The sequence below is a fragment of the Spiroplasma citri genome, from assembly GCF_001886855.1.
Taxonomy (GTDB): Bacteria; Bacillota_I; Bacilli_A; order Mycoplasmatales; family Mycoplasmataceae; genus Spiroplasma; species Spiroplasma citri.
The window spans coordinates 749,730-807,400 of sequence record NZ_CP013197.1; the positions used below are offsets into that span (position 1 = coordinate 749,730).

The window sequence follows — 57,671 nt, forward strand, 5'->3', positions numbered from 1 at the left end:
GTACTTTCCATATTATCAAATATGCGGGTATAACTACCATAATCACTTGGTTTAGCATTATTAGGTTTTCATCCCGTTTCTGTATCAGGAATATATGAACTATAAACATTAAAAGGAAATACCATTCAATGGCGATTATTTCTGATGTCTTCTCTTATATCCATTAAAGTATCGTGGGCTTGTGCTCTTAATTCATTCATAGCACCTGGGCTAATTCTACTCATTTATTAATCCTCCTTTATTTCTGTTCTACCTTGGATAGCATTTTGATTATTACCAGTTTCATCATATTCCATTAATTTATTATTATGTTCTATTTCTTTAGATTGCATTTTATCTTGTCATGCTTCTACTTTTTCAAAATACTTTGCTGCCTCTAATCCATCAACATCATCATATTCAGTTATTGCTCTTTCTGGTTCCATTGTTTTATTTTCTAATCTAGCAGTAATTAATTCATTTTGTCGCATTTGATCTACTAAACTAGCACTAATAAATTTAAAACTATATGGTCTTTCACCACTACCATCTCATAAACCATAATATTTTAAAACAGTATCAAACATTTTAGTATAATATTGCATACGATATGATTGTAAATATGCTTGTTTTTCTAAATCTTTTGTTTTAGTTAATAATGATTGTGTTTTATTTTGTTCACTATCTGATTTATCACCAAAAGGACTAGAAAAATGACATGCTACATATACTTGTTCAATAATTGATTTTTGATCTTGTGTATATGTTTCTAAGATTGGTGTACCTTGTACTACTTGTAAAGATTGAGATAATTGACCATCAACTGCTGATTGACCTGATTGAATAAAAATATCATCAAAAGCATCTTGTAATACTTTTTTATTACCTTTGTTATAAGCAGTCATTAAATCATCATCTAATATTCCATATCAATGCGTACGATTTGCTCATCTTTCTTTTGATTTAATATTAAAACTATCTTCTAAATCAAATTGTAATTTATAACAATTTGCCATTGTAGGTCATGGATTTAAAGTTGTTGATGTTGATAAGAATAATGGATTAGGTTCATTTATCATTTCTCAAAAAGGTACTATACCTAATTTATTTTTAAATTCTTGTACTAAAACAGGTTTAACATCATCTTTAATTTGTGTTTTACTTTGTCCAACAACTACTTCATTATTTTTAGGTCAACCTTTAATAACTATTTTATCTTTGGTACAAATTAAATTTAAAATAAAACCACTATCACTTTGATGATAATTTAATCAAATATCAGCACCTTGTTCAATTTCATTTATTTTACTTACTCGTGATGTAAAGTTAAATGGGTTAATTCATAAATCAATATTGCCATCTGATGTTTCTAACAAACCAAAAATAGTTTTACCCATTAAACTTGCTGTTAATTCATTTTTATCTAATTTTTCTTTAATTTTATAAGTTTCATATCATCAATTTAATTTATTTAAGATATCTTCTCTATGAGAATTAAATAATATATTTTTACCATTTACTAATCGCATTTGATGGCGAGCAATAATATTTGCTAAATTAATTGTTCAATCATAATTATAATATTTTAAAACACTATTAATATCATTTAAGTTTGGTAAAGTTGGATAGGTATTATTATTCATTGTTATTTTGCTCCTTTAATTTTAAAATAAGTGCATAATTAATTATATTTACAGTTAATAAACTAGGTTCATTTGACAAAACTTTTACACATACTTTAACTTTTTGATATTTTTTAATATATTCGTTATATAAACTTAATTTACATATTGCGATGTTATCTTTTTTTAATTCTTTACAAAGTCTTTTTTTAACTTGCCCACAAACTGCCATATAAGGTCTTTTTGCATTTATTACACGCTCATCATGTATTACATAAACATCTTTTTTCATTAAGTCATTCACTCCCTTTGTTGTCATAATTTATAATCTGCTGAACTATTACCTTTGGTTGAAATAAAAATGTAGCATTACCCGTATTAATAATTTTATTTGTCATTTCAAACTTACCATATTTAATTCAACTAGATTGAATATTAACTCATTCTTTTGAATCTTGATATTGCTCATTAAATAAATTTTTCCCTTGTTCTAAACTTCTTTTTTCTATTTTATCTAATAAAGAATTAATTTCTTGTTTTGTTGCCTTTTTTAAATATTGTAAAATGTTCCTTGGATCTGTTCAATTATATAATTTTTTAAATTGAGAAGTTTCTTTTTTAATAATGCCATATTTTTTTAAACCATCTTTTAATAATTCACCAATTTTAGTATCTTGTAAAGCAGCAGTTAATAATCTAATTAATTTTAACATTAAACAATTTATTAAATTTTAATTAATAAATTTACTTAATATTTTGTAAAAACATTTCTTTTGCACTTATTCAATTTAAACATGGTCGGAGTTTATCATTTATAACATTAACTACTCAATCTATTCTTTTCTGATTAACATTATTAAAATCAGTGTCCTTAGGAAAGCGTTTTCTAAATTCACGGTTAATTCTTTCAATTAAGGGTTTTTGTTTTGGTGAACCAGGGTCACAATAATAAACATTAGAACCAGTAATCTTTTCCATCTCTTCAAATTTACTAAATTCTTTTCCGCGATCTGTTATTATTCCTTTAATTTTTCCAACTAAACCATTAATTCTAACTAATTCTTCAAGTTTTTCTAAAACTTCATTAGCAGTATGATTTTCTAATTTCATAGCAAAGTATTTTTTACTTGATTGTTCTACTAAAACTAAAACAGCAGATTTATGGTCTTTTCCAATAACTGTATCCGCTTCAAGTCATCCAACATTAGATTCTTTATTTTCAATATCTCATATTGATTTAAATCTTTCATCTAATTTGCCACGATTATCAGGTCTTTTCTTTGTTCTATTTTTTCTACCACCATTTAATAAATTTTTCTTTAACAAACCCAAAAGACCTAAAAAAATTCATTTATAAAATGTTTTAACACAAGCGGGAAATTTGATACCAAACTTTATTAAAAATCGTTGAATAATTTCTGCTGGTGAATCATGATAAACATTAAATCTCAGATGAATAAAATTTAATTGTTCTTTTGTAAATGTAGGTAGTTTTTTAATACATTTTTTACGCTTTTTATAATAATCTTTTTGTGCTTCTATTGCTGTATAATCTTCTATATTTTTAAATCTTTTAATTTCTCTTTTAACAGTATTCACACTGCGATTTGTTTGTCTTGCAATTTCAGATAAATTAAGTGTACCATTTTTCTTTTTACAACTATCAGATAAAAATAAATCCTTAAATAAATTTCGTTCATCATATTTTAGATGTGTATAATCTTTCATATATTCTGTCTCCAATCTTTTTAAAATTATTTATACACTATTTTTAAAAAACTATTGACAATTATTTTTAAAGTTATACAATTAATTTATAACAAGTTGCGAATATCTGTCTCTATACTTGTTTTACAAAAAAAAGACTTGAAAAAGTCTTTTTTTAATTGTAAAATAAAAATAATAAAAATAATATTAAGTTCTTTAATACATTGTGATACGTTTTTAGTTCTTGATAGGTTTGTTATTACTCTATTATTTAACCATATTGTTTAAATAATTGCAATTTTAATATGCAAAAAGGAGTAAAATATGAAGGAATTTAATCCAAAAACAGCAAGTTTGCGAACATTTTATCGTAAAATAGATGAATTTTGGCAAAATAAATCACCGCATAAACCATATACTTTGAATGATTTAACCAATGAATTCAATCTTTCTCGCAAATGAAGATATGATACTTATGCGAGCGAAAAGATAGTTCCTTTGCTTGAAAAACAAGTTGATAGAATTGAAAGTGAAATAATTAATTTTATGATGAAATCACCTGATGGTGCTAAATTATATTGACAGCGTGCATTTAATTATAAATATTCATTACAAGAAAAAGAACTTGAAAAAGAATTAAACTTAAATAATCAACAACCAATGATTGTTAATTTACAAACAGATATTAGAGATATTAAAAATGATAATAATAAGGATGATAAGAATGCTTAATCATTTTACTTATTTGTTAGAAATTCCTTATTGGTTATTACAAAATAGTAATGTTGGTAATAAATATCCTTTTGCTAAAAAGTTTGAGTTAGTTAATGAAATTAATCAAATTGGTTCACGACATAGTGGTAAAACATTATCTAATTTAGAAATGTTTGCTGAATTAATTAAAATATCAATGTTAATAAAAGAACCTATTTTTATTTTTGCTAGTATGAAAATGAATAAAGATATTAGAGATAGTATCTTTCAAAACATATGAAATACATTAGAAAAGCATAATATTCCATTTAGTGTTAATTTAAGCACACATTCGTTTACTATTCCCAATGGGACAAAAATAGTATGTCGTGGGTTACATTCTGCTACAAAAAGAGAAAAATTAAAAGCCTTTGCTGATTTAAATAAATATAAATTAGTTATTGATTGAAGAGAAGAATGCGACCAATATAACCAAAATGATATTAATGAAATTGATTTTGCTTTAAGAGGTAGTCAAAATAAAATAACAATTAATACATGTAATCCTGAGAGTTTAAAAAGATATATTGTTGGTTATTGTAATCAATTATTACCTTTTAATGAAGAAATAATGCGTAGTAAATGAGAACAAACTGCTTATATTGAAAAATGAGATATGAAAATTATTATTCATTATACAAATTGAAGATTAAATAGTTTCTTACCAAAAGAAGAAGAAAATAAAATATTAAGATTAGAACAATTAGACCCTGAAAGAGCAAGAGTATGAAGTTGAGGATTACCAGGTAATACTAGTGGGTCAATCTTTGCAAGATATCTTGATATTATGCAAGCAACAGATATTATTCAACCAACGAAATTATTAGGTGGTGTTGACTTAGCAAACTCAACTAGCCCTAAAGGACATACAACAGCAGCAAGTTTTTGATTATATAATTCATTTGATAAAAAAGCATATAAAGTTGCTGAATATACACACTCAAATGCTACTCAACAATTTAAAGGACCATTAGAACAAGTAAAAGATATTTTAGAGTTTTACAACAATCAATTAAATCAATACTTTAATTTAATACAACAAGGTATATCAATTAATGTTGATGATAGTGCTTATGCAACATTAGAAAGTTTAAATAGAGAAAAATATAATTATACTTTTGGTCAATACATGCATTTTAAACCAGCACAAAAGCAGAAGTTTAAAATAAAACATCGTATTGAGGCATTTACAATGTTAATAAATACTAATCAATTAAAATGATTATGAGAAAAATGTCCTGTAAGTAAAAATCAATATGAATTAATTCAATGAGAAGATAAACCCGAGGCAAGAGAAGATAAAGTATTAGACTTATATGATGATACATTTGATAGTGATTTTTATGCTTTACATTTTGAATTAATTCCAATGGTTAAACATAATAGTATATGGACCTTATACTTATCCTTCAATGCCGGCTGATGTTTGATTAGCAATAAAAAATGCTAATGCAGGAACTTTATTTTGAAGAATTTGATTAAGAGTATGTTACCAAGTATGATTCGTAAATATGTTGAAGAAGGTTTAAAAAATAAAGGTATTTATTATGACAAAATATTAAAAAACTTTATAAATGCAAAAGATATTAATGATTTAAGAAAATATATTAGAAGACTTGAACAAGGTTTTTATCGTAATATTGGTCGTGATAAACGAAGAACTGTTAATCAAATTGGTACTTATAAGTGAAAACAAAATCAAGCACAACAATTTAGAAAAAAAGAAGAGAATATTTATCACAATTTTCTAAAATAAATAAACCAATACAATAAAAATAAATATTATAAAAGAATAAAAAAAATATTTTCATATATTAATTTGTGTAATGATTATTATGTTAATAGTGGTAATTTTTTGTTGAAAGATTTAATTAAAAAATATTTTAAAAATAAATTTTCAACTTTTTATTATTATTGAGCGAATAAAATTTTAATTGCATTTTGTGATTTATATTTTGAATATTGTAATAAACATGCTGGTGGTTTTTTATCTTTGTTTTATAATTTAAAAAAAGGAATTCATGGAGAAAAATTAAAAAATAAAGCACCAAAAAATTTAAAAACATTTTTTCGTTGACTTAAAAAAGATGAAAGATGATTAAAAATAAAAAATAAAATTAAAGAAATTAAAAAACAACATCCAAGATATGAAGTTAAAGAAATAGGTTTATTACAGATGGACGCTAAATATTTTGTACCAAGTAAATTTCCAGTTGATAAAAAGTATTATGTTTATGATTTTATTGATGAAAAAACAAGATTAGCATTAGGATATGTTTATGATAAATTAAATATTGATAATGCTATTGCTGCTGTTAAAAAAGCAATTAGTGATTTTAAAAATATATTTGGTGTTAAAATAACACGAATTAGAACTGATAACGGTTCTGAATTTATTAATAATTATCGGAATAATCAAAAAAATACTGTTAAAGAAACTAATTTTACTCAATTTTTAACAGATAAAAATATTTTTCATCAGACAAAACCGGTTCGTTCTCCACAGTCAAACGGTAAGATTGAAAGATTTCATCAAAATTATACTAAATTATTTGTATTTGAAGAAAAAATATTAAATGCAGTTAGTTTACAGAATAAATTAAATGATTATTATTATTTTTATAATTTTGAAAGAGTACATAAGTCTTTAAATTTTCAGACACCATTTAATTTTTTGAATAGTTTAAGTTTAATTAAATAATTTTAAATTATTAAGTTTTTGTGTTTAAACTAAATAAGTTTATTATATTTTAATTAATTAATAATATGTAAATTAACTCATAAAATATGTCATTAAAATAATAAAATATGTATTTATTAATTAAAATTTAATAAATTATTTTTTAGTGTGTTTAATTTTATATTTTTTATTTATTTTATGATATTTTTTATAATTATAAATAAATATTTTTATTATTTTTATTATTTTCTTGTAATCTTTAAAATGACTAAGTTTTTATTTTTTTTACTGGTAGTTTGATAAAACTAAAACTTAATAATAACATTCCAATGATAATACTATAAATAATTATATAAGTTAATATATTTGTATAAAAATTAATTATTATTGGAATAATAATTACACTTAGTAATAAACTAAAGATAGCATGGCCGAAGACATGTTCAATCATTAGACCTAAGGTTAAATGGTCAGTACCAACTAAACTAATTATATTATTTTTTTGAATCCGGCTTAAATGCCCAAGAAAACATCCAATTAAGATTTGACTGCCACCCAAGCCAATGGTTAAATATAAAATATGCGATAATTGAGTTTGGAAGGGAAAAAAGACAATTGTTAATCCTAATAATAATCCGATAGCAATTATAGTAATAATTGTATTCCAAATAATTTGGTGTTTAATATTATTACTGTTTATTTTCAGTAAATATCCAAATAAATAACTTATTTTTCGAATAACATATAAACTACTTATGACTATAATCATAATTGCTGTATTAGTAAAAATTAAAATAGGAAGAATGTATCCAAATACTTCATTAATACTATATAAAAAACTTGATGAATATAAATAACTTCAAAATTGTTTGTTTTTTTGAAGTATTTTTCAACTACTAGGATTAATTTTAAAAGTAATTTCTTCAGTTTGAATATCATGGTTAAAAAAAATTAAACTAAAGTTAATTAATGCTAATAAACTAAAGTATCCTTGTAAGGAAATTTTAGTTGTTAATTCTGTTAAAAAGTATTGTAGTAAAAAAGGAATTATAATTGTAACAACACTTCCTACAATAAAATAAATACTAGGGTTTGTTTTTAATTGATGTTCACGAGCATAACTACGGATAATTTCCATTGAGAAAGGAACCATACCCGCAACAAACATTCCAGTACAAAAAAGTAATAGGGGATAAAAATAAATAATTAAATTATTATCAAAAAAATTAACAGTCATTAATAACGAAAGAAAAATAAAAAGAAAAAAACTATTAATTTGAAGAATAAAGGTATTACTCTTTTTCTTTTTAACTTTAACCCATAGTGGGGTAAAAAAGAACATTGCAATTGGAATTAATAAGAAGAATCAAATTTTTGTTAAACCAAATTTAACAAAAATTGCAAATGGAATAAATGAAAATAGTGCTCCCATCAAAATTCCTTGAATAATCATTATCACTTTTCAATTTCGTAATTTATTTGTCATTTTTGTTATCACATCCTTTACTTTATGTTATTTATCATATTATTACTTTTTAGTGCGGGGTTTAATAAAAATCTTTTATTTTTTAATTTCCTTGTTTTAAAAAGTTAGAGGACGTTATCACGACTTTTAAATAAATATTTAACCATTAAAGGGACCACTCTTTTTCTATTTATTTTCATTCAGACTTTTTCTAATTATAAATGAATAATCCAAAAAAAGTAAGAATTAATGGAATATTTTTCAAATTATTTAAGTTCTTTCTTTTAATTCGTTGTACAATGATATTATGAGTATTAATTAGTGTATAAAAAGGAGGCAAATAGAATGAAAAAATCAATTGATACAATCAAAATGTTGGGAATTGAAGCAATTAATAAAGCAAATTCAGGCCATCCGGGAATTGTTCTTGGTGCTGCGCCAATGGCATATACTTTATTTACAAGACACTTAGTTGTTAACCCCCAAGTGGACAAATGAATAAATCGTGATCGATTTGTTTTAGCAGCAGGACATGGTAGTGCTTTATTATATTCGTTATTGCATTTATCAGGATTTGATCTGAATATTGATGATTTACGAAATTTTCGTCAAGTTGATTCAATTACGCCTGGTCACCCCGAATCACATTTAACTCCAGGAGTTGATGTTGCGACAGGCCCTCTTGGACAAGGACTTGCAGCAGCAGTTGGTTTAGCGTTGGCAGAAACTCATTTAGCAGCAAGATACAATACCAAAAAATATCCGCTTTATGATCATTATACTTATGTTTTATGTGGTGATGGTGATTTACAAGAAGGAGTTACACAAGAAGCAATTTCTTTAGCAGGACATTGAAAACTAAATAAATTAATTGTATTGTTTGATTCAAATGATGTGCAATTGGATAATATGGTTAATGTTGCACAAAGTGAAAACATTGCTGATCGCTTTAAAGCAGCAAATTGAAATTATCTTTTTGTCAAAGATGGGAATGATATTGAGGCAATTGATCAAGCTATTATAAAAGCAAAAAAAAGTAATAAACCAACCTTAATTGAAGTAAAAACAATAATTGGTGATGGGACAACTAAACAAGGAACACCAGCAGTACATGGTGCTCCGTTGGGAAGTGATATTGAGACAGTTCGTAAAATGTTAGAATGAAATTATAAACCATTTGAAGTTCCTAGTGAAGTTTATAAGGATTTTGAAGTCAATGTTAAACAACGGGGAATTAAAAAATATCAACAATGGTTAAAAATGTATCAAGGTCTTTGCAAAGAAAATCCTGCTTTAGCAAAAGAACTTGATGATGCAGTTTATGGGAATTTTAATTTTAATCCACAAGATTTTCGTGATTTAAAACCAATTAAACCACAAGCAACACGGATTAGTAGTGGTGCAATACTTGATCGTCTTTCTAATATTATTCCAGGTTTAATTGGTGGTAGTGCTGATTTAAGTGGTAGTACAAAAGCAAAAGGAGCTGATGGTGTTTATAGTGCTGAAAATCGGTTAGGTCGTAATTTAGCATATGGGGTACGAGAATTTGCAATGGCTGCCATTAATAATGGAATTTGTTTACACCGAGGATTAATTCCTTTTGCAAGTGGTTTCTTTGTTTTTGCTGATTATATGAAGCCAGCTATTCGGTTGAGTTCATTAATGGAAATTCCAGCTATTTATATTTTATCGCATGATTCAATTGCTGTTGGTGAAGATGGTCCAACACATCAGCCAATTGAACAATTAGCCATGTTACGTAGTCAACCAAACTTAAATGTTTTTCGCCCAGCTGATTTTAATGAAACATTAGGAGCTTATCATATGGCTTTACAATCAAAACATACTCCAAGTGTTATTTTAATTACACGTCAAGATTTACCAAAATTAGAACATTCAAATGTTGAGCTGGTTAAAAAAGGAGCTTATCAAGTTTATGGACAAGAAGATAATAATCATGTTGTGTTGTTAGCAACAGGTAGTGAAGTAAGTATGGCAATTGCTGTTGCAAAAAAATTAGAGCATGATAAAAAAATTAAAGTAAAAGTAGTATCAATGCCTTGTTGAGAATTATTTGAGCAACAAGATGCTAAATATAAACAAAGATTGTTAGAACCGTTGGCTTTAATTGCTTCAATTGAATTAGGGACAACCTTTGGCTGAGAACGTTATACTTCAAATAGTGGGTTAAACTTTGGAATTAATACCTTCGGTCAATCAGGGCCATTTCAAGATGTTTTAGAATATTTTAGTTTTAATGTTGAAAAAATTGTTAATGTTATTAATAAAAAAATGCAAGTGTTGTAAAAATAATAATTGCATTTTTTTCTTATAAAATTATGCAAAACATGTGTTATATCAAATTGCCCATTAATTTTGGCATCGTGTAATCGAAGTGCAACAAATCAACTTTGAAAGGAGTTGATTTTTTATTGAAAAGAAACATTATTTTATTTTGCGGTCCTTAGTAACTAAGTATGGAAAAGATATTGTTATTAATACTGTAAATAAGATAGTAATTAATAATGTAAAAGAAAATGAATAAATTATCCGCGTAATTTATTAGCGGTAATTTATTCAATATAGTTTATTTTGAGCGTAGCGAACACGCGAAGCGTGTCGCAATATTTTTAGAGAGGAGATGTATTATGCCAACTTGATTAACGACAATATTTAGTGTTGTTATTGTATTAGCAATTTTTCTTTATTTTGGTTTATCAATTTACCAAAAAATTAAACAAATTCGAGGAAAGAAAAAAGAAAAAAAAGAAATTGAAAGAAAGGAGAGTAGTAAATAATGTTAGGTATGTATTTAACAACAGCGTTTAATTTTTTAACAGCACCTACACCTAAAACTATGACTGAGGGTATGACTGGTATTTGAACTGGTTTATCTAGTGCATTATGAAAAGTTAAAGAATGTATAACAAATATTTTACTTGAGATAATGGTTTTTTTAGGTGAAGCGTGAATTATATTAATTCCATTTGCTATATTTTGTATTATTAAAATTTTAAACTTTTTCCGTGTTATGGTTAAAGGATTTTAATATTTATTATAATCGATTATATATCTTAGCTATGGCACACTAGTTTTTATGCGAATTGAATAAATAATTTTGTTGTTTATTTTTGCACTATACACTGTCTACAAATTTATTTTTAAATAAATTTAACTACTCATTTGGTTATTTTTAGTAGGATTTAATAGAAATAAGAATATTAATAACAGTTTTGAACCAAAAATTTTTATAATATTTTTTATAAATATATTTACTTTCTTTTAAAAACTTGTGGGCAGTATATAGTGTAAAAATATCAACTTAATTATATTTAAGGTATTATTATGGTTTTCTCTCTGTATAAAAATATTTATAAATTTGTTAATTTATTAAAAATTCAAATAATAAATTTAAAAGTTATTATTAAAATTATTATTAGTGAAATAATTGTTTTAATTGGGGATACCATTCATGATAATCAAAAAATAGATGGTATCACATTTGTAAAAAATGAATTTATTAAATAGAAAAATGAATTTATTATTTCTTCGATATTTTATTTCTTCTTTCTATTTAAAATAATTTATACAGACAGAAAACCATAATAATATCAACTTAATTATAAACTTATGATTTTACATTTTAAAAACTATTGTTAAAAATTAAATAGTATTTTTCAGTGTTCCAATTTTTATTATTTTTATATTTAACAATGTTTATTAACATTATTTATTAAACATTAAATAAACAATATATTAGCATTATGTATAACATTTTTAATAATCAGTGTTTATTACAATTAAAAAACATTATATAAACATTATTTATAACATTGTTTATTAAATAAATATTTAGTTAGGAGATTATCTTATGGATATGAAATTTAAAACAACTAAGGAATATAAAAAAATAAAGAAAAATTTTATTAAAGATATTTTTTTATTAAGTTTTTTAATTTTTTTAAATTTAATTGCTGATTTCTTTTTTTTTAAGTTCTTTTATTTATTTTTCAATATTGAGTTGAAATGATAAAGATTTTCCACACTTTGTATTTGCAATTATTATGTCTGTATGTGCTTTTATAGTTATTATTTTTGTGATTATTATGTATATAAAATATATTTTTGAAATTAAGGTAGAATTTGATGTTGAAAAAGAAAAATTAAATCAATATTGACAAATTGAAGGAGTTGATAAAATTGAGTAATTTTGTTAAGAAAAATCAGAATGTAGAAAATTATTTTATTAGTAAGGAATTTATATCTTTTACAACAGAAAAAGCAAGTTTTATTAATTTACCCAATCATAATCGTCATATTGGTTTTTGATTGAGTAATAAGTTTATTTATCCGAGTGAAAAACATTCGGAACAAGTAGCAATCGGTTTGATTTATGATAATTCTTACCCTATTGTAAAATATGATGAAAATTTGAAACGCTATATTTGAAAGTATTTAACTGGAACAGAATTAATCAATTTATATAATCAATATAAACAAAATTATTTTACTAAAATGAAAAAAGCGTTATTTTTAAGTTAACCTCAAAAAGTAAAAACAAATAATAATAATTTAACAAATTGAAGTTTTGAAAAAGAACAAGAATTAATTAATGATTTGAAAGACTTAAATTAAATGAGTTTATATGATTATTGAGTTCAATTTGTTAGTTATATTATTGGTGCAAATGCCCCTGAGTTTTTATATGTTATATTGTTTGTGTTATTTATTGTTTTGTTTTTTGGAATGTTTTTTAAATTTATTTAAAAAATGTGGAGTTTTTAAAAATGCAAAATGATTGAATTAAATTAAAAGAGTTTTTATTCATATATTTTTGTTTATAGATAAAACGAATGTTGAAAGTATTACAATGTGGAATTTAACGCAAAATGAATATTTAACTTTGATGGTTGGTGTTTGAGTTGTGATTTTGTTTTTAACTTGGTTTTTCTTGTGAATGGTTTTTAAAATAGTTAGTTATTTTAAATAATTAAATTTTGTTATTATTATGGTTTTCTCTCCACACAAAATTTTAAAATTTTTTTTGAATATAATATATATTTTCATTACGAATGCAGTAATTACTTAATATAAATAATGTTGTAAAAAATATTTCTTTTTGATTTGTGGGGGGAGAAAACCATAATAATACTAGTTTAATTATAAATAACTATTGGAGGTAAAATGAAAAAATTTATATTTTTTTTAAAAAACTATTGTTATATTAGTGGTTCAATGCTTTTGTTTAGTTTAATTGATTTATTACTTTGAATAATTTCTTTGTATTGTGTTGGTTTAGTATTTTGATTGTTGTTTGCTTTGCAATGTGTATATTTTGTGCGATGATTGTGAAAAAATATTTTTTATCAGTTAAACGCTTTTCGGTTAGTAAATTTTGTTTGAGATGCATCCTGTAATCGAAGTGCAACAAATCAATTCTGAAAGGAGTTGATTTTTTATTGAAAAGAAACATTATTTTATTTTGCGGTCCTTAGTAATTAAGTATGGAAAAGATATTGTTATTAATACTGTAAATAAGATAGTAATTAATAATGTAAAAGAAAATGAATAAATTATCCGCGTAATTTATTAGCGGTAATTTATTCAATATAGTTTATTTTGAGCGTAGCGAACACGCGGAGCGTGACGCGATATTTAAAAATTTTGAAAGGAGATATATTATGCCAACTTGATTAACGACAATATTTAGTGTTGTTATTGTATTAGCAATTTTTCTTTATTTTGGTTTATTAATTTACCAAAAAATTCGTCAAATTCGAGGAAAGAAAAAAGATAAAAAAGAAATTGAAAGAAAGGAGAGTAATAAATAATGTTAGGTATGTATTTAACAACAGCGTTTAATTTTTTAACAGCATCTACACCTAAAACTATGTCTGAGGGTATGACTGGTATTTGAACTGGTTTATCTAGTGCATTATGAAAAGTTAAAGAAGGTATAACAAATATTTTACCTGAGATAATGGTTTTCTTAGGTGAAGCGTGAATTATATTAATTCCATTTGCTATATTTTGTATTATTAAAATCTTAAACTTTTTCCGTGTTATGGTTAAAGGATTTTAATATTTATTATAATCGATCATATATCTTAGTTAAGGCACACTAGCTTTTATGTGAATTAAATAAATAATTTTATTGTTTATTTTTACACTATACACTGTTTACAAATTTATTTTTTAATAAACTTTATTACTATCGTTAATATTGGGATAATAAAAATCTCTATTATACATATAAATTTAACTATATTTTCTATAGTTGATAAATCTATATTGTTTATTATTCATAATATTGAGTCTGTTATGAAAAATATTTTTTTAGTAGGATTTAATAAAAATAAGAATATTTCTATTAAGGGTCATACTAGTAATAGATTTGGGAAATAAATTTTTATAATATTTTTTATAAATATACCTACTTTTTTTTAAAATTTGTGAACAGTGTATAGTGTAAAAATATCAATTTAATTATATTTAAGGTATTATTATGGTTTTCTCTCTGTATAAAAATATTTATAAATTTGTTAATTTATTAAAAATTTGAATAATAAATTTAAAAGTTATTATTAAAATTATTATTAGTGAAATAATTGTTTTAATTGGTAATACCATTCATGATAATCAAAAAATAGATGGTATTATATTTGTAAAAAATGAATTTATTATTTCTTCGATATTTTATTTCTTCTTTTTATTTAAAATAATTTATACAGAGAGAAAACCATAATAATATCAACTTAATTATAAACTTATGATTTTATATTTTAATAACTATTGTTAAAAATTAAATAGTATTTTTCAGTGTGCCAATTTTTATTATTTTTATATTTAACATTGTTTATTAACATTGTTTATTAAACATTAAATAAACAATATATTAGCATTATGTATAACATTGTTAATAATCAGTGTTTATTACAATTAAAAAACATTATATAAACATTATTTATAACATTGTTTATTAAACAAATATTTAGTTAGGAGATTATCTTATGGATATAAAATTTAAAACAACTAAGGAATGTAAAAAATTAAAGAGAGATTTTATTATTAGGAATTTTGTTTTTGGTTTTGTTTATTTTCAATTTTTCATTGTTCTTATTGAAATTATTGTAGGTCTTGTTTTGTTTTCAAATAGAGAAATAATTGTTGGTATTTTACTTTTTTCTTTATTTTTATTTTTAATATTTATTCTTTTATTTTTTATAATTCAATGTCATATATGCGAAATTAAAGAATATAAAGTTATGTTGTTAAAGAAAAGAATGTTACCGTTAGAAAATATAATTGGAGGATTAGGAAAAGGCACAATGTTAAGACCAGTAAGACGAGGAGATGATAAAATTGAGTAATTTTGTTAAGAAAAATCATAATGTAGAAAATTATTTTATTAGTAAGGAATTTATCCCTTTTACAACAGAAAAAGCAAGTTTTATTAATTTACCTAATCATAATCGTCATATTGGTTTTTGATTGAGTAATAAGTTTATTTATCCGAGTGAAAAACATTTGGAACAAATAGCAATCGGTTTGATTTATGATAATTCTTACCCTATTGTAAAATATGATGAAAATTTAAAGCGAAATATTTGAAAATATTTAACTGGAACAGAATTAATCAATTTATATAATCAATATAAACAAAATTATTTTACTAAAATGAAAAAAGCGTTATTTTCAAGTGAACCTAAAAAAGTAAAAGCAAATAATAACAATAATAATTTAACAAATTGAAGTGTTGAAAAAGAACAAGAATTAATTAATGATTTGAAAGACTTAAATTAAATGAGTTTATATGATTATTGAGTTCAATTTGTTAGTTATATTATTGGTGCAAATGCCCCTGAGTTTTTATATGTTATATCTTTTGTGTTATTTGTTGTTTTATTTTTTGGAATGTTTTTTAAACTTATTCAAAAAATATGGAGTTTTTAAAAATGCAAAATGATTGAATTAAATTAAAAGAGTTTTTTATTCATATATTTTTGTTTATCGATAAAACGAATGTTGAAAGTATTACAATGTGGAATTTAACGCAAAATGAATATTTAACCTTGATGGTTGGTGTTTGAGTTGTGATTTTGTTTTTAACTTGGTTTTTCTTGTGAATGGTTTTTAAGATAGTTGGGTATTTTAAATAATGAAAAAATTTATATTTTTCTTTAAAAACTATTGTTATATTAGTGGTTCAATGCTTTTGTTTAGTTTAATTGATTTATTACTTTGGTTAATTTCTTTGTATTGTGTTGGTTTAGTATTTTGAATATTATTTGCTTTGCAATGTGTATATTTTGTGTGATGATTGTGAAAAAATATTTTTTATCAGTTAAATTCTTTTGGGTTAGTAAATTTTGTTTGAGATAATCCGTTATCGGTAATTATTGGTAAGTTAGGAACTGGTAAAACATTACTTTTAACTTATTTATCGCAAACTATGAAATTATTGACAGATGAAATTTATAGTAATTATCCCTTAGAAGATGATAAAGTTAAAGTTTTAACATTTAAAAATTTAGATTTTACTGATAGAACAAAACCCGTTCCCCTAGATGATAGTGTTATTTTATTTGATGAAAGTTATTTATATATTGACGGAACTAGTCCTCACGATGAGAAAAAAGTTCATAGTGGTAAAATACCGTGAATTGTTTTAGCGAGACATTTTGGACATCGTGCGTTGTTTACTGCTCAGCGTGAGGGTATGATTTGAAATAATATTCGCCAGTTAGCAAGTGGAATTATTATTCCAATTTCATTGAAAAAACCCGTTGCTAAAAAAGGATTTAATTTTTTTAATCGTTTCTTTATTATGCGAATTGGGATTTTCCAAGATATAACGGATTATGAAATTTGAAAAACAAAATCAGTAGAACGAACAGTAGAAGGTAAAAGAGCAAAACATAAGTCGGATGTTGGGTTAGGAATTCGGTTTTTTAAAATAATAATTCCCCTTGAATTTGCTAATAAGTATGATAGTGAATGGTTAAAGTTTGTACGTGATTTAAAGAATGACGAAATTGTTAATGAAAAATTTTATTATTGATCGGAAATCACAAAATTAAGCGTTAAAGAACGATTGGAGTTATTTGATATTGATATTTTGAAAAAGAATTTAAAACCTAAAAAAGAGAAAGGAAATAGTAAAGATGATTAATTTATTAGTTGAAAATAATAATAGTAATTGAGACAAGATTTTTAGTTTTGTTTTTGATATATTTTTGTTTATTTTTGATGTAATTTGAAATACAAAATTACCGATGACAAATACGTCAATTGCTTATTTTTTAATCTTTTTTATGGTTATTAAGTTATCGATTTATGCAATTCACGGGACATCAACACAATATAATAATTTAGGTTCGACAGTTAATAATGGTGTTTCGCAAGTATATTCGTCAACTGTACGAAAAGGTATTAATGTTGGTAAAAATGTTTATCAAAATAGTAATAAGCAGCAAGTTAAACGAGAAATTAAGCGTCAAAATGTTAGACAACAAGCAAAATTTAAAAGAGGTGTTAAGTAATGATTAAATTAGTTTTATTGGTGGCGGCGATTGCGATATTTGGAACTGGTTTTATTACTGTTATTATTAATCAATTTACATCAGCAAAAAATATTATTATGGATTTATATAATTCTGATACTTGGTTGATTTGATTATTTGGTAGAATGGCAGTTTTGTTTAGTCATCCGTTAATGTTAACAATATCGAGTTTATATATTGTTGGGTTTATTGTTTCAAAAACATTGTATAGTTAGGAGTTGAGTTTATGAAAAAATCGTTATCTTTATTTGCCATATTTATTTTAACTTTTTTGGGTTTGGTTATTCCATTTATTACTTTAACGGCGTTTAGACCCTTAAATGAGGAGCAATATACGCTTAAACAAGAAAGTAGTACTGGTAAAGGTATTAATGAAACTGATTTTATTAATACAATGTTTTTACGCAGTAGTTTTTTTGAAAATTGGTCGGAAACAAATTATTTTATTAATCCAACTTTAAAAACATCAAAAAATTTATTGTTTAATGATAAATGGTATTTAGATTTTTTACAAGATAGTTATTCAACCGGAGTTGTTTATGATAAACCTGGTGAAATATTTTTGAATTATTATCGACAATGACATAGTTTAAAAAATAAGTATATGGTTGAAAAATTTTATGATGTTAAAAAAGAGAATTTTTTGAATGATTTAACTGATTTTATTTATGCTTTTGCTGTAAAATATAAGATGTTTGATGTATCGAAAGAAATTGTGGAAAATGTTGACCGTTATAAAGAAAATCATTATCCAAGAGTTAAGTTAAACCAAGATAATTGAAAATTAATTGATAGTTCTTTAAATAATATACAAAAAGAATTTGAAAAATATAATGATAAATGATATTTTATTATTTGAAAAAGAGGAAATAGTTCACATTGAATATGACAATCAATGTTTTTTAAATATGATGAGTCTGCTCCTAGAATGACAGGCGCTTGACTTTCTTCTATAAAATCAATTTATCGTTGAGATAATACAAATAAACCTAAAAAAATAGAATTTAATGAAAGTACTGGTGAAATTACTGACTGAAATAGTTATCAACAAACTCGCGTAAAAGAATTTATTGGTTTGTCTTTATATTCTGTTTTGCAAGAAAATATTAGGGTTCAGCAAGGCGGAAGTGCTGATTATGAAAATCCGAATAAGGTTGGTACAAAGCGGATAATTTTTGATTTTGAGACGGTTGATGAGTTGGATGTTAAAAATATTAAAAAAGCAATTTATCGGATGATTTTGACTGTTGATGAAGCAAATTTAATTATTTCTGGTAGTTTAGAGTTAAATAATATTAATAATGATGATTTAAGTTTTAATTTTAGTTTTATGCGAACGGGAATGGGTGAGGTTTTTAATTTTAATGGTTCAATTTATTCATCATTAAATAGTAAAGATTTAAAGTATTATCAACAGTTTAGCGGTCAGTTTGATTTATCTAAGTTTTTACAGTCGTTTTTTGCAAGTGCATTGGTGCCAGTGTTTCAAAATCGTAGTTCTTTTATTGAAAATGGATATATTGATAATTTACAATATGATACTGTTTTAGTTAACTTTTTTGCGTTGAAATTACAAAATTTTAATAATATTTTGTTGAGTGAAAATATTAACGATAAATTACAATTTGATAAATTATTAAATAGTATGTTTAAGATTTCACAGAAATTTTATACTAATTATTTACGTACGATTTTTGATTTAGAAAATAATACTTATGTTCAAGGTTATAATAAAAAATATGGTTTGTTAGTAAATAATGGTTTTAAAATTTACCCACGATATTTTTATTTTTCTGATAAATATAAGCAATTAGATATTAAATTATATTCAGCATTTAAAAATCGGTTTTATACCATTAATAATTATGGTAGTGTTTTTAATTATGATTTTTCGGTTGCTAATAATTATAATATTAAGTTAAATTCCGGTTATGTTTTTGGAGGTAATTTACAAAATAAATATGGTTTGCAATATAAAAAAATTGAAGAACAAAAAATCGGTTATAATGTTTTTGAATTACAAGCACAAAAAGAAAATGATATGTACCGATATTATGATTTTAATTTTGGGATTTATAATTGACAAGAAATTAATAATGGTGGGTTGTTCCCCGATAAGCAATGATTTCAAGTGCAATATATAACTCCTAAAGGTTGATGAGATTTAGAAACTCATATTAAAAATGCGGTGATTTGAATTGTTAATACTATTCCGGGAGTTAAACAAGTTAACGAATTAGCGAGTGGTGTTGGTAAGGTTTTTGAAGCAGTATATAGTTTTTTTAGTCAAATATTTGAGGTATGAAAATTTAATCCAGCATTGTATAGTACAATAACAAATATCTTTTTATTAATTATTTTTATGAAATTTGTGCGATTAATATAAAAAAGGAACTGTTATTCAGTTCCTTTTTGTTCTTTTCAATTAGTAATTTCACCAGTACTTTCATTAAATTCTATTTTTTTAGGTTTATTTGTATTATCTCAACGATAAATTGATTTTATAGAAGAAAGTCAAGCGCCTGTCATTCTAGGAGCAGACTCATCATATTTAAAAAACATTGATTGTCATATTCAATGTGAACTATTTCCTCTTTTTCAAATAATAAAATATCATTTATCATTATATTTTTCAAATTCTTTTTGTATATTATTTAAAGAACTATCAATTAATTTTCAATTACTATCTTTTTGTGCTTGTTGTGGATTATATTGTGGTTCTGGTGTCGGTTTATTTTCTTCATTATTATTTGGTTTTTTAGATTTTTCACAACTGATTAGTGTTGTTGTGCTTGTTGCGGTTAATCCAATTGCTCCTATTATGCTAAGTCATTTTTTCATATATATTGCTCCTTTTTATTGTTTTATATATAATTGTTTTTATCACATATCAATTATATATCAATTATTCGTATTAAATATTAATTTTATAAGTTAATGAAAGGTATATAAATGTTATGTATAGTCATTTAAGTTTTATGGATAAAGTTAAATTAGAACAATTATTATTATCAAAAATGTTTTTAAAAAATAATGGTGAACAGAATATTTCTGCAATCGCTAAATGTTTGAATAGACATCGTAGTACTATTTTACGAGAAATTAAGCGTTTTAAAACTACTGATGAATATAGTGCTTATAAGTCAGATAAAATGTATTATAAGAAAAGAAAAAAGAATAATAAAAGATGTAAATTTACGGAAGAACAGATTAATTTTATTCAAATTAGATTTAATAAATATCACGATTCACCGTCAGAACTTATTTATCGTTATTTTTTAAAATTTGGTGTTAAATTTCCGGTTTGTGTTAAAACATTGTATAAATGAATTCGTTTAGGTTTTTATGGTTTTTTAAAACAGAATTTGCGACATCGTGGAAAAAATATAAAACAAAAGGAAAATCTGATAATCGTGGTAAATTAACTGATTTTAAGTCAATTTGAGATATTGAAAATAAAGTTTCTAATGTTGGGTGATTTGAAATGGATACTGTTGTTGGAAAAGAACATTTATCTAGTTGTTTAGTTTTAGTAGAACAATCAAGTAGAAAATATTTTGCAATAAAATTTGAAAATCATACTGCTATGGAAGTTCTAGTAAAATTTAAAGAGATGGTTATAAATAATAATTTAATGGGTAAAATGAAAGGAATAATAACAGATAGAGGTAAAGAATTTAGTAAATGACGAGAAATGGAAATATTTGCTGAAACACAAGTTTATTTTTGTGATGCTGGTAAACCTCGTCAAAAACCTTTAATTGAAAAAATAAATGGTGAATTAAGACATTGATTTCCTCCTGGAACTGATTTTAATAAGGTTAGTCAGAAACGATTAGATTGAGTAGTTAATGATGTAATAAATGAAAAATTAAGGCCTGTTCTGAATTGAAGAACAGCAAAAGATGTATTTATAGATAATTTTAGATAAGTTTATTATATTTTAATTAATTAATAATATGTAAATTAATTCATAAAATATGTCAAAAATGTATATTAAATTATAAAATATGTCATTAAAATAACAAAATATGTCATTAAAATAATAAAATATGTATTTATTAATTAAAATTTAATAAATTCTTTTTTAGTGTGTTTAAATGTGAATAAATTAAAAGAAAAATTAAAATTATTTTTATTTTTTTTAATTTATGGTTGATTTTTTTAATTTTTATTATATTATTTAATTAATAAAGATTTGTTGCACTTCATTTTACACGTTTCAAGATAATCCGCTATCAGTTATTATTGGGAAGTTAGGGACCGGTAAAACATTACTTTTAACTTATTTGTCGCAAACTATGAAATTATTGACAGATGAAATTTATAGTAATTATCCGTTAGAAGATGATAAAGCTAAAGTTTTAACATTTAAAAATTTAGATTTTACCGATAGAACAAAACCAGCCCCACCCGATGATAGTGTTATTTTATTTGATGAAAGTTATTTGTATATTGACGGAACTAGTCCTCACGATGAGAAAAAAGTTCATAGTGGTAAAATACCGTGAATTGTTTTAGCGAGACATTTTGGACATCGTGCGTTGTTTACTGCTCAGCGTGAGGATATGATTTGAAATAATATTCGCCAGTTAGCAAGTGGGGTTATTATTCCAATTTCATTGAAAAAACCCGTTGCTAAAAAAGGATTTAATTTTTTTAATCGTTTCTTTATTATGCGAATTGGGATTTTCCAAGATATAACGGATTATGAAATTTGAAAAACAAAATCAGTAGAACGAACAGCAGAAGGTAAAAGAGCAAAACATAAGTCGGATATTGGGTTAGGAATTCGGTTTTTTAAAATAATTATTCCCCTTGAATTCGCTAATAAGTATGATAGTCAATGGTTAAAGTTTGTGCGTGATTTAAAGAATGATGAAATTGTTAATAAAAAAGAATATTATTGGTTAGAAATCACAAAATTAAGTGTTAAAGAACGATTGGAGTTATTTGATATTGATATTTTGAAAAAGAATTTAAAACCTAAAAAAGAGAAAAGAAATAGTAAAGATGATTAATTTATTAGTTGAAAATAATAATAGTAATTGAGACAAGATTTTTAGTTTTGTTTTTGATATATTTTTGTTTATTTTTGATGTAATTTGAAATACAAAATTACCGATGCATCCTGTAATCGAAGTGCAACAAATCAATTCTGAAAGGAGTTGATTTTTTATTGAAAAGAAACATTATTTTATTTTGCGGTCCTTAGTAATTAAGTATGGAAAAGATATTGTTATTAATACTGTAAATAAGATAGTAATTAATAATGTAAAAGAAAATGAATAAATTATCCGCGTAATTTATTAGCGGTAATTTATTCAATATAGTTTATTTTGAGCGTAGCGAACACGCGGAGCGTGACGCGATATTTAAAAATTTTGAAAGGAGATATATTATGCCAACTTGATTAACGACAATATTTAGTGTTGTTATTGTATTAGCAATTTTTCTTTATTTTGGTTTATTAATTTACCAAAAAATTCGTCAAATTCGAGGAAAGAAAAAAGATAAAAAAGAAATTGAAAGAAAGGAGAGTAATAAATAATGTTAGGTATGTATTTAACAACAGCGTTTAATTTTTTAACAGCATCTACACCTAAAACTATGTCTGAGGGTATGACTGGTATTTGAACTGGTTTATCTAGTGCATTATGAAAAGTTAAAGAAGGTATAACAAATATTTTACCTGAGATAATGGTTTTCTTAGGTGAAGCGTGAATTATATTAATTCCATTTGCTATATTTTGTATTATTAAAATCTTAAACTTTTTCCGTGTTATGGTTAAAGGATTTTAATATTTATTATAATCGATCATATATCTTAGTTAAGGCACACTAGCTTTTATGTGAATTAAATAAATAATTTTATTGTTTATTTTTACACTATACACTGTTTACAAATTTATTTTTTAATAAACTTTATTACTATCGTTAATATTGGGATAATAAAAATCTCTATTATACATATAAATTTAACTATATTTTCTATAGTTGATAAATCTATATTGTTTATTATTCATAATATTGAGTCTGTTATGAAAAATATTTTTTTAGTAGGATTTAATAAAAATAAGAATATTTCTATTAAGGGTCATACTAGTAATAGATTTGGGAAATAAATTTTTATAATATTTTTTATAAATATACCTACTTTTTTTTAAAATTTGTGAACAGTGTATAGTGTAAAAATATCAATTTAATTATATTTAAGGTATTATTATGGTTTTCTCTCTGTATAAAAATATTTATAAATTTGTTAATTTATTAAAAATTTGAATAATAAATTTAAAAGTTATTATTAAAATTATTATTAGTGAAATAATTGTTTTAATTGGTAATACCATTCATGATAATCAAAAAATAGATGGTATTACATTTGTAAAAAATGAATTTATTATTTCTTCGATATTTTATTTCTTCTTTTTATTTAAAATAATTTATACAGAGAGAAAACCATAATAATATCAACTTAATTATAAACTTATTATTTTATATTTTAATAACTATTGTTAAAAATTAAATAGTATTTTTCAGTGTGCCAATTTTTATTATTTTTATATTTAATAATGTTTATTAACATTGTTTATTAAACATTAAATAAACAATATATTAGCATTATATATAACATTGTTAATAATCAGTGTTTATTACAATTAAAAAACATTATATAAACATTATTTATAACATTGTTTATTAAACAAATATTTATATTATTAAATATTTAGTTAGGAGATTATATATTATGGATATGAAATTTTGAACAACTAAGGAATATAAAAAAATAAAGAGAGATTTTATTATTAGGAATTTTGCTTTTGGTTTTTGTTATTTTTTATTTTTAATTTCTTTTATTATGTGTATTGTTTGTTTTATTATTTCCATAAATTTTGAAGTAGAAATAATTTTGGTTATTTTATTTCCTTTTTTACTTTTAATTTTATCAGTTTGGAATTTATTTGATTTAATTATGGAGCATATATCAGAAATTAAGCGATTTAAAGTTACAGTATTAAAGAAACAAATAGAAGAGTTAGAAGGTAAAATGCTAAGAGGATTAAGAGTAGGAGTTGATAAAATTGAGTAATTTTGTTAAGAAAAATCATAATGTAGAAAATTATTTTATTAGTAAGGAATTTATCCCTTTTACAACAGAAAAAGCAAGTTTTATTAATTTACCTAATCATAATCGCCATATTGGTTTTTGACTGAGTAATAAGTTTATTTATCCGAGTGAAAAACATTCAAAACAAGTAGCTATTGGTTTGATTTATGATAATTCTTATCCTATTGTAAAGTATGATGAAAATTTAAAACGTCATATTTGAAAGTATTTAACTGGAACAGAATTAATCAATTTATATAATCAATATAAACAAAATTATTTTACTAAAATGAAAAAAGCTTTATTTTCAAGTGAACCTAAAAAAGTAAAAGCAAATAATAACAATAATAATTTAACAAATTGAAGTGTTGAAAAAGAACAAGAATTAATTAATGATTTGAAAGACTTAAATTAAATGAGTTTATATGATTATTGAGTTCAATTTGTTAGTTATATTATTGGTGCAAATGCCCCTGAGTTTTTATATGTTATATCGTTTGTGTTATTTATTGTTTTGTTTTTTGGAATGTTTTTTAAACTTATTCAAAAAATGTGGAGTTTTTAAAAATGCAAAATGATTGAATTAAATTAAAAGAGTTTTTTATTTATATATTTTTGTTTATAGATAAAACGAATGTTGAAAGTATTACAATGTGGAATTTAACGCAAAATGAATATTTAACTTTGATGGTTGGTGTTTGAATTGTGATTTTGTTTTTAACTTGGTTTTTATTATGAATGGTTTTTAAAATAGTTGGGTATTTTAAATAATGAAAAAATTTATATTTTTCTTTAAAAACTATTGTTATATTAGTGGTTCAATGCTTTTGTTTAGTTTAATTGATTTATTACTTTGGATAATTTCTTTGTATTGTGTTGGTTTAGTATTTTGAATATTATTTGTTTTGCAGTGTATTTATTTTGTGTGATGATTGTGAAAAAATATTTTTTATCAGTTAAATTCTTTTGGGTTAGTAAATTTTGTTTGAGATAATCCGTTATCGGTAATTATTGGTAAGTTAGGGACCGGTAAAACATTACTTTTAACTTATTTGTCGCAAACTATGAAATTATTAACAGATGAAATTTATAGTAATTATCCGTTAGAAGATGATAAAGTTAAAGTTTTAACATTTAAAAATTTAGATTTTACAGATAGAACAAAACCAGTTCCGCCAGATGATAGTGTTATTTTATTTGATGAAAGTTATTTATATATTGATGGAACTAGTCCTCACGATGAGAAAAAAGTTCATAGTGGTAAAATTCCGTGAATTGTATTAGCAAGACATTTTGGTAATCGTGCGTTGTTTACTGCTCAGCGTGAGGGTATGATTTGAAATAATATTCGCCAGTTAGCAAGTGGAATTATTATTCCAATTTCATTGAAAAAACCAGTTATTAAGAAAGGGTTTAATTTTTTTAATCGTTTCTTTATTATGCAAATTGGTATTTTTCAAGATATAACGGATTATGAAATTTGAAAAACAAAATCAGTAGAACGAACAGCAGAAGGTAAAAGAGTAAAACATAAGTCGGATGTTGGGTTAGGAATTCGGTTTTTTAAAATAATTATTCCCCTTGAATTTGCTAATAAGTATGATAGTCAATGGTTAAAGTTTGTGCGTGATTTAAAGAATGATGAAATTGTTAATAAAAAAGAATATTATTGGTCGGAAATCACAAAATTAAGTGTTAAAGAACGATTGGAGTTATTTGATATTGATATTTTGAAAAAGAATTTAAAACCTAAAAAAGAGAAAGGAAATGGTAAAGATGATTAATTTATTAGTTGAAAATAATAATAGTAATTGAGACAAGATTTTTAGTTTTGTTTTTGATATATTTTTGTTTATTTTTGATGTAATTTGAAATACAAAATTACCGATGACAAATACGTCAATTGCTTATTTTTTAATCTTTTTTATGGTTATTAAGTTATCGATTTATGCAATTCACGGGACATCAACACAATATAATAATTTAGGTTCAACAGTTAATAATGGTGTTTCACAAGTATATTCTTCAACAGTTCGCGGTGTTTCTGATACTAAACAAGGTATGCAAAAACATATTAAAGAGCGTAAACAATTTAAAATTAATCGTAATAAAAAACAATTATCAAGTTTAGCAAAACAAGCAAAAACAAGAGAACAAGGATATAGGAGAGTGCATAAGTAATGATTAAATTAGTTTTATTGGTGGCGGCGATTGCGATATTTGGAACTGGTTTTATTACTGTTATTATTAATCAATTTACATCAGCAAAAAATATTATTATGTATTTATATAATTCTGATACTTGGTTGATTTGATTATTTGGTAGAATGGCAGTTTTGTTTAGTCATCCGTTAATGTTAACAATATCGAGTTTATATATTGTTGGGTTTATTGTTTCAAAAACATTGTATAGTTAGGAGTTGAGTTTATGAAAAAATCGTTATCTTTATTTGCCATATTTATTTTAACTTTTTTGGGTTTGGTTATTCCATTTATTACTTTAACGGCGTTTAGACCCTTAAATGAGGAGCAATATACGCTTAAACAAGAAAGTAGTACTGGTAAAGGTATTAATGAAACTGATTTTATTAATACAATGTTTTTACGTAGTAGTTTTTTTGAAAATTGAAGTGATACCAATTATTTTATTAATCCAACTTTAAAAACGTCAAAAAAATTATCGTTTAATGATAAATGGTATTTGGATTTTTTACAAGATAGTTATTCAACTGGACTTGTTTATGATAAACCACACGATAAATTTTTAGAATTTTTTCAAATGTGAGATACTTTTAAATTTACGTATAAAATTGATAAGTTTTATGATGTTAAAAAAGAGAATTTTTTGAATGATTTAACTGATTTTATTTATGCTTTTGCCGTAAAATATGAGTTGTTTGATGTATCTAAAAAAATTGTGGAGAATGTTGACCGTTATAAAGATAATCGTTATCCACGAATTAAATTAAATCAAGATAATTGAAAATTAATTAATTTTAATAATAGAAAAAATGAATTTTCAAAACCAAATAATAAATGATACTTTTATGTTCGTCAATTTGGTAGTGAATATATATATGAAAAATTTTATTTTGATAATAATTTTATAAAAAATCAAAATACACATTGACAACACTTAAAAAATGGAACAGATTTTATATGAAAAAATAATTCTGTTTATTGTTTTAATGGAGATTATGAACCCGAAATACCAACAATCAATAAAAATACTGGTGAAATTATAGATTGAAATAGTTATCATCAAAGTTGTGTAATACAATTTATTAATTTATCTTTAACTGCTGTTTTGCGAGAAAATATTAGGGTTCAACAAGGTGGTAGTGCGGATTATGAAAATCCGAATAAGGTTGGTACAAAGCGGATAATTTTTGATTTTGAGACGGTTGATGAATTGGATGTTCAAGATATTAAAAAATCAATTTATCGGATGATTTTAACTGTTGATGAGGCAAATTTAATTATTTCTGGTAGTTTAGAGTTAAATAATATTAATAATGATGATTTAAGTTTTAATTTTAGTTTTATGCGAACGGGAACTGGTGAGGTTTTTAGTTTTAATGGTTCAATTTATTCATCATTAAATAGTAAAGATTTAAAGTATTATCAACAGTTTAGCGGTCAGTTTGATTTATCTAAGTTTTTACAGTCGTTTTTTGCAAGTGCATTGGTGCCAGTGTTTCAAAATCGTAGTTCGTTTATTGAAAATGGATATATTGATAATTTACAATATGATACTGTATTAGTTAACTTTTTTGCGTTGAAATTACAAAATTTTAATAATATTTTGTTGAGTGAAAATATTAACGATAAATTACAATTTGATAAATTATTAAATAGTATGTTTAAGATTTCACAGAAATTTTATACTAATTATTTACGTACGATTTTTGATTTAGAAAATAATACTTATGTTCAAGGTTATAATAAAAAATATGGTTTGTTAGTTAATAATGGTTTTAAAATTTATCCACGATATTTTTATTTTTCGGATAAATATAAGCAATTAGATATTAAATTGTATTCAGCGTTTAAAAATCGGTTTTATATGATTAATAATTATGGTAGTGTTTTTAATTATGATTTTTCGGTTTCTAATGATTATAATATTAATTTAAATTCTGGTTATGTTTTTAGTGGTGATTTACAAAATAAATATGGTTTGCAATACAAGAAAATTGAAGAACAAAAAATCGGTTATAATGTTTTTGAATTACAAGCACAAAAAGAGAATGATATGTACCGATATTATGATTTTAATTTTGGTATTTATAACTGACAAGAGGTAAATAGTGGTGGTTTATTCCCTGATAAACAATGATGACAAGTGCAATATGTAACGCCTGAAGGTTGATGAGATTTTGGTGCTCATATTAAAAATGCGGTGATTTGAATTGTTAATACTATTCCTGGTGTTAAACAAGTTAACGAGTTAGCGAGTGGTGTTGGTAAGGTTTTTGAGACAGTATATAGTTTTTTTAGTCAAATATTCGAAGTATGAAAATTTAATCCCGCATTGTATAGTACAATAACAAATATCTTTTTATTAATTATCTTTATGAAATTTGTGCGATTAATATAAAAAAGGAACTGTTATTTAGTTCCTTTTTGTTCTTTTCAGTCAGTAATTTCACCAGTATTTTTATTGATTGTTGGTATTTCGGGTTCATAATCTCCATTAAAACAATAAACAGAATTATTTTTTCATATAAAATCTGTTCCATTTTTTAAGTGTTGTCAATGTGTATTTTGATTTTTTATAAAATTATTATCAAAATAAAATTTTTCATATATATATTCACTACCAAATTGACGAACATAAAAGTATCATTTATTATTTGGTTTTGAAAATTCATTTTTTCTATTATTAAAATTAATTAATTTTCAATTACTATTTTTTGGTGGTTGTTGTGCTTTTGTTGTTGTTTTATTTTCTTTATTTTTATTATTATTTGTTTTTTCAGATTTTTCACAGCTGATTAGTGTTGTTGTGCTTGTTGCGGTTAATCCGATTGCTCCTATTATGTTAAGTCATTTTTTCATATATATTGCTCCTTTTATTTTTTGATATATAATTGATTTTATCATATATCAATTATATATCAATTTGTATTAAATATTAATTTTATAAGTTAATGAAAGGTATATAAATGTTATGTATAGTCATTTAAGTTTTATGGATAAAGTTAAACAGAATATTTCTGCAATCGCTAAATGTTTGAATAGACATCGTAGTACTATTTTACGAGAAATTAAGCGTTTTAAAACTACTGATGAATATAGTGCTTATAAGTCAGATAAAATGTATTATAAGAAAAGAAAAAAGAATAATAAAAGATGTAAATTTACGGAAGAACAGATTAATTTTATTCAAATTAGATTTAATAAATATCACGATTCACCGTCAGAACTTATTTATCGTTATTTTTTAAAATTTGGTGTTAAATTTCCGGTTTGTGTTAAAACATTGTATAAATGAATTCGTTTAGGTTTTTATGGTTTTTTAAAACAGAATTTGCGACATCGTGGAAAAAAATATAAAACAAAAGGAAAATCTGATAATCGTGGTAAATTAACTGATTTTAAGTCAATTTGAGATATTGAAAATAAAGTTTCTAATGTTGGATGATTTGAAATGGATACTGTTGTTGGAAAAGAACATTTATCTAGTTGTTTAGTTTTAGTAGAACAATCAAGTAGAAAATATTTTGCAATAAAATTTGAAAATCATACTGCTATGGAAGTTCTAGTAAAATTTAAAGAGATGGTTATAAATAATAATTTAATGGGTAAAATGAAAGGAATAATAACAGATAGAGGTAAAGAATTTAGTAAATGACGAGAAATGGAAATATTTGCTGAAACACAAGTTTATTTTTGTGATGCTGGTAAACCTCGTCAAAAACCTTTAATTGAAAAAATAAATGGTGAATTAAGACATTGATTTCCTCCTGGAACTGATTTTAATAAGGTTAGTCAGAAACGATTAGATTGAGTAGTTAATGATGTAATAAATGAAAAATTAAGGCCTGTTCTGAATTGAAGAACAGCAAAAGATGTATTTATAGATAATTTTAGATAAGTTTATTATATTTTAATTAATTAATAATATGTAAATTAATTCATAAAATATGTCAAAAATGTATATTAAATTATAAAATATGTCATTAAAATAACAAAATATGTCATTAAAATAACAAAATATGTCATTAAAATAATAAAATATGTATTTATTAATTAAAATTTAATAAATTCTTTTTTAGTGTGTTTAAATGTGAATAAATTAAAAGAAAAATTAAAATTATTTTTATTTTTTTTAATTTATGGTTGATTTTTTTAATTTTTATTATATTATTTAATTAATAAAGATTTGTTGCACTTCATTTTACACGTTTCATGCCATATTTATTTTAACTTTTTTGGGTTTGGTTATTCCATTTATTACTTTAACGGCGTTTAGACCTTTAAATGAGGAGCAATATATGCTTAAACAAGAGAAATAGTACTGATAAAGGTATTAATGAAACTGATTTTATTAATACGATGTTTTTACGCAGTAGTTTTTTTGAAAATTGGTCGGAAACAAATTATTTTATTAATCCAACTTTAAAAACATCAAAAAAATTATCGTTTAATGATAAATGGTATTTAGATTTTTTACAAGATAGTTATTCAACCGGAGTTGTTTATGATAAACCTAATGAAATATTTTTGAATTATTATCGACAATGACATAGTTTAAAAAATCGGTTTATGGTTGAAAAATTTTATTATGTTAAAAAAGAGAATTTTTTGAATGATTTAACTGATTTTATTTATGCCTTTGCTGTAAAATATAAGATGTTTGATGTATCGAAAGAAATTGTGGAAAATGTTGACCGCTATAAAGAAAATCATTATCCAAGAGTTAAGTTAAAACAAGATAATTGAAAATTAGTCGATAATAAAGATGAAGAAAAAAAATCGTAATAAAATTTATATTGGAATTTGAGAAAATGGATCAAATTATAAAATTATTAATTAAAAAGCAAATCCAGCACAACCTAAATGACCCTTATATCATTTTGAAATTGTTTATCGTTGAGATGGTGTGGGTGAACCGCAAATTCCAACTATTAATCCTAATACTGGTGAAATTACTGACTGAAATAGTTATCAACAAACTCGCGTAAAAGAATTTATTGATTTATCTTTATATTCTGTTTTGCAAGAAAATATTAGGGTTCAACAACGTGGTAGTTCAGATTATGAAAATCCGAATAAGGTTGGTACAAAGCGGATAATTTTTGATTTTGAGACGGTTGATGAATTGGGTGTTAAAAATATTAAAAAATCAATTTATCGGATGATTTTAACTGTTGATGAAGCAAATTTAATTATTTCTGGTAGTTTAGAGTTAAATAATATTAATAATGATGATTTAAGTTTTAATTTTATTTTTATCCGAACGGGATTGGGCGAAGTTTTTAATTTTAATGGTTCAATTTATTCATCATTAAATAGTAAAGATTTAAAGTATTATCAACAGTTTATTGGTCGGTTTGATTTATCTAAGTTTTTACAGTCGTTTTTTGCAAGTGCATTGGTGCCAGTGTTTCAAAATCGTAGTTCCTTTATTGAAAATGGATATATTGATAATTTACAATATGATACTGTTTTAGTTAACTTTTTTGCGTTGAAATTACAAAATTTTAATAATATTTTGTTGAGTGAAAATATTAACGATAAATTACAATTTGATAAATTATTAAATAGTATGTTTATGATTTCACAGAAATTTTATACTAATTATTTACGTACGATTTTTGATTTAGAAAATAATACTTATGTTCAAGGTTATAATAAAAAATATGGTTTGTTAGTAAATAATGGTTTTAAAATTTACCCACGATATTTTTATTTTTCGGATAAATATAAGCAATTAGATATTAAATTATATTCAGCATTTAAAAATCGGTTTTATACGATTAATAATTATGGCAGCGTTTTTAATTATGATTTTTCGTTTGCTAATGATTATGATATTAAGTCAAATTCGGGTTATGTTTTTGGCGGTAATTTACAAAATAAATATGGTTTGCAATATAAAAAAATTGAAGAACAAAAAATCGGTTATAATGTTTTTGAATAACAAGCACATACTTTATTCCAAATTATCCCAACCAGAAGCATCCGAACCCTTTTTTTCATCTTAATTTTATAGTATAATAAATAGGTAAAAAAGTATGGGGGCTTTAATAATGGAGAATAATAAAAAAGTAATTGATTACTGAGATGATTATGACCCAAATGATTTTGATCCAGCAAAACGACCAACTTCAATTATGCAAGATAAAACAACATTAAGTGATAATAATCAAAATTATGCTAATAAAATTACTAGATTAACGAATGATTTTGAAACATATTTATACTATAATGACAATTTTAATGTTAAACAAAATAATGTTCAAAATGATGTTTTTGACCATAATGATAATTATGATGAATTAGATTATTCTGATTTTCAACCAATCGAAGGGGCAGAAATTGACCAGGCAACAGAATTAACTGATTTAGATGAGTTAAATTTAAATAATAAGAATCGGTTTGTTCCATTTAATGAAAATGATATGGTTGCTCCAGCACTTGATGTTAATCAAATTTATGATCGTTGACAAAAATCAAAAGCTAATTTAATTACGCGTAAATTAGATGTACTGCGGAACCGAGTTCAAGAACCTCGCATTGAAGGGCGTCGAAAATATAGTTTTTATGTTCCTAAATCATTAGAAGAATTATTAAATGAACCAGCCCAAGTTGTTTTAGATGCAACTCCTTGTGTTGGTGGTGATGAGGTTTATCCTGACCAAAAATATTTTAATAATCCAGCGTTACTTTCAAAAGTGCAGGGTAAAAATAATGATAATTTATCATTATCTGACAGCAATGATGAAATAGCATTAATTTCAGATGAACCTTTAGACAATGAACCGTTAACAATGAACAACATCTTAAAAAATGCAAAAATAAATCTTGATGCAAGTAAGAAAGAAGCAATCTTTATTAATGATGAAGATGTACTAGATCCCGATAATTTAAATTATGAACAACGTTTACGTTTATTAAAATTAGCAGCTGACCCCAATAATGAAGAACGAAAAAAATTGTTACAAATGAAATTAAATAATGGTAGTTTACGTTCCTTATCCGCAATTGTTAAAGAACGATTACAAAAAGTTCAAACTGGAGAAATTGAATTAGTTGAGGAAACATCCCTTACGAAAGATCACAATTAGAACCAATTACAATAAAAGGAAAAGAAAAAATATTTTTTAGTACAATAACCTATTAATGTTAACACTTTCAAGTTATAATATGAGAAGTATCAGTTTATTTTATTATTTATATATAGTAGAGGATGATTACGATGATATTAGGAAATAGTGAAATAGCCTTTATTTTAATTGGATTTTTTATTGCAATTAATATTATTATATTAATTTTTTTAATTATGTCTTACTGAAATATTTTAGTCCCAATCCCAAATTTAAATAATGCTCCAAGTCAATCAATGATTTCATTAGAAGTTATTGATCGCTATTTAACGAAAAAGAAAATTACTGGGTTAAAAGTTGTTCGTAAACCAGGCCAAGTGTTAATTACACATTCTTATAAAAAGAAAACATTTTATATTAATGATTTACAATTATTTAATCAGTCCTATTTTTTATCAGGAATGGGATTAGATTATGTTTTAGGACGAACATTTTTTGTCACCCAACTATATTTAAAAAATAAACATGTTCAAACAATGCATTTATTATTGTATTTAGCTCCACCATTATTACTACTTTTCTTTCTTATTGTTTCATTATTTACGATTATTTTTATTGCCATACTAAAAACTAACCCCGCCTTGTTAGACCATAATAATTTCTTTTATTTTATTAATCGTTATGGAGTCTTAAACTTATTATTAATTTTTATTATTGCAACATATTTAATTTTATTAAGCTTTAATGGCCATTTTAAACAAAATTTAGAAAATTGATATGAAACAGAAATGCGACCATTTGTTAAAAAAGAATTCCCGGAATTATATGATGATTGAATTATTGCCCGTAGTTATTCGCGGAGTATTCAGTTTACATATATTTTTGGCTATAATTTTATTTTTAAAAATATTTATAAGTATACCGGACCCTTTGGCCTTTAACAGAGTAGGGGAGAGAAAGAATGAAAGTTATTTTTCATATTGATATGAATAGTTTTTTTTGCTAGTTGTCATCAAGTTGCTAATCCCCACTTACAAGGAAAACCACTCGTTGTTGCCAATTCATCACGTCAAGCAGTTGTAACAACAGCAAATTATGAAGCACGGCAATTAGGTATTAATAGTCCAATGCCTTTATAAAAATGATTACGATATTTATTACATTTTTTCATTATATTTTTTTCTTTCTAAAATTAGAATAAAGCAAAAGAAATTTGTCATCATCTTGAAATTGTTAAGCAAGATTTTGGCTTATATGTTGATTTTGCTCAAAAATTATTTGATTTTAATTGATAAATGTTATATTGATGTAACTGATATTTATTTAAAATATGGTTCGGCAATGCGATTAGCGCTTGATATGCAACAAAATGTTTTTCAACAAATTGGATTACCAAATAGTATTGGTATTTCATATAATAAATCATTAGCAAAAATTGCTAGCGATATGAAAAAACCAATGGAAATTACCTTAATTCGACCAGAAGATGTTGCTCAGCTAGTTCAACCATTACCTGTCAATTAAACAAGCAACTCATCGCTTAAATGAAATTGGGATTCATACGATTAAAGTTTTAGCAGAGTTTGCTGATATTACAACATTAGAAATCATTTTAGGCAAACAAGCGTATGGTTTTGTTGAACGAGCTAATGGTGGTGGTGAGCAACAATTAAGTTTTGAACATAATCAACTAAAAAACAAATTGGTAATGAAACAGGTTTTAAATATGACTTAATTGATTATGAATATATTAAGAATAAAATTTATTTATTAGCAAAACATGTTAGCCAACGAGCAACAAAACGAACAATGATTGGAAATGTTTATGTTACATTTAAAAATGCTAATCGAAAATGTTTTACGAAACAGCAAATAATTAAAAAATATACGAACTTTCTAGATGATATTTATTCAGTGGCAATTATATTATTTGAGCAATTTTGATCGGGTCAACCAATTCGATTAATTGGTGTTGGTTTACGAGGAATTATACGAGGAATTATTAGTAAATATGATTTAAAAGAACAACTTTCATTTGAATCATTAGGAACATTGCAACCAGATACTGTAACAAATAAATTAACAAACAAAATATATTCAATCAGATCAGCGGATTTTAGATGAAACAAAATTAAAAGAAAAGGGGAAAAAGTAAATAGTATTATTCTCCCCTTTTCTTTTTATTATTTTTTTCTTTTACGATTGCTTTAACAACAGCTTTTTCAATTAAAGCTTCAATTTCTGTCGCAGTTAAGATAATCGTTGGTTCAAGTGGTTTATTTTTTTCCTTAGTAGTAACTTTATTAGTAACGTTTTGTTTTCTTGTTTGTGTTGAATTAGGCTTACTATTGGTTGACTTTTTTTGTTTCGATGCGTTTAAAGCGGTTTTTTTTACCCGGTTGGTTTGCATTTCAACATTTAATTGATCTAAGTCATTATTATCAAAATTAATAATTGTTTCATGTGGTTCTGCTTCATATGGATTTTTAATGCGTTCAATGCCACGATTAACTCGATAAGCATGATCAATTATTTCTTGCCCTACTCCTTGGTGGTCAGTAACTGCAGCACGTAAGCGTGCCATTTTTGCTTTAATATCATTTTCATCAACACCAATAGTCTTTTCATTTTCATTTTCAATTCCTAATTTGTGTTTAATGTTTTCATTATTTTTTTTAGCATTTGTTAATATATATTGAATTGTTCCCTTTTCAACTACTGCCGGTTTAACAGGTGTGCTACTAGTCGTAGTTGGATTTAGCATTCGACTCATTTTTGCTTTAATTTTATTTTCAGTTGCTCTTGAAATAGCTTTATTACTATTTTCTGGACACTCATGAATTTTTAAATGAATTGGACAAAATGTTGGTACTCCCATTATAACTCCCCGCTTCTTTTTAATATCATTGTATAATTATAACTTAAATTGGCATAAATGTGTATTAGAATAAATTTAATCCTTTTTTATGTAATAGAATAATATTATTATGAATTTATAGTATAATGATAAAAAATAAATTAGAAAGTGGCTGTAACTAATGAACATTTTTATTTTTCATCGTGATTTTAGAATTGAAGATAATCTTGGTCTTGCGCAGTTGGCTAATGAGGAAAAAAAAATTTATTTATTATTTATTTTTACAAAAGAGCAAATAAAAGCGAATAATTATTTTTCATCCCGTAGTTTTCAAGCAATGGTCCATTGTTTAAAACAGTTAACTAAAAAAGTTCATGTTAATTTTTTAAAAAGTGAAAATGAACAAACTGGAATTAAATTTTTGTTAGAACAGGGTTATAAAATTAATAAGATATATACTAACCGCGATTATACACCATTTGCTCTTAACCGGAGTAAAGCAATGCGCCAATTATCAAAAGAATATAATTTTATTTATCGTGAATTTGATGATTATGTATTACTAGAACCGTGAACAATAAAAACTACTCAAAATGGATATTACACTGTTTTTACACCATTTTGAAATAAATTAAAAGAACATTTTAACGATAATCATATTATTACTTATAAGGTTAACCCCTTTTTGCCGCAACATTTAAAAGATCTTGAGATTTTACAAGACATTACAAATGTTAAATCTAGTGATTTTAATTTACCATTAGAATTTGAAAAAGTTAAAACAGCAATGTTTCAGTTAAATCAAAACTATCAACAAACTCGTGATTTGGTTGATTTAGAAAATGGGACAGCAAAAATTAGTACTGCTTTAAAATTTGGTGTTGTTTCAATTCGCCAATGTTACCTTTGAAGTATTGAAAAATTTGGTACTTTTGATAACGCTTTTGCACGACAATTGGCATGACGAGATTTTTATTATCAAGTAACTTATAATGCTCAATTACATCAACAATGATGTTTTAGTGAAAATTGAAATAAAAAAATAACAATTAACTGAACAAATAATCTAGAATGATTTCAAAAATGACAAAATGGTGAAACTGGCTATGATTTTATTGATGCCGGAATGAAAGAATTAAAAGAAACAGGTTTATTGCATAATCGAGCAAGAATGGTTTGTGCTTCTTTTTTAGTTAAAAATTTACAAATTGATTGACATAAAGGTGAAGAATATTTTGCTCAACAGTTAATTGATTATGATCCTATTATAAATCAATGTTCATGACAATGAGTAGCAGGGACGGGGTTTGATGCCCAACCATTTTTTCGAATTTTTAATCCTGAGTTACAACAAAAAAAATATGATCCAACATCAAGTTATTGTAATAAATTTTTAAAAAACCGCCTCACAATTAATAAAATTGTTGATTATAAAATATCAGTTAAAAAAGCGTTAGAGATTTATAAAGACTGTACAATAAAGACTGTATAAATTATTTAAGGGTATTTAAGTTGATATTATTATGGTTTTCTCTCTGTATAAATTATTTTAAATAGAAAGGAGAAATAAAATATCGAAGAAATAATAAATTCATTTTTATTTTTACACTATATACTGCCTACAAGTTTTTAAAAGAAAGTAGGTATATTTATAAAAAATATTATAAAAATTTTTGGTTCAAAACTGTTATTAATATTCTTATTTCTATTAAATCCTACTAAAAATAACCAAATGAGTAGTTAAATTTATTTAAAAATAAATTTGTAGACAGTGTATAGTGCAAAAATAAACAACAAAATTATTTATTCAATTCACATAAAAACTAGTGTGCCTTAGATAATAAATACTAAAATCCTTTAACCATAACACGGAAAAAGTTTAAGATTTTAATAATACAAAATATAGCAAATGGAATTAATATAATTCACGCTTCACCTAAGAAAACCATTATCTCAGGTAAAATATTTGTTATACCTTCTTTAACTTTTCATAATGTACTAGTCAAACCCGTTCAAATACCAGTCATACCCTCAGTCATAGTTTTAGGTGTAGGTGCTGTTAAAAAATTAAACGCTGTTGTTAAATACATACCTAACATTATTTATTACTCTCCTTTCTTTCAATTTCTTTTTTTCTTTTTTCTTTCCTCGAATTTGTTTAATTTTTTGATAAATTAATAAACCAATTCAAGCAAAAATCCCTAATATAATAACAACACTAAATATTGTCGTTAATCAAGTTGGCATAATACATCTCCTCTCTAAAAATATTGCGGCACGCTTCGCGTGTTCGCTACGCTCAAAATAAACTATATTGAATAAATTACCGCTAATAAATTACGCGGATAATTTATTCATTTTCTTTTACATTATTAATTACTATCTTATTTACAGTATTAATAACAATATCTTTTCCATACTTAGTTACTAAGGACCGCAAAATAAAATAATGTTTCTTTTCAATAAAAAATCAACTCCTTTCAAAGTTGATTTGTTGCACTTCGATTACAAAATGCAAATTTTTTGGTACTAATCAAGCACTAGAATTTTTAAGTCCTTTTTTAGTTATTGTTTTTTCAGTTTGAAAAATGTATTTGCCTTGATTGGTAGCATCTTTAATTGATAAAAATAATATTTCTCCATTATAAAAATCTTTATTTTTTGTACTTGGAGTTCCTCCAGATTTACCCTTATTATAAAACTTATTAAAAGTTGTTTTATAATAAAAATCATTAAATCCTTTAAATCTAATTTTTGGCACCAAAGATTTATTCATTATTAATCACCAAATCTTTTAACATTAAATTAAATTCTTCATCTAATTTTTGAATTTCTTTTTCATTATTAATTAAGTTATCTTGTAATGCTTTAATATTAATAATTTCTTTTTCTTCTGTATTATCAACATAACGAGCAATATTTAAGTTATAATCATTTTCTTTAATTATTTCTATATCAACTAAATTAGAAAATTTATCAATAGTTTTTCTTTTATTAAAAATATTAATAATTTTAATAATATTTTTATCGGTTAAAGTATTTTTATTTCCTTGCTTTTGAAATTCTTTCGAAGCATCAATAAACAAAATTGAATTATCAATTTTACATTTTTTCATCACAATAATACAAGTGGGAATTGATGTACCATAAAACATATTAACTGGTAAACTAATAATAGTATCAATTCAATTTTTTTCAATCATATATTTTCTAATAATTAATTCAGCATTACCCCTAAACAAAATTCCATGAGGAATAACAGCAGCCATTACGCCATTATCAGATAATTTATAAATCATATTTTGAATAAAAGCAAAATCAGCTTTTGTTTTTGGTGCTAATTTTCCATAAGCACTAAATCTCTCATCACTTAAAAATTTTTGATTTGCCGATCAATGAGAACTATATGGCGGATTTGCAACAATTATTTCAAATTCTTGTCCTTTAAAACCATCATCTTCTAATGTGTCACCATTATAAATATTAAATTTATTATACTTTAAACCATGCAACATCATATTCATTCTTGCAATATTATATGAATTGGTTTTTAATTCTTGACCATATAAATGACCAATTTTTAATTCTTTATATACTCTTAATAATAATGAACCTGAACCACATGTTGGATCATAAACAGTTTTAATTTCCGTTTTTCCTTGACTAACTAATTTAGCTAATAATTTAGAAACAGGTTGTGGTGTATAAAATTCACCTGCTGCTTTTACTGATTCAGAAGCAAATTTACTAATTAAATATTCATAGGCATCACCTAAAATATCAATTTCTGATTCATTAATTTCAAAATTAATTTCATTAATTTTTAACATTACTTTAGCAATTATTTTACTTTTCTCTGCTTCTGTTTTTCCCAATTTACTAGAATCTAAATCAACAGAATCAAATAAATTTTCAAATTGTTTTTCTGATGAATAACCAATTGTTGATTCAATTAATTTTTCAAACGCTTTTCTTAATAAGAAAATATCAAATTTTCCAATATTAATTTTATTAATTATTTCTTGCCATAAATATTCCGGTTCAATATAATATCCAGCACTATCATTATCATATAAAACTTCTAAAAAATCATTACGATATTTTTCGTCAGTTAAAGAAGTTTGATAATCAATCCATTCTATTTTTAAATCTTTTTCTATTATAGATTGTACATTATCTGATAAATAACGATAAAATATTAATCCTAATATATATTCTTTATATTCGGATGGTTCCATTATCCCTCGTAGAGTATTAGAAATATCTCATAATTTAGAAAATAATTGTTGTTGTTGTACATTTTGTTTTTCATGTGTTGTCATAATATTTTTTCCTAACTTTCAAACTCATTAATTAAATTAATTATATTTAATTCTAATTCTTTTTTTACTTCATTTTTTGCTTTTATTTTAGATATATTTTTATTAATAGCTATTTTTTCAGTATATTGTTGATTAATTTTTTCTCTAATTAAGTTAGAAGGCAATTGATTAGTAAAACGATATTCACTAATAATTTCATTAATATCTAATTTATCTATATTATATTTTTTACTAATTTTAATTATTTGTTGTTCATATTTTTTATCACAAAATTGTTCATATAATACTTCTAAATCTGCAGTATTTTTAAGAGTAGGAATAACTCTTTCAATAAATGAATTTATTAATTCTGATTTATATTTTAATACTGGATCAATTGATTCTTGTAATCCTTTTTTTATTTCTTTAATTTGTTTTTCTTTTCTTTTAATATTGTTTAAATCTATTTTTTTAATAATTCTAAAATATAATGAACATTAATTTTATTACTATAAATTAATTCTAGTTCAAAATCAACATCTGCTAATACATATAATTTTTCTTTTTTAATTTTTTCATCACTAAATGATAAATAACGAGATTTAAATTCATTATATTCATTTTCACTAAAATTATATTTACTTTTATTAATATCAAATTCAATAAATGTTTCTAATTTTAATAATATTTTTACTATTTCTTTAAATAAAAAAATAACTAAGTCATTTTTTCATATATATTGCTCCTTTTTATTTTTTATATATAATTGGTCTTATCACATATCAATTATATATCAATTATTCGTATTAAATATTAAAAATTTTATTCAAACATTGCTGTAAATATTTTTTCTAACACATCAACAACAATACTATTGCCAGCTTGTTTATAAAGTTGGGTTTCTGAAACAACTTTGCTTGCTTTATCAAAATCTTTATTATTAAATCCCATTCAAATAAAAAAACAACCCTTTAACAAGAGTTGTTTTTTTACGGGTTCATCGTACACGATGCCAATATATTAAATACCCTTAAATAATTTATACAATCTTTATAAAGGTAAGTAATATGACAAAAAAATATAATTCTTTTGTAAAATGTTAATAATACTAATATTTTAATTTTGGAAAAATATTTTATTTTATTAAAAAATAAAAAAATATTGTATTATTTTAATATTAATAGTATACTATGGGTAAGGAAAAGTATTTTTCCTAAATCTCTAAAGTAAACAGAATAATTATATAAAGGATTTATAATTACACTACTATCTCTCCCCTTTAAATTATCTCTTTTCTTTTCTTTTTATTAATTAAGTTACCATAAAAAAATAATTTACATAAATCCTTATTTCGCCAACATAATTATTTTTGTTACCCAAACAGAAAAAGAGCAATCAACTGGTTTTTCCCAACACGTTGATTGTTTTTTAATTTGTTAATTTAATTTGCTCTAAAAATTGAAATGTTTTTTTTCCAACAATAACTTTTTTTTCAATTTCACCATCAACTTTGTAAATAACTTTATTAAACAAACCATTGATATCAATGCCAATTACTTGTGATAGCATAATTTCTTCATTTAGAAAGAAAATAGTTTCATCATTTACTTTAATTCATAAACTATTATTAACTAATGTTTGAATAATTAAATAACTTAAAATTAAGCCATAATTACAAATTGCAATAATTACAAATAAATAAGCAAAAGTATTTGGGATACTTGATAAAGTCATTAATAAAATATAATCAATAATAATGAAAATATTAAGTGGAGTTAAAAACAGATAGATGGTAATAAAGATAAAAATTAGCATTGCTTTTCATTTATATTCTTTATTTGCTTTATTATTTTCTTTTTGTTTTTGATAATGAATAAAAAATAAAGTATGAAAAGTATATAAAGCTAACATTAAAATTAATGAAAAAACTAAAATAATGTTCATTTTCATTGTTAAATTAGCCTCCCCTATTTTGCTGTCATGTTTTAAAAATTGTCATTGATATTTTAACATCATTTGTAATAAAGCGATAAATTTTTTGAGTAGTACTAATAAAAAAACCGATTTGATAAAAACCATTAAGATTAAAAACACTTGGTAAAACAAAATTAATATCTTTTAATCAAATGAGAAGATTTTCATCTTTGATTTGAAAAACTAAGCGGTAATTTGTAACATAAATGATCCCATTAATTGCTTCCTTACTATTACTAGTAGTAAGATTTAAATAACCAGTCAAGTATTCAACATAATATTGTTCTTTCATTTGTTGAGTTAAATAGTAAACATTTTGTTTAAGTTCTTTTTGCTTTGTTATTTCATAACCACTAATTGGTGCTTGATAATAACAAATTTCATTTTTTGGTAATTCATATTTTATTTGAATTGCCACCAAGTTAGCATTTAAAAATTGTTGATGATTATCAATCATTGTTTGAAGTTCGTTCTTTTTTTGTTTGAAATCTTTTATTTTTTGTTGCTGGAATAAAGCTAAAATAGCAACAATAATTATTGTACCACCTAAAATAGTACTAAATAAAATAATTCCAATTAAATAACTATGATTCATGTTTTCACACCTTATAAATTAGATATGGCGTTTCTAAGCCTTTTACAATGATTATAAAACGTTTTTGTTCCGTATATAAATAAAAGCCTTGGCATAGAATATTATTAATCCAAAAAATACTTAATTCAAGATTATTAATTTTACTTAATGGTCAGATCGTAGTAATTTCTTCATTTATAATTAAAATTCTTCGTTTTGTAATAAACATATGACCATTTTGAAATGGAATTTGATACATTTCTTTAATTCTTTTGCCTTCGCCATAACCAACACTAATCCCATTTGAAAATGGGATTGTATATTTAGAATGAGTTTGACTGCTTTTTAATTTATGCTGAAGGTAAATAGTAACAGGAATATTACTAAATACTTTTTCACCCGGCTCTAATTTGAATTTAACGTTAATTTCTTGCAAAGTTAATTTTGATAAATTATTATTAATATATTCTTGATTTTCAACTTCTAGTTGTTTGTAAATTTGGAAAAAAAGTTGTTGTTTTTTTTGATAAAATCATCCTAAAAAACCAACAAAAATAAATAATAAACTAAGAAAAAATCCAATTATAATTCATCCTAAGATTGTCATTTTCATCAACTTCCTATTTTAAAATATTAATACCATTATTAAAATTATTAATAAAGGTTTGAAGCATTAATTCTTCTGCTGAATTTCGTGGTTGTTCAAACCGGTTATAATAATAAATATTAATTAAATCTTTTGTTTTTTGATTTAGTTTATCATAATATTTTTTATCAATTAAAAAATGGGTACCTTGATTAAGAATAATACTTGATAGATAGTTTTGTCATTGTTTGTCATTTTTATTTTTTTCTTCTCATTCAGTAAAGTAAGTATTAAAAATACGATTATTTTTATGATAAATAAAATGAACTTCCCCTTTTTTCACATTATTAACTAATCTTGTGTATAAAATTTTATTTGGTAAAAACGGATTATTTGGTGAATTAATTGCTTGAAAAGTAATTGGAGTTAATTGAGCTAATAAAATGTCATTGCAAACAATTGAATGAATTGCTTTTGGCAAAGTTATTTTTTTAACAACATAACTATGTTGTTGATTATCCAAATCATTTAGTAAACTAGACAATTCTAATTGATAAACTAATGCTAATTTCATAATTCGACGAAGTTTAATTGTTAAAATAACTTGTTCAGCAACACTTAAACTATAATAATAATTAACATAAGTTTCATAAAGTTCTTGATGATCAACTAAATTATCGTTAATATTCATTAATAATGCTTCTAACTGTGGGACAAGTGTTTTGTTTGTTTTAACATATTCAGTTAAATGTTTTTGACAAAAAACATTAAAAAAATAAGGTGCTTGCTCTGCAATTGATAAATCTAAAAAAGATGTCTTAATATTTTTAAAAAAATGTTTAGAATGATAACGATTTAAATAATAATGATTTTTAGTAATATCAAGCGAATAAAGATTATGCTGAGCAACTTTATTATTACATTCTTGTAAAATACATTTTTGTTTAGTACAATTTTTTAAAACTTGTTGATAATGCTTTGTTTCTTGTTGAATATATTGTTCTTTTAAAACTAAGTTTCCTACTGCTTGTAAAATTGAAATATATTTGGCGCGATTTTTAGTTGAATTTAATACCTTTGTTTTACAACAATTTGCATACTGTTCTTTACTTAAACAAATACATGATTCATTATCATCAAAAGTAAAAATTGGTCGGTAATGTTTATGCAAATAATCTAATTGATCATCATCTAAATAATAGCTTTTTAATAAAGCATCAAACATTGCTTGTTCAGAACTTTTAAATGTAGATTCCAACTGCTTTTCTAACCCATTTTGCATATAAAATAATTCCCCTCTGTTGTTTATACTCTCATATAATTATAAACTTATCTAGTTAATTTTGCTATAAAAAAAGCGTTTTACTAAAAGTAAAACGCTCAAAGGCAACATATAGATTTTTTTTACCAACATTGCAATTAGTTATTATTAAATAATTTTATAAACAATTACTTTAAAAGTAATATTTTGGACCGTTAAATGATTATACAATTAGAGTACTTACTTGCAATGTTAGTTTCATTTTGTAGTTTTTTACAAAGGAAACATATAACTAAAAACACAATTAATTATTAAGGTTGGACTATATTAATAACTAATTAGTCTTTATGTAACCTGTTTTAACTACATTGTTATTATATTTTATTTGCAAAATTATTGCAAGTATTTAAGTTCGAATATTATTTTAGGTACCAGTTTAACAATAATTTTAGACTATTCTTAAAAATAGTTAATCATTAAACCGCTTAATTAAAACACATTTCTTTAAAAAAGGGAATACTAAAATGGGAATATTTTAAAAATATTCTTTTTTCGTAAGATTACTGGTTTTTTAACTATTATCTTACTGCTGTTATTTCTTTTAATACTTTACTAATACTAGTAGTACGATAACTCATTACAGGAATCCCTCCCTTTTTAGGCTCATATAATGAATTATTTAATGAATTATTAGCATTATTATTTCACTTAGCCATTTTTAGATTTTCCAATGAAATGTCTTTATTTTCAAGCTGTTCATTAAACATTTCTTTAACTAAGTTTAATCCATTAATTTTTGCTACACGTAAGGTTAAAATGTTCCTAAATGAATCATACGAATATATTTTATTCCCATGCCCCAATTGCGCTTTTATTGTATGCGATATTAATGCTTCCGCACATGCACTTAAACATAAATCATGTTTATATGCAATAATTCCATCTTTACGTTTTTTTAAGTATTTAATTACATTTAATAAATTATTTTGTTTAGTAATTAAATTAGGTTTATTTTTAAAGTATTCTAAATGAGTAATTAATTTTGTATATTCTCCATTGTTAAAAAGACCTTTACAAATTTTAAACTGTAATTTATCATACTTACTTTTTAAATTAAATACTGTTCCAATTTTTCTAATTGCATGAAACTTATCTAAAACATATTTTGAATTTAAAAAATGAGAAGTATTTTTTATCCAATCAGCGCCATCTCCACATACAATAAATTGAGTCTCAGGTGTAATATTATAATATTTTGACATTTCTTTGAAAAGCTCTTCACTATATTCTAATGTATTAATATTTGTAGCAGTTCTTAATAATTTGCAATAAGCTCTTTTATTTAATAAAATTGAATTTCCAACTCTTTCATCTTCTGGCATATGACCTTGATGAAAAAATGCTGTCCGAATTCGAAATTTCTTCTTCTTATTTTTCTCTTTCAAAGATAAAAAAGTATCATCTAGAACAATATAAATATATTTTGATGATGTTTTATTGCTAAAATTATTACTTGCATTTTCTAAATTAAGATCTAATTTATTAATTAATCTAGCTATTGAAGAATATGAAAGACTTTTAACTGGAATCATATCATTAATGTCTTTAATTCTTTTTTCCATCAGCTACATTAGTTAATATTAATTCTTTTAAATCATGTGTAATTTTTTGATATTTTTCAAATTTTAAATCCTCTAGTAAAAGACACTTGAATCGTCATTTTCCATAATTTTTTGTTTTATTATTATATACACTTGCATCTCAAAATTTATAACGTCTAATTCTAATTTGAATATCTCCAAGTAACGTAATAAAACTTCTTTTTTTAAAACCTTTTGGCTTAAAACCTAATTTTCTAGTTTCATCACTAAGAAAAATTTCCTCATCACGTTTTAATAAATGATTTTTAATTTCAATAAGTCCATCTTTAATTAATTGCTCATTAATCTCAGAAAAAAATTGATATGGGTTGATACTACCAAATTTATTAATAATATTCATATTTATATACTCTCATACTTACCCTAACTTTTGCTTATATATATTATAACATTTTGGATTTTTAATTAGGATAGGCTAAAATAAAAAATGCCTTTTTATAGGCATTAGTATGTATTAAATCAATTATTTCATTCTGCTATTAATTTATTTTGTTCTTTAACAATAGCATTAAATTCATCTTTTGAATAAGTTCCATCTATTCACTTATTTGCGCCATTCATAGCAACTTGCTCCTTATTTATAGTAGAATAAACTTCCCGTACTTACTAACGATAAAATAGTATCATCTCCTAATAAAATTTTAACAAAATTATTAATTATTGTATGATCTGAATTATGTAAATTATTAATATAACTGTCAAAAGCAGTTTCAACATATGAGTAATTAATTAAGCCTCCCAAATCTTTAGTATTTTGCACTAGATTATCTGGTACTTGTCCATTTATAAAATAATTTTGATTTATTTTTTTTAATATTTTTAAGTGCTGTAATCAATTTTTGATCTGTTGAATTATCTTCATCATTTATTTTTACTATGTTATAGATATCATACAATCCTAATGCATATTCATTGTAAATATCTGCCTCAAGGCCAAAATACAACATTTGTGAATCTGACTGGCTCATATCATCCGAATCAAAATTATTTCTTGTGTCTTGATCTAATACTATATTTAAAGCATGCTGAGTATAATCTTGAAAATAATCACTAATTGTAGTTAACTTTGGATCTGGTTGTGGTTTTGGATGAGGTTTTGGATTTGGTCAGTTTCCTTCTGAAGTTGAATTTATATTGCATGATACTATATTTGTAACACTTATTGTAGTTACTGTATTTGTAACACTTATTGTAGTTACTGTAATTGTACATAATAATACTAGTAATTTTTTCATATTTTACTCTCCTTTATTATTTTTCATATTTAAAATATTCATCTTTAATCTCAAACGGATTAAATTCTTTTTCTAATTGTTCTGCATATTTTTTCATTCAATCCAATTTTTGAAACATAATTTCTTTTGGATTATTTAGTGCATTTAAATCTTTTCCTTGTTCATCACTAAATGCATTAATTGCGAATACTGATATTTCTTGAATCATATTAAGTAATTTAAATACATTTGTAAATTGAAAATCCATATATTTAATAAAACGATTTAATTTATTATTAAATGTAGTTTCAATTTGATTTCTCTTTATTGTTAATAATTAATTGTTTAATTAATTCAACATCCTTTAAATCATATACATATATTTTTAACTCCATGGCTGAGCGAGACATCTTTATCATTCCTTTCGCATAAGCATCCTATCCGAAAGTTAATAAAAAGCACATAATTTTATTAAAAAACCAATTCTTAACGAACTGGTTCTTGATTTTCTATTGCATACTTTTCAATAGTATATTCATCTAAAAAGTCATTTAGATATTCATCATTAATTCATAGTTTATTTAATAAAGTATCTTGATCTTCTTTTGAAAGAAAATTTCATTTTGCAAGTGAAATTCCAATCATTCCAATCATATCAAATGATATACCATCATTTTTTAAATAAAAACTATTTGCAATATATAACGCATTATCAAAATTTTCATCAAAAAAATTTAAATTTAATATTTCATAAGTAATGTAATCATAATTTGATTTAATATAGTCTGTTAATAATAATTGATGTACATATATCTTTTTCTTCTCTAATTCTTCTATTTCATTAATATAATTTTTATAACTCATAAAATCTTTTCTCCTTTCGCAAACCTATCCTATCCGAAAGCAGGAGAAAAACACATAATAAAAAAGAGCTTATCGAGTAAGTCCTTCATTTTCCAAATTATATTTTTCTATGTTATATGATGAATTATTAAAATCAATATAGTTATTCCTTATCTCTTTGATTTGTTCTAAAATATAAGGAATATTTGTTGAAACTAATTTGTAATATTCCTCTTGTTCCATATTTCCCAAATATTCTGAATGAATATTAACTATTCAATTGTGGCTTCCATTTTTATTTTCATACAAACAATTTCATTCAATATATTTCTCTTCTAATGTATTACCAATTAATTTTTGCTTTGCATCAATAAATTTATCTTTTTCAGATAAAAAATTTTGGAAATCTGATAGTGAGTCTTCAATAGCATCATTAGAGTCTAATCAATTAACTATATTCATTGCAAAATCATTTAAAGTCACTATTTGAAGTTTTGATAAATTATTTAACATATTAAATAATCTCCTTTCGCAAGATCATAGTATCAGAAAAAGAACTTATTGCACATATTAAAAAATTAGTTGGTGAAACTGATTGTTGTTCTTGCACAAACAAATCAGGTTTTAATTCTTTTAAAGTTTGCATTCTTTCAGTTAAAGAATTACCACTAACTTTATCTAAATTAGTTTTAATATCTGCAATTTTAGTCGATGGAATATATTTAAATGCTTTTAATTCATCTAATTCATTAGCAACTTTTAAATATTCTTATTTTGAAATAGTATCTGTTCTTTTTTGCAAACTTTCTCTAATTAAATCTCTTTTTGTTTTTTTAATTTGGTTTAATTGTAATTTTAACTGGACTATCACTTTTATTTCTAATTCCCAAAACATTTGGGTTAGAAACATCTAATACAATATAATCTTTATTACCTCAAAATCATCTGGTACTTCTTAATATTTTTGCTGATAAATTAACAAGTGATGTTTTGGTAAATCTAATTTTTAATTTCATATCATTAGTATAGTATGCTTGAATATATAATTCTTTAATTTTATTTCTATTAGCATAATTTTTATTTGGTAAACCATTAGTATAAGCAGTAGAAAATGTTTGAATATCATTTACTTTTATATTATCGGTATATAAAGTTATGATATTATCAAAATTAACTTTATCAGTTTGTGAATAACCATCTTCTAATAATTTTACCTCTGATAATGAAAATAATTTATTATTACAATTATCAACTGCTCCATATAAATCAACATTTCTATTGGGAATAAAATTTTCTATATTTGCTTGTCAACATTCAACTTGTAAATTACCTAAATTACTTATTTCTATTGTTTTATAAGAATTAATAAATTTATCAATACTTTGAATTGTTGGGTCAATTTGTCTTAAATCAATTTCAGTTTCATAATAAGCATCATTAAACTCATCTGAAAAAAATTCATTAGATAACTGTCTGATTGTTTACATTTTATTTCTGAATTAAATTTACCCGTTAATAATGGTTGTACTACACCAGCGGGCATAATATCTTTTGTATATGGTTGATAGTTATATGGTACTGGTGGGAGAACATATTGAGGATAATTAAAGGTTGGTATTTCATAGTCGTGTGGTAGTAAGAAACTAGTTTTATAATTAGTTGTCATATCGCGTAAATAATTATTTAATACACTTTTTGTTTTACCTCGAAAACTTCATACTGATAAGCGTAAATAATCTTCTTCATTATTTGTATATGGATTATCAGCATAAAAGATAATTTCAAAATTACCTTTATATAATGCTTGAATTGAAAACATATCAATTATATAACTACAATCAGTACCATCTGGTGTTTGTAAGAATTCGTAATCATTATCTTTTTCACTATCACTAACTGGTGTTTGAGCATCAACTGCTTTTGTTTGTTCATTAATTAAATAAACTCTGTTAGTTTTAGGATTTAATTGTTTTAAATTATAAGTTTAATAAACTAACTCACTTGTTGGTTTACCATCGTTAGTTAAAACAGTACCTTTACATTTATCAGTTAGTAAAGTAGTAAAACCTAAACTAGTAGCATTTGCTCCAAAAATAGCACCAACTTTATCGTTACCTTGTTCTCTAAATATTTCAAAAGGTAAATAACCTTTACCTTTGGCATTATCACCTCAAAATGCATCATTATAAAAACTATAAACATTAGCACTCATAAAACCATTAAGAAATTGAAAATTAGGTCAAGTTTTTTTATCTTCATTAATTACTCATCCTAATGGAATACCAAATGAAATAAAGTTTAAGAATTTACCAACTCCACCGGGTATTGTAAAAGGATTAAATACTAATTTTTGTGTATAGTTTAAAGGTAATACGGTAATTTGCCGATTAATAAAATTATTCATATTTAAAATATCTCAAACATTACATGAGCCCATTTTATTATATTCAATTTGAACTTGTCCAACAGTATTACCAAATTCATCTTTTCTCCTAAAATAAGATGATGCTTGGGTACTAATAATATTATCCTTATTACTTTCATTTACTTTTACTTTATTTGGTGGTGTTATTTTTCAACTTTTAGACCAATAAAATTCAGAATTATTATCTTCTTCATTAATAGTTGTTCCAACAGTTGGATTAGTCGCTGTTGTTGTTGCTTTATCTGTTATTACAATACCTTCACTATTTTTTGAACTTCAAAAGTCATAACTACTTTCCATATCTTGTTTTCAATCTTTAAATCCTGTTATCATTGTTGGTTGTATACCTTGTATGTTATATCAACTCACATCTGGTGATGCATAAGTATTTATTTTATCAGGTGGAGCAGGATACATGTTATACATTAATAAATCACGATAATTCATTACTTTTTTATTAAATTCATCCTTAATAATTGGTCGCCCAATTACTGGCATATCAAATAAAATAGGATTACCATAAAATTTAACTGCCATTGCTCTAACGCCTGGGTCTTTTAATAAAATCTCATCTAATTCAACAATACCTTTATTTAATTTTTCATCATAAGTTATTTTAGGAAAACAATAACCCTCACCTGGAGCACTTGTTTGAATAAATTGTCGTACTGATAAACCACTATGACTAATTTTGTCATTAATACTTGAAAAAGTAATTTCTTGTCATAAAAAACGACCATCATACGGTGAATAATAATTAATAACATTTGAAGGATATAATCATTGTCTATCTTGGGGAGAAGAATTAATATCACCACCAATATTTAAACCACGGTCATTAAATACATTATTCAGGTTGAGCAATAATTAATTCAGCAATATTAACACCAATTTTTTTGGCATAATTTGGGTCTAAAGCGTGTTCAACATCAATAAAAGCCCCTCGTCCACCATCTTTTTGTACTTCAGCAATAGCATGTAATGATAGGGTTGTTTTGCCTGATGATTCTGGCCCAAAAATTTCAATAATTCTTCCTTTGGGATACCCGCCGACTCCAATTGCTTCATCAAGTAATAAACTTCTAGTTAAGACAGCTTCAATTGTGAAATTACTCTTATCCCCTAATTTCATAATAGCTCCTTTACCATATGTTTTTTCAATTTCTTTCATTACAGTTTTTAAAATTTCATCTTGGTCAAGAGGTTTCGTTTGAGGGTGAACTGGTTTATTATCTTCCATTTTTTTATTCTCCTTTCTGTTTATTTTTATGCTTTTTTACTATTAATTCCTTGTTCTTTTTCTAAAATTTGTTGTAAATGTTTAATTATTGTTGTAACAGTTGCAAATTTAATTTGTTCTCGTGATCAATTTGGATTAAATGTTAATGCGAATGTTGTTGCTTCGTTTTGAAAAAGAATAGTTGCAAATCCCGTTCCAATTGGTAAATTGTCTAATTGACCTGGACCAGCATTACCCGTAAAACTTACGGCAAGATCACTATTAAATTGTTTTTGACAAGCAAAAGCCATTGCTTCAGCTGTTTCTTTTGAAACAACACCATATTTTGTAATTATTGATTGAGAAACATGGCCAACTTTAATTTTAATTTCATTGGTATAAGTGACAATACTGCCTAAAAAAACTTGACTAGCATTTGGAACATTAGTTATATAATGACTAAACAGGCCGCCTGTTATTGATTCATATGCTGCAATTGTCATTTGTTTTTGTTTAAGTAATTGTACTAGTTCTTTAACCATTTTTCCCCTTACCTCATAAACTTTCTTTAATATTATACATTTATATAATATAATATGTAAGTAATATTAACATAGCAAGATAAGATATCTTTAGAAAAGAGGGCTTAAAATGAATTGAGCTAATCGTATTACATTAATTCGGATTTTTTTAATCCCAGTTATTATTGCTTTAATGGTAATTGTTCCATTTAAAAATAGTTCCTTATATAATGGATGAGATCAATGATTAACAATTAAAGGAGATAATGTTACTTATTCATTGCCAATTAGTTATTTAATTGCTGGTATTTTATTTATTATTGCTAGTTTAACTGACTTATTAGATGGCTTTATTGCTCGTCTTTATAATCAAGTGACAACATTTGGAAAATTTTTTGATTCAATTGCAGATAAATTATTAACAAATACTGTTTTAATTGTGTTTGCTTGTGCAAACATTATTCCAGTTTGAATGGTAGTGTTGTTAATTGCCCGTGATTTTGTAATTGATGTTGTTCGCCAAATTTTAGCAACACAAAAAGTAGTAATGGCTGCTAATCAATTAGGACGAGTGCGAGCAGCAATGGAAATGTTTGGGATGACAGTTTTGTTTTTTATTGGTTTTCGTATGTTTAATGGCCATTCTTTACAAACAGGACAATGAGATGAATTTGGTTGAGTGAACCAAATTATTATGATTCCAATTTATTTAGCTACGGTATTATCATTAGCAGCAGCAGGAAATTATATTTTCTTAAATCGTAAAATATTATTTGATATGACAGTTATTAAAAAACCAAAATTAGAAAATGGACAGGACAACAATGAAAAAAACAAATAATAATTTAGGATGAGCTGTTGTTACTGGTGCTAGTAAAGGATTAGGATATTGTTATTGCGAAGAATTATTAAAACTTGGTTATAATGTTATTGCCGTCGCTCGTGATACAAGCCCTATTACAACTTTACAACAAAAATATTCAGAACAAACAATTAAAATGATTAATTATGATTTAAGTAATTTAGAGAATTGTGAAAAATTATTTAATGATGTTGCAAAAGATAATGTAACAATCTTAATTAATAACGCTGGATATGGTGTATGAGGTTATTTTAGCGAATCTAGTTTAGAACAAGAAATGAACATGATTGATTTAAATATTAAAGCAGTTCATATTTTAACAAAATTATTTGTGCAACGTTTTATAGCACAACAACAAGGACGTGTTTTAAACATTGGTAGTTTAGCGGCATTTACGCCAGCTTCAGTTTTTGCTAGTTATTATGCTTCAAAAGCTTATGTTTGAAGTTTAGGCGTGGCTATTAATACAGAATTGAAAAAAACAAAATCACCAGTTCGAGTTATTACCTTATGTCCAGGACCATTAAAAACTGATTTCTGAAATCGAAGTAGTAACCAGAAAGATGCAAAATACCATTCAACTGTTAAAGTTATGAAAACATCTACTTATGCTCAAAAAAGTTTATTAAAAGGATTAAAAGTAAAAAGAAAAAATTATATCATAACGGGAAGTGTTAATAAAATTGTAAAAAAATTAACAAAATGAAGTCCCCAAAGTTGAGTATTAACATCGGTTTACAATTATCAAAGAAAACGAAAATAAAAACAACATTGTTGTTTTTATTTTTCTATCTTTTATATTCTTTATCTGATAATTGTTGGCTTACTTTTTTTAAGTTTGCTATTTTATTAAGGGTTTAATGCTATTGTTTTTCTAATTCGGCATTAGTTGTTTTTAATTTATTGACTAATTTGTTATAGTCTTCAATATATTTTTTATATTCTGTTATTTCTTCTTTTAAGAGATAGATAAAATCTCCTGATCTCTTAATAGTTTCAAACTTTATCAAAATCCATTTTAATTAAAAAGTGATTAATTAACTTCTCGCGCTATTTTAAAAACTTGCGATAGCTTTCCAATCACTTTTTAACTTACTTTTTGTAGTTTGTTTTTCACTTTTATATTAAATTTTTCTTTTAATAAAAAGTCATTTATTTTAAAATATTAAATAATATTTTAAAACCATATACAATGCATTCATTATATCATATTTTTTGTAAATATTATATTTAATGATACAAAAAATATCAAATTATATTTTTATTTTATCTTGTTTTTTCATCAATATTTTTATTACTTTCATTTTCTTGTTTTATTGAATTTAATTGTTTATTAACCGATTTAATTTGCTCTTTTTGTCAATTTAATAAATTTGGTTTAATAGTAGGATTTGGTATTATTATATTTGTAAAACTTCTTGGTTGTGGTTCTACTCTTCTCAAGTTATTTTTTACTTTCATAACTTCTTCTAATAAATCATTATTTTTAGTAGTTTTCATAACACTATTTGGTTGTGGTTCTACTCTTCTCAAGTTATTTTTTACTTTCATAACTTCTTCTAATAAATCATTATTTTTAGTAGTTTTCATAACACTATTTGGTTGTGGTTCTACTCTTCTCAAGTTATTTTTTACTTTCATAACTTCTTCTAATAAATTATTATTTTTAGTAGTTTTTGTTTGTTCTAAAATTTGATCTGCTCCAATTGTTGCCTTTGTATTTTGATTTTTAATTTCTGCTACATCTTTACTTTGTTTTGAAAATAAAGTATCAAATTCAGCAAGAATATTTTTATAAAATGCTACAAGTTTTTCGTTATCAATTTCATTTTTTCTATCATCATTTTCAACATCTTTATTTTTTAAAAGTGCTAATTTTTCTAATAATTGCTCTTCATTTTGTTGATTTTTAAGTTTTTTATTTTTTTGAAATTTTAAAATTAATCATGAAATTAAAGCACCTAACGGACCAAATATAAATGAAGAACAAATGAAAAAAGAAGTTTTATAAAATTTTTTTTCATCTTTATTTGCCATATTTCTTGCATTACTTTCTATAATTTTTAAGTTATTTACTTATAATAAAAGTCATATACTAAATAAATAATACAATATTTAACTATTTCTCGCAATACATTATTGCAAAAGAAAAAAGAAATCTTGTCTTTTTATTATCGACCATATGATTCGTCATCTTTCGTTTCTGTTGTTAAATTATGATTAAATTTTGTTCGTGGTAATGGTACTGGTGCTTTTGCTACGGTTTTTGATGATAATTGTTTTTCATTTGCTAAAAAACTATTTAATTTGGTCAACATTTCTTTATATTTATTAGCTTCTGTTTGACCATTACCATATGTTTTATTTACTTGTGGTTTTAATGGTTCTGCTAAACCTTTAATTGATGGATTTGGTGTAGATAACAAATCAACTTGTGGTTTTAATGGTTCTGCTAAACCTTTAATTGATGGATTTGGTGTAGATAACAAATCAACTTTTTGCATTTCTTCATTTAAAAATTGAGTTATTTCTACTTCTACTGCATTCAAAGTTCGTGCTGTTGCTTCTTGAACTTGACTTTTATTAAGACCAAGTTTTGTTAACATTGTTTTAATTGATTTTTTAATTGATCGATAAGATTCTTTTAAAGTTCCTTTAATTTTTGATGTAATTTTCATATTAAATTTATTCTTTTTCTATGTTTAATTAATTTAATAAAATAATTAATTAAAGTCATTTATTTAAAAATATAATTAATATTTTTAAAACCATGTACATTTTCTAGATTATCATATTTAATTAAAATTATCATCTAAAATTTTTAATTTTCTAAAAATAATTTGTTTAATCTTTTAAAACTAGAATTCATCAAATTAGTTTTCAGAAAAAATAATTTACAAATAATTTGACAAAATTAATCTTAAAAAGTAAAAGCAACAATTAATTGTTGCTTTTACTTTTTAACGTTCATATGATTCATCGTCTTTTTCATTTGGGTCTATTGTTTCCAACTTTGCAATTGTTCCTTTTTTCTTATCAAAAAAATTGTAGTATTAGTTGGACTAAAACGGACTTTCTTTTTAATTTTTGTAACTAATGTTTGTGGTAGTAAGAAAAAAGCTTATTTTTTATAAAAAATATAAATAAAGTAATTAAATATAAATTAAAGTAATCGCTTATAAGAGCGATTTTTTTTATTTGCATTATTCATCAGATAG

The 57,671-nt window shown here is 24.0% G+C and carries 73 protein-coding genes and 8 pseudogenes (1 of these 81 only partly in view); 46 read left to right on the plus strand and 35 right to left on the minus strand.

Annotation, left to right across the window (positions count from 1 at the left end; all coding sequences use genetic code 4):
* The 5 genes in view from SCITRI_RS04080 to SCITRI_RS04100 are tightly spaced (at most 31 nt apart) and all read right to left on the minus strand, a layout consistent with a single transcriptional unit that may run on beyond the window.
* Nucleotides 1-224, minus strand: partial view of a hypothetical protein gene (locus SCITRI_RS04080; RefSeq protein WP_071937333.1) — the start only. It extends 604 nt beyond the left edge of the window; the window shows 224 of its 828 coding nt (coding positions 1-224); the start codon lies at nt 222-224; the stop codon falls past the left edge of the window.
* Between the two features lie 3 nt (nt 225-227).
* Entirely contained in the window at nt 228-1,622 is a 1,395-nt protein-coding gene (locus SCITRI_RS04085) for a hypothetical protein (RefSeq protein ID WP_071937334.1), read from the minus strand.
* A complete protein-coding gene (locus tag SCITRI_RS04090; RefSeq protein WP_071937335.1) occupies nt 1,615-1,833 on the minus strand; it encodes a hypothetical protein in 219 nt (72 codons plus the stop codon). Before SCITRI_RS04090 ends, SCITRI_RS04085 begins: the two co-directional genes overlap by 8 nt.
* On the minus strand, nt 1,811-2,314 hold the full coding sequence (locus SCITRI_RS04095; RefSeq protein ID WP_071937336.1) for a hypothetical protein: 504 nt from the start codon (nt 2,312-2,314) through the stop codon (nt 1,811-1,813). Before SCITRI_RS04095 ends, SCITRI_RS04090 begins: the two co-directional genes overlap by 23 nt.
* A 31-nt stretch (nt 2,315-2,345) precedes the next feature.
* Nucleotides 2,346-3,329: an IS30 family transposase gene (locus SCITRI_RS04100; RefSeq protein WP_071937337.1), complete on the minus strand. Its 984-nt coding sequence runs from the start codon at nt 3,327-3,329 to the stop codon at nt 2,346-2,348.
* A gap of 303 nt (nt 3,330-3,632) precedes the next feature.
* Here SCITRI_RS04100 and SCITRI_RS04105 point away from each other — a divergent pair, with 303 nt between their 5' ends.
* The 4 genes from SCITRI_RS04105 (at nt 3,633) to SCITRI_RS04115 (ending at nt 6,762) form a co-directional block, all read left to right on the plus strand.
* A complete protein-coding gene (locus SCITRI_RS04105) occupies nt 3,633-4,040 on the plus strand; it encodes a hypothetical protein (RefSeq protein WP_071937338.1) in 408 nt (135 codons plus the stop codon).
* The gene (locus SCITRI_RS04110) at nt 4,033-5,511 is read left to right on the plus strand and encodes a PBSX family phage terminase large subunit (protein WP_071937339.1); all 1,479 of its coding nucleotides are present in this window, start codon (nt 4,033-4,035) and stop codon (nt 5,509-5,511) included. The genes SCITRI_RS04105 and SCITRI_RS04110 overlap by 8 nt, the downstream gene beginning before the upstream one ends.
* 15 nt (nt 5,512-5,526) lie before the next feature.
* The gene (locus SCITRI_RS10695; RefSeq protein WP_204305194.1) at nt 5,527-5,817 is read left to right on the plus strand and encodes a hypothetical protein; all 291 of its coding nucleotides are present in this window, start codon (nt 5,527-5,529) and stop codon (nt 5,815-5,817) included.
* A gap of 99 nt (nt 5,818-5,916) precedes the next feature.
* Nucleotides 5,917-6,762 carry a DDE-type integrase/transposase/recombinase gene (locus tag SCITRI_RS04115; RefSeq protein ID WP_237238125.1) on the plus strand — a complete coding sequence of 282 codons (846 nt, stop codon included), beginning with the start codon at nt 5,917-5,919 and terminating at the stop codon, nt 6,760-6,762.
* Nucleotides 6,763-7,009: 247 nt separating this feature from the next.
* Here SCITRI_RS04115 and SCITRI_RS04120 read toward each other — a convergent pair whose 3' ends face one another.
* The gene (locus tag SCITRI_RS04120) at nt 7,010-8,227 is read right to left on the minus strand and encodes a hypothetical protein (protein ID WP_071937340.1); all 1,218 of its coding nucleotides are present in this window, start codon (nt 8,225-8,227) and stop codon (nt 7,010-7,012) included.
* A 324-nt stretch (nt 8,228-8,551) separates the two neighbouring features.
* Here SCITRI_RS04120 and tkt point away from each other — a divergent pair, with 324 nt between their 5' ends.
* The 19 genes and pseudogenes from tkt to SCITRI_RS04205 all read left to right on the plus strand — a co-directional run bounded on the left by tkt (nt 8,552) and on the right by SCITRI_RS04205 (nt 20,158).
* On the plus strand, nt 8,552-10,516 hold the full coding sequence (gene tkt / locus SCITRI_RS04125) for a transketolase (protein WP_071937341.1): 1,965 nt from the start codon (nt 8,552-8,554) through the stop codon (nt 10,514-10,516).
* A gap of 88 nt (nt 10,517-10,604) precedes the next feature.
* Nucleotides 10,605-10,754 (plus strand): hypothetical protein, encoded by a 150-nt coding sequence (locus tag SCITRI_RS09940; protein ID WP_155522108.1) that lies wholly within the window; start codon nt 10,605-10,607, stop codon nt 10,752-10,754.
* Between the two features lie 103 nt (nt 10,755-10,857).
* Nucleotides 10,858-11,007, plus strand: coding sequence for a hypothetical protein (locus tag SCITRI_RS04130; RefSeq protein WP_071937342.1), 150 nt, complete (start codon nt 10,858-10,860; stop codon nt 11,005-11,007).
* A complete protein-coding gene (locus SCITRI_RS04135) occupies nt 11,007-11,258 on the plus strand; it encodes a hypothetical protein (protein WP_071937343.1) in 252 nt (83 codons plus the stop codon). The genes SCITRI_RS04130 and SCITRI_RS04135 overlap by 1 nt, the downstream gene beginning before the upstream one ends.
* 296 nt (nt 11,259-11,554) lie before the next feature.
* Nucleotides 11,555-11,737: a hypothetical protein gene (locus tag SCITRI_RS04140; RefSeq protein ID WP_233485479.1), complete on the plus strand. Its 183-nt coding sequence runs from the start codon at nt 11,555-11,557 to the stop codon at nt 11,735-11,737.
* 672 nt (nt 11,738-12,409) lie between these two features.
* Nucleotides 12,410-12,844: pseudogene (locus tag SCITRI_RS04150) on the plus strand (DUF3627 domain-containing protein).
* A 152-nt stretch (nt 12,845-12,996) separates the two neighbouring features.
* Nucleotides 12,997-13,199: pseudogene (locus SCITRI_RS04155) on the plus strand (DUF2649 family protein).
* Nucleotides 13,200-13,393: 194 nt separating this feature from the next.
* Nucleotides 13,394-13,615, plus strand: a pseudogene (locus SCITRI_RS12295) (hypothetical protein); the annotation flags it as partial.
* 16 nt (nt 13,616-13,631) lie between these two features.
* Nucleotides 13,632-13,781, plus strand: a complete 150-nt coding sequence (locus SCITRI_RS09950) for a hypothetical protein (RefSeq protein ID WP_155522075.1) — start codon at nt 13,632-13,634, stop codon at nt 13,779-13,781.
* A 109-nt stretch (nt 13,782-13,890) separates the two neighbouring features.
* On the plus strand, nt 13,891-14,040 hold the full coding sequence (locus SCITRI_RS04160) for a hypothetical protein (protein WP_015979229.1): 150 nt from the start codon (nt 13,891-13,893) through the stop codon (nt 14,038-14,040).
* Complete coding sequence (locus tag SCITRI_RS04165; RefSeq protein WP_015979230.1) at nt 14,040-14,291, plus strand: hypothetical protein; 252 nt, start codon at nt 14,040-14,042, stop codon at nt 14,289-14,291. Before SCITRI_RS04160 ends, SCITRI_RS04165 begins: the two co-directional genes overlap by 1 nt.
* Nucleotides 14,292-14,714: 423 nt before the next feature.
* A complete protein-coding gene (locus tag SCITRI_RS04170) occupies nt 14,715-14,954 on the plus strand; it encodes a hypothetical protein (RefSeq protein ID WP_071937345.1) in 240 nt (79 codons plus the stop codon).
* Nucleotides 14,955-15,219: 265 nt separating this feature from the next.
* A complete protein-coding gene (locus SCITRI_RS04175) occupies nt 15,220-15,579 on the plus strand; it encodes a hypothetical protein (protein ID WP_071890535.1) in 360 nt (119 codons plus the stop codon).
* On the plus strand, nt 15,563-16,012 hold the full coding sequence (locus SCITRI_RS04180; protein WP_071937346.1) for a DUF3627 domain-containing protein: 450 nt from the start codon (nt 15,563-15,565) through the stop codon (nt 16,010-16,012). Before SCITRI_RS04175 ends, SCITRI_RS04180 begins: the two co-directional genes overlap by 17 nt.
* A 152-nt stretch (nt 16,013-16,164) precedes the next feature.
* Complete coding sequence (locus tag SCITRI_RS04185; RefSeq protein WP_071890543.1) at nt 16,165-16,368, plus strand: DUF2649 domain-containing protein; 204 nt, start codon at nt 16,165-16,167, stop codon at nt 16,366-16,368.
* Entirely contained in the window at nt 16,368-17,381 is a 1,014-nt protein-coding gene (locus SCITRI_RS04190) for a hypothetical protein (protein WP_071937347.1), read from the plus strand. The genes SCITRI_RS04185 and SCITRI_RS04190 overlap by 1 nt, the downstream gene beginning before the upstream one ends.
* On the plus strand, nt 17,374-17,751 hold the full coding sequence (locus SCITRI_RS04195) for a hypothetical protein (protein ID WP_071937327.1): 378 nt from the start codon (nt 17,374-17,376) through the stop codon (nt 17,749-17,751). Before SCITRI_RS04190 ends, SCITRI_RS04195 begins: the two co-directional genes overlap by 8 nt.
* Nucleotides 17,751-17,987, plus strand: coding sequence for a hypothetical protein (locus SCITRI_RS04200; RefSeq protein ID WP_015967964.1), 237 nt, complete (start codon nt 17,751-17,753; stop codon nt 17,985-17,987). Before SCITRI_RS04195 ends, SCITRI_RS04200 begins: the two co-directional genes overlap by 1 nt.
* Before the next feature lie 11 nt (nt 17,988-17,998).
* On the plus strand, nt 17,999-20,158 hold the full coding sequence (locus SCITRI_RS04205) for a spiroplasma phage ORF1-like family protein (protein ID WP_071937348.1): 2,160 nt from the start codon (nt 17,999-18,001) through the stop codon (nt 20,156-20,158).
* Nucleotides 20,159-20,169: 11 nt separating this feature from the next.
* Here the strand turns inward: SCITRI_RS04205 and SCITRI_RS10700 are convergent, their stop codons facing one another.
* Nucleotides 20,170-20,613, minus strand: coding sequence for a lipoprotein (locus SCITRI_RS10700; RefSeq protein ID WP_071937349.1), 444 nt, complete (start codon nt 20,611-20,613; stop codon nt 20,170-20,172).
* A gap of 116 nt (nt 20,614-20,729) precedes the next feature.
* On the opposite strand from SCITRI_RS10700, the pseudogene SCITRI_RS04215 reads away from it, so the two are divergent.
* The 13 genes and pseudogenes from SCITRI_RS04215 to SCITRI_RS04275 all read left to right on the plus strand — a co-directional run bounded on the left by SCITRI_RS04215 (nt 20,730) and on the right by SCITRI_RS04275 (nt 29,480).
* A pseudogene (locus SCITRI_RS04215) lies at nt 20,730-21,703 on the plus strand (IS30 family transposase).
* 295 nt (nt 21,704-21,998) lie between these two features.
* Nucleotides 21,999-22,793: pseudogene (locus SCITRI_RS04220) on the plus strand (hypothetical protein); the annotation flags it as partial.
* Entirely contained in the window at nt 22,786-23,064 is a 279-nt protein-coding gene (locus SCITRI_RS04225) for a hypothetical protein (protein WP_071937350.1), read from the plus strand. The pseudogene SCITRI_RS04220 and the gene SCITRI_RS04225, both read left to right, overlap by 8 nt.
* A 109-nt stretch (nt 23,065-23,173) precedes the next feature.
* Nucleotides 23,174-23,323, plus strand: coding sequence for a hypothetical protein (locus tag SCITRI_RS04230; RefSeq protein ID WP_015979229.1), 150 nt, complete (start codon nt 23,174-23,176; stop codon nt 23,321-23,323).
* Nucleotides 23,323-23,574 (plus strand): hypothetical protein, encoded by a 252-nt coding sequence (locus SCITRI_RS04235; RefSeq protein WP_015979230.1) that lies wholly within the window; start codon nt 23,323-23,325, stop codon nt 23,572-23,574. Before SCITRI_RS04230 ends, SCITRI_RS04235 begins: the two co-directional genes overlap by 1 nt.
* A gap of 423 nt (nt 23,575-23,997) precedes the next feature.
* Complete coding sequence (locus SCITRI_RS04240) at nt 23,998-24,237, plus strand: hypothetical protein (protein WP_015979231.1); 240 nt, start codon at nt 23,998-24,000, stop codon at nt 24,235-24,237.
* 283 nt (nt 24,238-24,520) lie between these two features.
* Nucleotides 24,521-24,862 (plus strand): hypothetical protein, encoded by a 342-nt coding sequence (locus tag SCITRI_RS04245; protein ID WP_015979232.1) that lies wholly within the window; start codon nt 24,521-24,523, stop codon nt 24,860-24,862.
* Entirely contained in the window at nt 24,855-25,295 is a 441-nt protein-coding gene (locus SCITRI_RS04250) for a DUF3627 domain-containing protein (protein ID WP_015979233.1), read from the plus strand. Before SCITRI_RS04245 ends, SCITRI_RS04250 begins: the two co-directional genes overlap by 8 nt.
* Before the next feature lie 152 nt (nt 25,296-25,447).
* Nucleotides 25,448-25,651 (plus strand): DUF2649 domain-containing protein, encoded by a 204-nt coding sequence (locus tag SCITRI_RS04255; RefSeq protein ID WP_015979235.1) that lies wholly within the window; start codon nt 25,448-25,450, stop codon nt 25,649-25,651.
* Nucleotides 25,651-26,664, plus strand: a complete 1,014-nt coding sequence (locus SCITRI_RS04260) for a hypothetical protein (RefSeq protein WP_015979225.1) — start codon at nt 25,651-25,653, stop codon at nt 26,662-26,664. Before SCITRI_RS04255 ends, SCITRI_RS04260 begins: the two co-directional genes overlap by 1 nt.
* Nucleotides 26,657-27,061, plus strand: a complete 405-nt coding sequence (locus SCITRI_RS04265; protein WP_015979226.1) for a hypothetical protein — start codon at nt 26,657-26,659, stop codon at nt 27,059-27,061. Before SCITRI_RS04260 ends, SCITRI_RS04265 begins: the two co-directional genes overlap by 8 nt.
* A complete protein-coding gene (locus SCITRI_RS04270; protein WP_071937352.1) occupies nt 27,061-27,297 on the plus strand; it encodes a hypothetical protein in 237 nt (78 codons plus the stop codon). Before SCITRI_RS04265 ends, SCITRI_RS04270 begins: the two co-directional genes overlap by 1 nt.
* Before the next feature lie 11 nt (nt 27,298-27,308).
* Nucleotides 27,309-29,480, plus strand: coding sequence for a spiroplasma phage ORF1-like family protein (locus SCITRI_RS04275; RefSeq protein ID WP_071937353.1), 2,172 nt, complete (start codon nt 27,309-27,311; stop codon nt 29,478-29,480).
* An 11-nt stretch (nt 29,481-29,491) separates the two neighbouring features.
* Here the strand turns inward: SCITRI_RS04275 and SCITRI_RS04280 are convergent, their stop codons facing one another.
* A complete protein-coding gene (locus SCITRI_RS04280) occupies nt 29,492-29,941 on the minus strand; it encodes a lipoprotein (RefSeq protein WP_071937354.1) in 450 nt (149 codons plus the stop codon).
* Nucleotides 29,942-30,053: 112 nt separating this feature from the next.
* On the opposite strand from SCITRI_RS04280, the gene SCITRI_RS04285 reads away from it, so the two are divergent.
* From SCITRI_RS04285 to SCITRI_RS11400, 7 genes and pseudogenes are all read left to right on the plus strand, one after another.
* The gene (locus SCITRI_RS04285) at nt 30,054-30,980 is read left to right on the plus strand and encodes an IS30 family transposase (RefSeq protein ID WP_071937355.1); all 927 of its coding nucleotides are present in this window, start codon (nt 30,054-30,056) and stop codon (nt 30,978-30,980) included.
* A gap of 286 nt (nt 30,981-31,266) precedes the next feature.
* A pseudogene (locus SCITRI_RS12450) lies at nt 31,267-33,026 on the plus strand (spiroplasma phage ORF1-like family protein); the annotation flags it as partial.
* Between the two features lie 112 nt (nt 33,027-33,138).
* On the plus strand, nt 33,139-34,176 hold the full coding sequence (locus SCITRI_RS04295) for a hypothetical protein (RefSeq protein ID WP_071938055.1): 1,038 nt from the start codon (nt 33,139-33,141) through the stop codon (nt 34,174-34,176).
* Between the two features lie 131 nt (nt 34,177-34,307).
* On the plus strand, nt 34,308-35,096 hold the full coding sequence (locus tag SCITRI_RS04300) for a hypothetical protein (RefSeq protein WP_071937356.1): 789 nt from the start codon (nt 34,308-34,310) through the stop codon (nt 35,094-35,096).
* Between the two features lie 39 nt (nt 35,097-35,135).
* Entirely contained in the window at nt 35,136-35,294 is a 159-nt protein-coding gene (locus SCITRI_RS11390) for a Y-family DNA polymerase (protein ID WP_237238129.1), read from the plus strand.
* Between the two features lie 115 nt (nt 35,295-35,409).
* The gene (locus tag SCITRI_RS11395; RefSeq protein WP_237238189.1) at nt 35,410-35,679 is read left to right on the plus strand and encodes a Y-family DNA polymerase; all 270 of its coding nucleotides are present in this window, start codon (nt 35,410-35,412) and stop codon (nt 35,677-35,679) included.
* 225 nt (nt 35,680-35,904) lie between these two features.
* Nucleotides 35,905-36,366, plus strand: coding sequence for a DinB/UmuC family translesion DNA polymerase (locus SCITRI_RS11400; RefSeq protein WP_237238191.1), 462 nt, complete (start codon nt 35,905-35,907; stop codon nt 36,364-36,366).
* On the opposite strand, the gene SCITRI_RS04315 is transcribed toward SCITRI_RS11400, so the two are convergent.
* A complete protein-coding gene (locus tag SCITRI_RS04315) occupies nt 36,317-37,033 on the minus strand; it encodes a hypothetical protein (RefSeq protein WP_071937357.1) in 717 nt (238 codons plus the stop codon). The two genes, SCITRI_RS11400 and SCITRI_RS04315, sit on opposite strands and share 50 nt — an antisense overlap.
* A 160-nt stretch (nt 37,034-37,193) precedes the next feature.
* On the opposite strand from SCITRI_RS04315, the gene SCITRI_RS04320 reads away from it, so the two are divergent.
* Nucleotides 37,194-38,504, plus strand: coding sequence for a cryptochrome/photolyase family protein (locus tag SCITRI_RS04320; RefSeq protein WP_071937358.1), 1,311 nt, complete (start codon nt 37,194-37,196; stop codon nt 38,502-38,504).
* A gap of 355 nt (nt 38,505-38,859) precedes the next feature.
* Here SCITRI_RS04320 and SCITRI_RS04325 read toward each other — a convergent pair whose 3' ends face one another.
* The 23 genes and pseudogenes from SCITRI_RS04325 to SCITRI_RS04430 all read right to left on the minus strand — a co-directional run bounded on the left by SCITRI_RS04325 (nt 38,860) and on the right by SCITRI_RS04430 (nt 53,612).
* Nucleotides 38,860-39,111 carry a hypothetical protein gene (locus tag SCITRI_RS04325; RefSeq protein ID WP_071937359.1) on the minus strand — a complete coding sequence of 84 codons (252 nt, stop codon included), beginning with the start codon at nt 39,109-39,111 and terminating at the stop codon, nt 38,860-38,862.
* The gene (locus tag SCITRI_RS04330) at nt 39,080-39,259 is read right to left on the minus strand and encodes a hypothetical protein (RefSeq protein ID WP_167693720.1); all 180 of its coding nucleotides are present in this window, start codon (nt 39,257-39,259) and stop codon (nt 39,080-39,082) included. Before SCITRI_RS04330 ends, SCITRI_RS04325 begins: the two co-directional genes overlap by 32 nt.
* 103 nt (nt 39,260-39,362) lie before the next feature.
* Nucleotides 39,363-39,788 carry a restriction endonuclease subunit S domain-containing protein gene (locus SCITRI_RS04335; protein WP_071937360.1) on the minus strand — a complete coding sequence of 142 codons (426 nt, stop codon included), beginning with the start codon at nt 39,786-39,788 and terminating at the stop codon, nt 39,363-39,365.
* Nucleotides 39,781-41,334, minus strand: a complete 1,554-nt coding sequence (locus tag SCITRI_RS04340) for a type I restriction-modification system subunit M (protein ID WP_071937361.1) — start codon at nt 41,332-41,334, stop codon at nt 39,781-39,783. Before SCITRI_RS04340 ends, SCITRI_RS04335 begins: the two co-directional genes overlap by 8 nt.
* Before the next feature lie 11 nt (nt 41,335-41,345).
* A pseudogene (locus tag SCITRI_RS12455) lies at nt 41,346-42,079 on the minus strand (type I restriction endonuclease subunit R, EcoR124 family).
* Between the two features lie 56 nt (nt 42,080-42,135).
* Nucleotides 42,136-42,264, minus strand: a complete 129-nt coding sequence (locus SCITRI_RS09960) for a DNA cytosine methyltransferase (RefSeq protein WP_147077210.1) — start codon at nt 42,262-42,264, stop codon at nt 42,136-42,138.
* Between the two features lie 477 nt (nt 42,265-42,741).
* Entirely contained in the window at nt 42,742-43,263 is a 522-nt protein-coding gene (locus tag SCITRI_RS04355) for a hypothetical protein (protein ID WP_071937362.1), read from the minus strand.
* 7 nt (nt 43,264-43,270) lie between these two features.
* Entirely contained in the window at nt 43,271-43,882 is a 612-nt protein-coding gene (locus SCITRI_RS04360; protein ID WP_071937363.1) for a hypothetical protein, read from the minus strand.
* Nucleotides 43,872-44,468, minus strand: coding sequence for a hypothetical protein (locus SCITRI_RS04365; protein ID WP_071938056.1), 597 nt, complete (start codon nt 44,466-44,468; stop codon nt 43,872-43,874). Before SCITRI_RS04365 ends, SCITRI_RS04360 begins: the two co-directional genes overlap by 11 nt.
* A gap of 13 nt (nt 44,469-44,481) precedes the next feature.
* Complete coding sequence (locus SCITRI_RS04370; protein WP_071937364.1) at nt 44,482-45,729, minus strand: hypothetical protein; 1,248 nt, start codon at nt 45,727-45,729, stop codon at nt 44,482-44,484.
* Nucleotides 45,730-46,286: 557 nt separating this feature from the next.
* Nucleotides 46,287-47,330 (minus strand): Mbov_0401 family ICE element transposase-like protein, encoded by a 1,044-nt coding sequence (locus SCITRI_RS04375; RefSeq protein WP_071937365.1) that lies wholly within the window; start codon nt 47,328-47,330, stop codon nt 46,287-46,289.
* Complete coding sequence (locus SCITRI_RS04380) at nt 47,314-47,709, minus strand: hypothetical protein (protein WP_071937366.1); 396 nt, start codon at nt 47,707-47,709, stop codon at nt 47,314-47,316. Before SCITRI_RS04380 ends, SCITRI_RS04375 begins: the two co-directional genes overlap by 17 nt.
* A gap of 234 nt (nt 47,710-47,943) precedes the next feature.
* Complete coding sequence (locus SCITRI_RS04385) at nt 47,944-48,129, minus strand: hypothetical protein (protein ID WP_071937367.1); 186 nt, start codon at nt 48,127-48,129, stop codon at nt 47,944-47,946.
* 4 nt (nt 48,130-48,133) lie between these two features.
* On the minus strand, nt 48,134-48,604 hold the full coding sequence (locus tag SCITRI_RS04390; RefSeq protein WP_071937368.1) for a hypothetical protein: 471 nt from the start codon (nt 48,602-48,604) through the stop codon (nt 48,134-48,136).
* 16 nt (nt 48,605-48,620) lie between these two features.
* Entirely contained in the window at nt 48,621-48,851 is a 231-nt protein-coding gene (locus tag SCITRI_RS04395) for a hypothetical protein (protein WP_071937369.1), read from the minus strand.
* A 218-nt stretch (nt 48,852-49,069) separates the two neighbouring features.
* Nucleotides 49,070-49,447 carry a hypothetical protein gene (locus tag SCITRI_RS04400; protein ID WP_071937370.1) on the minus strand — a complete coding sequence of 126 codons (378 nt, stop codon included), beginning with the start codon at nt 49,445-49,447 and terminating at the stop codon, nt 49,070-49,072.
* 69 nt (nt 49,448-49,516) lie between these two features.
* A complete protein-coding gene (locus SCITRI_RS04405; RefSeq protein ID WP_071937371.1) occupies nt 49,517-49,939 on the minus strand; it encodes a hypothetical protein in 423 nt (140 codons plus the stop codon).
* Nucleotide 49,940: 1 nt separating this feature from the next.
* Complete coding sequence (locus SCITRI_RS12145) at nt 49,941-50,072, minus strand: hypothetical protein (protein ID WP_257785691.1); 132 nt, start codon at nt 50,070-50,072, stop codon at nt 49,941-49,943.
* A gap of 187 nt (nt 50,073-50,259) precedes the next feature.
* Nucleotides 50,260-50,442, minus strand: a complete 183-nt coding sequence (locus SCITRI_RS04410; protein WP_071937372.1) for a hypothetical protein — start codon at nt 50,440-50,442, stop codon at nt 50,260-50,262.
* A gap of 389 nt (nt 50,443-50,831) precedes the next feature.
* On the minus strand, nt 50,832-51,245 hold the full coding sequence (locus SCITRI_RS04415; protein ID WP_071937373.1) for a hypothetical protein: 414 nt from the start codon (nt 51,243-51,245) through the stop codon (nt 50,832-50,834).
* Nucleotides 51,246-51,410: 165 nt separating this feature from the next.
* Nucleotides 51,411-52,715 carry a hypothetical protein gene (locus SCITRI_RS04420; RefSeq protein ID WP_071937374.1) on the minus strand — a complete coding sequence of 435 codons (1,305 nt, stop codon included), beginning with the start codon at nt 52,713-52,715 and terminating at the stop codon, nt 51,411-51,413.
* Nucleotides 52,702-53,091, minus strand: a pseudogene (locus tag SCITRI_RS04425) (ATPase domain-containing protein); the annotation flags it as partial. The gene SCITRI_RS04420 and the pseudogene SCITRI_RS04425, both read right to left, overlap by 14 nt.
* A gap of 26 nt (nt 53,092-53,117) precedes the next feature.
* Nucleotides 53,118-53,612, minus strand: coding sequence for a CinA family protein (locus SCITRI_RS04430; RefSeq protein ID WP_071937376.1), 495 nt, complete (start codon nt 53,610-53,612; stop codon nt 53,118-53,120).
* A gap of 109 nt (nt 53,613-53,721) precedes the next feature.
* Between SCITRI_RS04430 and pgsA the strand changes: the two genes are divergently transcribed.
* A complete protein-coding gene (gene pgsA, locus SCITRI_RS04435) occupies nt 53,722-54,432 on the plus strand; it encodes a CDP-diacylglycerol--glycerol-3-phosphate 3-phosphatidyltransferase (RefSeq protein WP_071937377.1) in 711 nt (236 codons plus the stop codon).
* Nucleotides 54,416-55,216 carry an SDR family NAD(P)-dependent oxidoreductase gene (locus tag SCITRI_RS04440; protein ID WP_071937378.1) on the plus strand — a complete coding sequence of 267 codons (801 nt, stop codon included), beginning with the start codon at nt 54,416-54,418 and terminating at the stop codon, nt 55,214-55,216. Before pgsA ends, SCITRI_RS04440 begins: the two co-directional genes overlap by 17 nt.
* A 100-nt stretch (nt 55,217-55,316) precedes the next feature.
* On the opposite strand, the gene SCITRI_RS09965 is transcribed toward SCITRI_RS04440, so the two are convergent.
* From SCITRI_RS09965 to SCITRI_RS04450, 3 genes are all read right to left on the minus strand, one after another.
* Nucleotides 55,317-55,463, minus strand: a complete 147-nt coding sequence (locus SCITRI_RS09965; protein ID WP_155522109.1) for a hypothetical protein — start codon at nt 55,461-55,463, stop codon at nt 55,317-55,319.
* A 256-nt stretch (nt 55,464-55,719) separates the two neighbouring features.
* A complete protein-coding gene (locus tag SCITRI_RS04445; protein ID WP_071937379.1) occupies nt 55,720-56,490 on the minus strand; it encodes a hypothetical protein in 771 nt (256 codons plus the stop codon).
* Nucleotides 56,491-56,624: 134 nt separating this feature from the next.
* Nucleotides 56,625-57,131, minus strand: coding sequence for a hypothetical protein (locus SCITRI_RS04450; protein ID WP_071937380.1), 507 nt, complete (start codon nt 57,129-57,131; stop codon nt 56,625-56,627).
* Nucleotides 57,132-57,671: the final 540 nt, after the last annotated feature.